This window comes from Ensifer sp. 1H6, from assembly GCF_001976035.1.
Taxonomy (GTDB): domain Bacteria; phylum Pseudomonadota; class Alphaproteobacteria; order Rhizobiales; family Rhizobiaceae; genus Ensifer; species Ensifer canadensis.
Genome location: NZ_MOAI01000014.1, coordinates 115,344 through 173,014, shown reverse-complemented (window position 1 = coordinate 173,014; position 57,671 = coordinate 115,344). Strand labels below are relative to the sequence as shown.

Annotated in this window: 48 protein-coding genes and 3 pseudogenes (2 of these 51 cut by a window edge); 18 read left to right on the top strand and 33 right to left on the bottom strand. The window is 63.9% G+C overall.

From position 1 onward, the window contains the following. Together BKP54_RS18185 and BKP54_RS18180 are read left to right on the top strand one after the other, a co-directional pair. Positions 1 to 679, top strand: partial view of a transporter substrate-binding domain-containing protein gene (locus BKP54_RS18185; RefSeq protein WP_158071706.1) — the 3' portion only. The gene continues 137 nt to the left of window position 1, outside the view; 679 of the gene's 816 nt are visible here — the last part of the coding sequence; its start codon lies beyond the left edge, outside the window; the stop codon is at positions 677 to 679. 22 nt (positions 680 to 701) lie between these two features. Further along, on the top strand, positions 702 to 1,373 hold the full coding sequence (locus tag BKP54_RS18180; protein WP_025427845.1) for an amino acid ABC transporter permease: 672 nt from the start codon (positions 702 to 704) through the stop codon (positions 1,371 to 1,373). Between the two features lie 6 nt (positions 1,374 to 1,379). Here the strand turns inward: BKP54_RS18180 and BKP54_RS18175 are convergent, their stop codons facing one another. Beyond that, on the bottom strand, positions 1,380 to 2,246 hold the full coding sequence (locus tag BKP54_RS18175) for a LysR family transcriptional regulator (protein ID WP_025427844.1): 867 nt from the start codon (positions 2,244 to 2,246) through the stop codon (positions 1,380 to 1,382). Positions 2,247 to 2,374: 128 nt separating this feature from the next. Here BKP54_RS18175 and BKP54_RS18170 point away from each other — a divergent pair, with 128 nt between their 5' ends. From BKP54_RS18170 to BKP54_RS18160, 3 genes are all read left to right on the top strand, one after another. Beyond that, on the top strand, positions 2,375 to 4,822 hold the full coding sequence (locus BKP54_RS18170) for an FAD-dependent oxidoreductase (RefSeq protein WP_057217677.1): 2,448 nt from the start codon (positions 2,375 to 2,377) through the stop codon (positions 4,820 to 4,822). Continuing rightward, positions 4,819 to 7,266 carry an FAD-dependent oxidoreductase gene (locus BKP54_RS18165; protein ID WP_057211084.1) on the top strand — a complete coding sequence of 816 codons (2,448 nt, stop codon included), beginning with the start codon at positions 4,819 to 4,821 and terminating at the stop codon, positions 7,264 to 7,266. The genes BKP54_RS18170 and BKP54_RS18165 overlap by 4 nt, the downstream gene beginning before the upstream one ends. Positions 7,267 to 7,516: 250 nt before the next feature. Further along, positions 7,517 to 8,803 (top strand): aromatic ring-hydroxylating dioxygenase subunit alpha, encoded by a 1,287-nt coding sequence (locus tag BKP54_RS18160; protein WP_025427841.1) that lies wholly within the window; start codon positions 7,517 to 7,519, stop codon positions 8,801 to 8,803. A 164-nt stretch (positions 8,804 to 8,967) separates the two neighbouring features. Here BKP54_RS18160 and BKP54_RS18155 read toward each other — a convergent pair whose 3' ends face one another. Further along, a complete protein-coding gene (locus tag BKP54_RS18155) occupies positions 8,968 to 9,411 on the bottom strand; it encodes an Lrp/AsnC family transcriptional regulator (RefSeq protein ID WP_225906328.1) in 444 nt (147 codons plus the stop codon). Between the two features lie 114 nt (positions 9,412 to 9,525). Between BKP54_RS18155 and BKP54_RS18150 the strand changes: the two genes are divergently transcribed. After that, entirely contained in the window at positions 9,526 to 10,110 is a 585-nt protein-coding gene (locus BKP54_RS18150) for a cysteine hydrolase family protein (RefSeq protein ID WP_025427839.1), read from the top strand. A gap of 24 nt (positions 10,111 to 10,134) precedes the next feature. On the opposite strand, the gene BKP54_RS18145 is transcribed toward BKP54_RS18150, so the two are convergent. The 10 genes from BKP54_RS18145 to BKP54_RS18100 all read right to left on the bottom strand — a co-directional run bounded on the left by BKP54_RS18145 (position 10,135) and on the right by BKP54_RS18100 (position 20,234). Further along, positions 10,135 to 10,656 carry a hypothetical protein gene (locus BKP54_RS18145; RefSeq protein ID WP_025427838.1) on the bottom strand — a complete coding sequence of 174 codons (522 nt, stop codon included), beginning with the start codon at positions 10,654 to 10,656 and terminating at the stop codon, positions 10,135 to 10,137. 160 nt (positions 10,657 to 10,816) lie between these two features. Then, on the bottom strand, positions 10,817 to 11,962 hold the full coding sequence (locus BKP54_RS18140; protein WP_025427837.1) for an ABC transporter substrate-binding protein: 1,146 nt from the start codon (positions 11,960 to 11,962) through the stop codon (positions 10,817 to 10,819). A gap of 2 nt (positions 11,963 to 11,964) precedes the next feature. Then, complete coding sequence (gene fhuF, locus BKP54_RS18135) at positions 11,965 to 12,717, bottom strand: siderophore-iron reductase FhuF (RefSeq protein WP_025427836.1); 753 nt, start codon at positions 12,715 to 12,717, stop codon at positions 11,965 to 11,967. Positions 12,718 to 13,006: 289 nt separating this feature from the next. Further along, the gene (locus BKP54_RS18130) at positions 13,007 to 13,498 is read right to left on the bottom strand and encodes an ester cyclase (RefSeq protein ID WP_084814687.1); all 492 of its coding nucleotides are present in this window, start codon (positions 13,496 to 13,498) and stop codon (positions 13,007 to 13,009) included. Between the two features lie 67 nt (positions 13,499 to 13,565). Beyond that, a complete protein-coding gene (locus BKP54_RS18125) occupies positions 13,566 to 14,993 on the bottom strand; it encodes a gamma-aminobutyraldehyde dehydrogenase (protein ID WP_025427834.1) in 1,428 nt (475 codons plus the stop codon). A 25-nt stretch (positions 14,994 to 15,018) separates the two neighbouring features. Beyond that, complete coding sequence (locus tag BKP54_RS18120) at positions 15,019 to 15,834, bottom strand: ABC transporter permease (protein ID WP_025427833.1); 816 nt, start codon at positions 15,832 to 15,834, stop codon at positions 15,019 to 15,021. Continuing rightward, positions 15,824 to 16,774, bottom strand: a complete 951-nt coding sequence (locus BKP54_RS18115; protein ID WP_025427832.1) for an ABC transporter permease — start codon at positions 16,772 to 16,774, stop codon at positions 15,824 to 15,826. Before BKP54_RS18115 ends, BKP54_RS18120 begins: the two co-directional genes overlap by 11 nt. Continuing rightward, a complete protein-coding gene (locus tag BKP54_RS18110) occupies positions 16,771 to 17,769 on the bottom strand; it encodes an ABC transporter ATP-binding protein (protein ID WP_025427831.1) in 999 nt (332 codons plus the stop codon). The genes BKP54_RS18115 and BKP54_RS18110 overlap by 4 nt, the downstream gene beginning before the upstream one ends. 190 nt (positions 17,770 to 17,959) lie before the next feature. Further along, entirely contained in the window at positions 17,960 to 19,120 is a 1,161-nt protein-coding gene (locus tag BKP54_RS18105) for an ABC transporter substrate-binding protein (RefSeq protein ID WP_025427830.1), read from the bottom strand. A 205-nt stretch (positions 19,121 to 19,325) separates the two neighbouring features. Next, entirely contained in the window at positions 19,326 to 20,234 is a 909-nt protein-coding gene (locus BKP54_RS18100; protein WP_025427829.1) for a LysR family transcriptional regulator, read from the bottom strand. A gap of 160 nt (positions 20,235 to 20,394) precedes the next feature. On the opposite strand from BKP54_RS18100, the gene BKP54_RS18095 reads away from it, so the two are divergent. Next, on the top strand, positions 20,395 to 21,318 hold the full coding sequence (locus tag BKP54_RS18095) for an alpha/beta hydrolase (protein WP_025427828.1): 924 nt from the start codon (positions 20,395 to 20,397) through the stop codon (positions 21,316 to 21,318). 43 nt (positions 21,319 to 21,361) lie between these two features. Here the strand turns inward: BKP54_RS18095 and msrA are convergent, their stop codons facing one another. Next, positions 21,362 to 22,039: a peptide-methionine (S)-S-oxide reductase MsrA gene (msrA, locus tag BKP54_RS18090; RefSeq protein WP_038577286.1), complete on the bottom strand. Its 678-nt coding sequence runs from the start codon at positions 22,037 to 22,039 to the stop codon at positions 21,362 to 21,364. Positions 22,040 to 22,271: 232 nt separating this feature from the next. On the opposite strand from msrA, the gene BKP54_RS18085 reads away from it, so the two are divergent. Beyond that, complete coding sequence (locus BKP54_RS18085) at positions 22,272 to 22,673, top strand: ACT domain-containing protein (protein ID WP_025427826.1); 402 nt, start codon at positions 22,272 to 22,274, stop codon at positions 22,671 to 22,673. A 12-nt stretch (positions 22,674 to 22,685) separates the two neighbouring features. On the opposite strand, the gene BKP54_RS18080 is transcribed toward BKP54_RS18085, so the two are convergent. The 7 genes and pseudogenes from BKP54_RS18080 to BKP54_RS18050 all read right to left on the bottom strand — a co-directional run bounded on the left by BKP54_RS18080 (position 22,686) and on the right by BKP54_RS18050 (position 30,250). After that, positions 22,686 to 23,105: a GFA family protein gene (locus BKP54_RS18080; protein ID WP_025427825.1), complete on the bottom strand. Its 420-nt coding sequence runs from the start codon at positions 23,103 to 23,105 to the stop codon at positions 22,686 to 22,688. A 124-nt stretch (positions 23,106 to 23,229) separates the two neighbouring features. After that, positions 23,230 to 24,825: an MFS transporter gene (locus BKP54_RS18075; protein ID WP_234907748.1), complete on the bottom strand. Its 1,596-nt coding sequence runs from the start codon at positions 24,823 to 24,825 to the stop codon at positions 23,230 to 23,232. After that, complete coding sequence (locus BKP54_RS18070) at positions 24,818 to 25,279, bottom strand: SRPBCC domain-containing protein (protein WP_025427823.1); 462 nt, start codon at positions 25,277 to 25,279, stop codon at positions 24,818 to 24,820. The genes BKP54_RS18075 and BKP54_RS18070 overlap by 8 nt, the downstream gene beginning before the upstream one ends. A 139-nt stretch (positions 25,280 to 25,418) precedes the next feature. Continuing rightward, a pseudogene (locus BKP54_RS18065) lies at positions 25,419 to 25,986 on the bottom strand (TetR/AcrR family transcriptional regulator). Further along, on the bottom strand, positions 25,983 to 26,477 hold the full coding sequence (locus BKP54_RS18060) for an HPP family protein (RefSeq protein ID WP_057211088.1): 495 nt from the start codon (positions 26,475 to 26,477) through the stop codon (positions 25,983 to 25,985). The pseudogene BKP54_RS18065 and the gene BKP54_RS18060 overlap by 4 nt, the downstream one beginning before the upstream one ends. A gap of 66 nt (positions 26,478 to 26,543) precedes the next feature. Next, positions 26,544 to 28,538 carry a CocE/NonD family hydrolase gene (locus tag BKP54_RS18055; protein ID WP_057211091.1) on the bottom strand — a complete coding sequence of 665 codons (1,995 nt, stop codon included), beginning with the start codon at positions 28,536 to 28,538 and terminating at the stop codon, positions 26,544 to 26,546. A 122-nt stretch (positions 28,539 to 28,660) separates the two neighbouring features. Further along, a complete protein-coding gene (locus BKP54_RS18050) occupies positions 28,661 to 30,250 on the bottom strand; it encodes an ABC transporter substrate-binding protein (RefSeq protein WP_025427820.1) in 1,590 nt (529 codons plus the stop codon). 128 nt (positions 30,251 to 30,378) lie between these two features. Here BKP54_RS18050 and BKP54_RS18045 point away from each other — a divergent pair, with 128 nt between their 5' ends. Beyond that, positions 30,379 to 31,173 carry a helix-turn-helix transcriptional regulator gene (locus BKP54_RS18045; protein ID WP_057211094.1) on the top strand — a complete coding sequence of 265 codons (795 nt, stop codon included), beginning with the start codon at positions 30,379 to 30,381 and terminating at the stop codon, positions 31,171 to 31,173. Positions 31,174 to 31,346: 173 nt separating this feature from the next. Continuing rightward, positions 31,347 to 31,688 (top strand): PAAR domain-containing protein, encoded by a 342-nt coding sequence (locus BKP54_RS18040; RefSeq protein ID WP_025427818.1) that lies wholly within the window; start codon positions 31,347 to 31,349, stop codon positions 31,686 to 31,688. 81 nt (positions 31,689 to 31,769) lie between these two features. On the opposite strand, the gene BKP54_RS18035 is transcribed toward BKP54_RS18040, so the two are convergent. The 9 genes and pseudogenes from BKP54_RS18035 to BKP54_RS17995 form a co-directional block, all read right to left on the bottom strand. Beyond that, entirely contained in the window at positions 31,770 to 33,422 is a 1,653-nt protein-coding gene (locus BKP54_RS18035) for an ABC transporter ATP-binding protein (protein ID WP_025427817.1), read from the bottom strand. Then, positions 33,415 to 34,242, bottom strand: a complete 828-nt coding sequence (locus BKP54_RS18030) for an ABC transporter permease (protein WP_025427816.1) — start codon at positions 34,240 to 34,242, stop codon at positions 33,415 to 33,417. Before BKP54_RS18030 ends, BKP54_RS18035 begins: the two co-directional genes overlap by 8 nt. Beyond that, on the bottom strand, positions 34,239 to 35,354 hold the full coding sequence (locus BKP54_RS18025; protein WP_025427815.1) for an ABC transporter permease: 1,116 nt from the start codon (positions 35,352 to 35,354) through the stop codon (positions 34,239 to 34,241). The genes BKP54_RS18030 and BKP54_RS18025 overlap by 4 nt, the downstream gene beginning before the upstream one ends. Further along, positions 35,354 to 36,942, bottom strand: a pseudogene (locus BKP54_RS18020) (ABC transporter substrate-binding protein). The gene BKP54_RS18025 and the pseudogene BKP54_RS18020 overlap by 1 nt, the downstream one beginning before the upstream one ends. Positions 36,943 to 37,282: 340 nt before the next feature. Continuing rightward, positions 37,283 to 38,065 (bottom strand): carnitinyl-CoA dehydratase, encoded by a 783-nt coding sequence (locus BKP54_RS18015; RefSeq protein WP_025427813.1) that lies wholly within the window; start codon positions 38,063 to 38,065, stop codon positions 37,283 to 37,285. Between the two features lie 4 nt (positions 38,066 to 38,069). Beyond that, positions 38,070 to 40,136, bottom strand: coding sequence for an acetate--CoA ligase family protein (locus tag BKP54_RS18010; protein ID WP_025427812.1), 2,067 nt, complete (start codon positions 40,134 to 40,136; stop codon positions 38,070 to 38,072). 230 nt (positions 40,137 to 40,366) lie between these two features. Continuing rightward, positions 40,367 to 41,527, bottom strand: a complete 1,161-nt coding sequence (locus BKP54_RS18005) for an acyl-CoA dehydrogenase family protein (protein WP_025427811.1) — start codon at positions 41,525 to 41,527, stop codon at positions 40,367 to 40,369. A 277-nt stretch (positions 41,528 to 41,804) separates the two neighbouring features. Beyond that, positions 41,805 to 43,295, bottom strand: coding sequence for a carnitine 3-dehydrogenase (locus tag BKP54_RS18000; protein ID WP_025427810.1), 1,491 nt, complete (start codon positions 43,293 to 43,295; stop codon positions 41,805 to 41,807). Between the two features lie 11 nt (positions 43,296 to 43,306). Next, a complete protein-coding gene (locus BKP54_RS17995) occupies positions 43,307 to 44,209 on the bottom strand; it encodes a 3-keto-5-aminohexanoate cleavage protein (RefSeq protein ID WP_084814686.1) in 903 nt (300 codons plus the stop codon). Between the two features lie 108 nt (positions 44,210 to 44,317). On the opposite strand from BKP54_RS17995, the gene BKP54_RS17990 reads away from it, so the two are divergent. After that, complete coding sequence (locus BKP54_RS17990; protein ID WP_025427808.1) at positions 44,318 to 45,355, top strand: GlxA family transcriptional regulator; 1,038 nt, start codon at positions 44,318 to 44,320, stop codon at positions 45,353 to 45,355. Positions 45,356 to 45,587: 232 nt separating this feature from the next. On the opposite strand, the gene BKP54_RS17985 is transcribed toward BKP54_RS17990, so the two are convergent. Next, complete coding sequence (locus BKP54_RS17985; protein WP_025427807.1) at positions 45,588 to 46,784, bottom strand: LysR family transcriptional regulator; 1,197 nt, start codon at positions 46,782 to 46,784, stop codon at positions 45,588 to 45,590. Between the two features lie 209 nt (positions 46,785 to 46,993). On the opposite strand from BKP54_RS17985, the gene BKP54_RS17980 reads away from it, so the two are divergent. From BKP54_RS17980 to BKP54_RS17950, 7 genes and pseudogenes are all read left to right on the top strand, one after another. Continuing rightward, a complete protein-coding gene (locus BKP54_RS17980; RefSeq protein WP_025427806.1) occupies positions 46,994 to 48,532 on the top strand; it encodes an aromatic amino acid lyase in 1,539 nt (512 codons plus the stop codon). A gap of 42 nt (positions 48,533 to 48,574) precedes the next feature. Then, entirely contained in the window at positions 48,575 to 49,954 is a 1,380-nt protein-coding gene (locus BKP54_RS17975) for an amidohydrolase family protein (RefSeq protein WP_057211100.1), read from the top strand. 8 nt (positions 49,955 to 49,962) lie between these two features. Beyond that, a complete protein-coding gene (locus tag BKP54_RS17970) occupies positions 49,963 to 51,222 on the top strand; it encodes a Zn-dependent hydrolase (protein WP_025427804.1) in 1,260 nt (419 codons plus the stop codon). Position 51,223: 1 nt separating this feature from the next. After that, positions 51,224 to 52,321, top strand: coding sequence for a DUF917 domain-containing protein (locus tag BKP54_RS17965; protein ID WP_025427803.1), 1,098 nt, complete (start codon positions 51,224 to 51,226; stop codon positions 52,319 to 52,321). A 111-nt stretch (positions 52,322 to 52,432) separates the two neighbouring features. Beyond that, positions 52,433 to 52,762 carry a TfoX/Sxy family protein gene (locus BKP54_RS17960; protein ID WP_025427802.1) on the top strand — a complete coding sequence of 110 codons (330 nt, stop codon included), beginning with the start codon at positions 52,433 to 52,435 and terminating at the stop codon, positions 52,760 to 52,762. Positions 52,763 to 53,072: 310 nt separating this feature from the next. Continuing rightward, positions 53,073 to 54,735: pseudogene (locus BKP54_RS17955) on the top strand (urocanate hydratase). Between the two features lie 193 nt (positions 54,736 to 54,928). Then, on the top strand, positions 54,929 to 55,735 hold the full coding sequence (locus BKP54_RS17950) for a class I SAM-dependent methyltransferase (RefSeq protein ID WP_025427800.1): 807 nt from the start codon (positions 54,929 to 54,931) through the stop codon (positions 55,733 to 55,735). 296 nt (positions 55,736 to 56,031) lie between these two features. Here the strand turns inward: BKP54_RS17950 and BKP54_RS17945 are convergent, their stop codons facing one another. The 3 genes in view from BKP54_RS17945 to BKP54_RS17935 are tightly spaced (at most 4 nt apart) and all read right to left on the bottom strand, a layout consistent with a single transcriptional unit that may run on beyond the window. Then, complete coding sequence (locus tag BKP54_RS17945; protein WP_025427799.1) at positions 56,032 to 56,793, bottom strand: SDR family oxidoreductase; 762 nt, start codon at positions 56,791 to 56,793, stop codon at positions 56,032 to 56,034. Positions 56,794 to 56,797: 4 nt separating this feature from the next. Beyond that, positions 56,798 to 57,616, bottom strand: coding sequence for an ABC transporter permease (locus BKP54_RS17940; RefSeq protein ID WP_025427798.1), 819 nt, complete (start codon positions 57,614 to 57,616; stop codon positions 56,798 to 56,800). Continuing rightward, on the bottom strand, positions 57,616 to 57,671 hold the end of the coding sequence (locus BKP54_RS17935; protein WP_025427797.1) for an ABC transporter permease. It continues 811 nt past the right edge of the window; only the last 56 of its 867 coding nucleotides appear in the window; its start codon lies beyond the right edge, outside the window; it ends in the stop codon at positions 57,616 to 57,618. Before BKP54_RS17935 ends, BKP54_RS17940 begins: the two co-directional genes overlap by 1 nt.

Genomic DNA, 57,671 nt, shown 5'->3' with positions numbered 1-57,671 from the left:
CTTCAAGGAAAGTCCGGCCGATCTAACCCCGACCGGCATCGATATCGAGATCGTCGAAGCGCTCGCCGGTCTCTGGAATGCCAAGGTCAACTATACCGTCACGGAGTTTGCCGGGCTGTTGCCGACGCTCGGGGCCGGGCGCTGCGACTTGATCGTCAGCGGCATCTACATCAACGCCAAGCGCCGCGAGACTTATGACGGCGTGTCCTACATGAAATCGGCCACCGCGATGGTGACCAAGGCCGGTAGCGACACAATCAAGGCGCCGGAGGATCTGAGCGGCAAGGTGATCGCGCTCGAAGCCGGCGCCTACTACAAGCAGGAGCGGATCGAGCCCCTGAACAAGGAACTGATCGCCAAGGGTCAGCCGCCGGTCGAGGTCCAGGAATATCCGACCCAGCAGGCGGCCTACCAGCAGGTCCTCGTCGGCCGCGTCGATGCGACGATGACCGAAGAGGCCGAAGGCGCCTACCGCGCCTCGCGTTCCGACGGGACGCTGCAGCTTCCCTACACGTGGGCATCGGATTTCACCTACGGCATCTACAGCCGCCAGGAAGGCAGCGATGCGGCCGCGGTCAAGGCTGGGCTGAAGGCCCTGAAGGAGCAGGGTTTTTTTGCCGGCATCGCCAAGAAATACGGGCTGAACCCGGCGCTGTTCGACGTCGATTACGATCGTTGAGGCTTGAAAAGGTGGACAGGGCATGAACTTCGACACGAAACTGTTTCTGGATGCCCTGACCATGCCGGTCATGTTGCAGGGGGCGGCCATCGCGATCCTGCTGTCCATCCTGGTTCAGGTCGCCTCGTTTCTGCTCTGCCTGCCGCTCGCCGTCGCCCTGAACTCGATGGCGGCGGTGCGGCGCACGGCGGCCCAGCTCTATGTCTGGCTGTTTCGCTCGTCGCCGCTCATCCTGGTGCTGCTGATCGTCTGGAACGGTGCGCCGCAGCTCTTTCCCGGCCTGACGCGCGCGCCCTGGTACACGCCCTTTGCCGCCGCCTTCATCGCCTTCACGCTGGTGACGACCGCCTATATGGCCGAAGCGATGCGCGGGGCGCTCGCGGCGATCGGCCAGGGGCAGACAGATGCGGCACGCGCGCTCGGGCTCAACCGCCTGCAGACCTTCGGCCTCGTCGTCCTGCCGCAGGCCTTGCGCATCGTCATGCCGGTGCTCGTCAACGAGTTCATCAACCTGATCAAGCTGACCTCGCTTGCCTATGTGATTTCGATGCGGGAGATCATGGCCGTCGTCAACGACGCGATCGCGTCGAGTTTCCGCTTCGTCGAATGGTATTCGGCAGCACTCGTCTACTATCTTGCGATCGTCTCGATCCTGATGTTTTTACAGCGGCTGATCCAGCGCCGAATGGCGTAACGTACATTAGGCTTCCTCCTCATTTCCTGCGGAAAGCAGCACCTCCATCGCACCGATGATCTTGCGGTGCTGATGGGCATGACGGGTGCGCAGACTGGTGGCGGCGTAGACCGTCTGCGGGATCACCGGCGCATCGGCAACAAGGGCGACGTGGCCGGATTGCGTCAGCCGTCTGGCCGTTGCGGTGGTGACATAGGCGGCTCCGCCGAGCGAATGCAGGAGCATGGTGATCGCCATGTTCTGGCCGGTCGCAACAGGCGCTGCGGAGAGATGCGGCAGAGCCAGCCGGTGAGCGCGATCGAAGGCCGGCGAATAGATCGCCTGGATATAGGTCTCGACCCTGATATCCGATAGCGCAGCCGCTTCCGTGCTCACCATCATGTAATGCAGATCGCCGATCCTTTCGTAATGAAGATCGGGCAGATAGTGCGGGGTATAGAGCATGGCGAGGTCGAGGTTGCCGGCGCCGAGATCCCGGTTCATCTGGTTGGAATAATCCGCTTCCATGTAGATTTCGGTTGTCGGCAGCTCACGCCTGATCGTGAATAGCCATTCGCCGGCAAAGGCTTCGGCCAGATCGTGCTGGATGCCGAGCCGCATGGAGCGCTCCAGCGCGCCGGCATTGGTGACCGCGCGCGTTGCCTCATGCCACTGGTTTTGCAAGGCTATTGCGTAGTCTAGAAACCTGAGTCCGGCGGCTGTCGGCACGGTTCCACCCTTGTTGCGGGTAAAGAGCTTGCGATTGAACTGTGCCTCCAGCGCCTTGACGCGGTGGGAAACGGTGGACTGGGTGATGTTCAGCCGCTCGGCCGTGCGGTTGAAGGAACGGGTTTCCATCAGGTCCAGAAACGTCTCGATCAGATCCACTTGCATCGGCATCCCATCCGGTTTCGAAGTTCCACTCAATCTAATCGAATTCTTCGATCAATAAAGCCTGTTTCCATCGCTTGATGGCGCCTCGTTTCGACGGCAAGAATTCCGGCAAAACGAGGGAACAGTGCATGTCGAATTTGCCGTCTCACGCGCGTGTCGTGATCATCGGTGGGGGAGCGATCGGCGCTTCCTCGCTCTACCATCTTGCCAAGGCCGGCTGGACCGACTGCGTGCTTCTGGAAAAGAACGAGCTGACGGCCGGATCGACCTGGCATGCGGCCGGCAACGTGCCGACCTTCTCGTCGTCCTGGTCGATCATGAACATGCAGCGCTATTCCGCCTCGCTCTACCGCGATCTCGGTGCGCTCGTCGATTATCCGATGAACTACCACGTCACCGGCTCGATAAGGCTCGGCCACTCGAAGGAGCGGCTGCAGGAGTTCAAGCGTGTCGTCGGCATGGGTCGCTACCAGGGCATGGACCTCGACATCCTGACGCCCGACGAGATGCGCAGCCGTTATCCGTTCCTCGAAACGCACGAGCTGACCGGTGCGCTCTACGACCCCTATGACGGCGACATCGACCCGGCGCAGCTGACGCAGGCGCTGGCCAAGGGCGCGCGCGACATGGGCGCAAAGATCATCCGCTTCTGTCCCGTTACGGCGGCGCGCCGCGAAAACGACGAATGGGTGATCTCGACGCCGCAGGGCGAAATCCGCTGCGAATACGTCGTCAACGCCGCCGGCTACTATGCCCGCGAGGTCGGCAAGATGTTCGGCCGCGACGTGCCGATGATGGTGATGAGCCATCAGTACGTGCTGTTCGACGAGATCCCGGAACTGGCCGCCTGGTCGAAGGAGGTCGGACACAAGCTGCCGCTCTTGCGCGATGTCGACAGCTCCTATTATCTCCGCCAGGAGAAGAACGGCATGAACCTCGGGCCCTATGAGCGTAACTGCCGAGCACACTGGACGACATCAGACGATCCGATGCCCGAGGACTTTTCGTTCCAGCTCTTCCCTGACGATCTCGATCGGCTGGAATGGTATCTGAACGACGCTGTCGAGCGCGTGCCGATCCTTGGGACCGCGGGGCTGTCGCGGATCATCAACGGCCCGATCCCCTATGCGCCCGACGGCAATCCGCTGATCGGGCCGATGCCCGGCGTGCCGAACGCGTTTGAGGCCTGCGTCTTCACCTTCGGCATCTGCCAGGCCGGCGGCGCCGGCAAGGTGCTGGCTGAGTGGATCACCGAGGGCCAGACGGAATGGGACATGTGGTCCTGCGATCCACGCCGGTACACCGACTATACCGACCAGGACTATTGCATCGCCAAGGGCATGGAGATCTACGGCCACGAGTACGCGATGCATTTTCCGAAGCACTATTGGGCGGCGGGTCGCGGCAAGAAGCTGTCGCCGATCCACGACCGGATCCAGGCACTCGGCGCGCAATTCAAGCCCTATAACGGCTGGGAACGGGCGATGTGGTACGCCAAATCAGGTGACGACACCTCCGAAGAGGCAACGCAGACCTGGGGGCGGGCGGGGCCGTGGGCCAAGCGCATCGAGGAAGAGTGTCTCGCCGTGCGCGATGCCGCCGGCATCCTCGACCTGCCGGGGTTCTCGCGCTTCCGGATCAAGGGCAAGGGCGCGACCGAATGGCTCTCGGGCCTGATCACCGGCCGGGTGCCGAAGCCGGGCCGCATCGGCCTTGCCTATTTCTCCGACGACAAGGGCCGCATCGTCACCGAAATGTCGGTGATGATGCTGGACGAGGATTTCTTCTTCCTGATCACGGCGGCAACGGCGCAGTGGCACGATCTCGAATGGCTGCAGAAACATCGGCCCGCCGATGCCGCGTTCACGCTTGACGATGTCACCACGCAGTTTAGCTGCCAGATCCTCACCGGGCCGAAATCGCGCGACATCCTTGCCGATGTCAGCGATGCGGATCTCGCCAAGGGCTGGCTCACGCACCAGACAGCGCAGATTGCCGGGCGCTACTGCCAGTTGGTGCGGGTATCCTTTGCCGGTGAACTCGGCTGGGAGATCCACACCAAGGTGGACGATACCGCCGCGATCTTCGATGCCGTCTGGGCTGCCGGAGAGAAACATGGCCTGAAACCCTTCGGCATGGAGGCGCTCGACAGCCTGCGCATCGAGAAGGGCTACCGCGCCTGGAAGGGCGACCTTTCCACCGATTACACCATCCTGCAGGGCGGGCTGGAGCGCTTCGTCGACTGGGCAAAGCCCGGCTTCAAAGGCAAGGCGGCGCTGGAGCGCGAAAAGCAGCAGGGTGTCAGCAAACGTTTCGTCACTTTGACAGTCGCCGCCGACGGCTGCGACGCGCCGTATATGTCGACGCTCTGGTCGGACGGCCAGGTGGTGGGCGAAACGACCTCGGGCAACTGGGGCTACCGCGTCGGCAAGTCGATTGCGCTCGGCATGCTGCGCGCCGATCTCGCCGTGCCCGGCAACGAGATCGAGGTCGAGATCTTCGGCGACCGCTTCAAGGCGACCGTCGAGGCCGACCAGCCGCTCTGGGATCCCTCCAATGAAAGACTGCGCGCATGACCAAGCCGATTCCCTCGAAAGCCCGGGCAGTCATCATCGGTGGCGGCGTCTCCGGCTGTTCGGTCGCCTATCACCTCGCCAAGCTCGGCTGGACCGACGTGGTGCTGCTCGAACGCAAGCAGCTGACGTCGGGCACGACCTGGCATGCGGCCGGCCTGATCGGCCAGCTACGCGCCTCGCAGAACATGACGCGGCTGGCAAAATATTCCGCCGACCTCTACGTCAAGCTGGAGGCCGAAACCGGCATCTCCACCGGCATGCGCCAGAACGGTTCGATCACCGTGGCGCTGACGGAAGAACGCAAGGAGGAGATCTACCGCCAGGCTTCGCTGGCGCGCGCCTTCAACGTCGATGTGCGTGAAATCACGCCTGACGAAGTCAAGGCGATGTATCCGCATCTCAACACCTCGGATGTGAAGGCGGCGGTGCATCTGCCGCTCGACGGCCAGTGCGACCCGGCCAACATCGCCATGGCGCTCGCCAAGGGTGCGCGGCAGAACGGCGCGACGATCATCGAGGGCGTCAAGGTGACCGCGGTTCTGAAGAAGGACGGCCGGGTAACGGGCGTGACCTGCGAGCAGAACGGCGAAAGCTATACGATCGAAACCGACAACGTCGTCAACTGCGCCGGCATGTGGGGCAGGGAGTTCGCGCGACAATCCGGCGTCACCGTGCCGCTGCATGCCTGCGAGCACTTCTACATCGTCACCGAGGCGATCCCCGGCCTCAAGCGCCTGCCGGTGCTGCGCGTGCCGGATGAATGCACTTACTACAAGGAGGATGCCGGCAAGATGCTGGTCGGCGCCTTCGAGCTGAAGGCCAAACCCTGGGGCATGGACGGTATCCGTGAGGATTTTTGCTTCGACCAGTTGCCAGACGATTTCGACCATTTCTCGCCGATCCTCGAAATGGCCGTCAACCGCATGCCGATGCTGGAGACGGCGGGCATCCATACCTTCTTCAATGGGCCGGAAAGCTTTACGCCGGACGACCGCTACTATCTCGGCGAGGCGCCGGAAGTGAAAGGCTATTGGGTCGCGGCCGGCTACAACTCGATCGGCATCGTATCGTCAGGCGGCGCCGGCATGGCGCTCGCCCAATGGATGAACGACGGCGAGCCGCCCTTCGATCTCTGGGAGGTCGATATCCGCCGGGCACAGCCCTTCCAGAAGAACCGCGCTTACCTCAAGGATCGGGTCTCTGAGACGCTGGGGCTGCTCTATGCCGACCATTTCCCCTATCGCCAGATGGCGACGGCGCGTGGCGTGCGCCGCTCGCCGCTGCACGAGCATCTGAAGGCGCGTGGCGCGGTCTTCGGCGAAGTGGCCGGCTGGGAGCGAGCCAACTGGTTTGCGAATGACGGCCAGGAGCGCGAATACCGCTACTCCTGGAAACGGCAGAACTGGTTCGAGAACCAGAAGTCCGAACATCTGGCGGTTCGCAACGGCGTCGGCCTGTTCGACATGACCTCCTTCGGCAAGATCCGGGTGGAGGGGCGCGATGCGCTTTCCTTCCTGCAGCGGCTTTGCGCCAACGAGATGAATGTCGAGGCCGGCCGTATCGTCTACACCCAGATGCTCAACGGCCGTGGTGGCATCGAAAGCGACCTCACGGTCACGCGCCTTTCTGAAACCGCGTTCCTGCTCGTCGTTCCGGGCGCCACGCTTCAACGTGATCTTGCTTGGCTGCGCAAGCATGTGCGCGACGAGTTCGTCGTCATCACCGATGTCGGTGCCGGCGAAAGCGTGCTCTGCGTCATGGGGCCGAAGGCGCGCGAACTGATGCAGAAGGTGAGCCCGAACGATTTCTCGAATGCGGCGCATCCCTTCGGCACGGCGCGCGAAATCGAGATCGGCATGGGGCTCGCCCGCGCCCACCGCGTCACCTATGTCGGCGAACTCGGCTGGGAGCTCTACGTCTCGACCGACCAGACGGCGCATGTGTTCGAGGCGCTGGAGGAGGCGGGGCAGGATGTCGGGCTGAAACTCTGCGGCATCCACACGCTCGACAGCTGCCGTATCGAAAAGGCCTTCCGCCATTTCGGCCACGATATCACCGACGAGGACCATGTGCTCGAAGCCGGGCTCGGTTTTGCGGTGAAACCCGACAAGGGCGATTTCATCGGTCGCGAGGCGGTGCTGGCCAAGCACAATCGCGGGCTTTCGCGCCGGCTGGTGCAATTCCGGCTGGCCGATCCCGAGCCTTTGCTCTTCCACAACGAAGCGATCGTGCGCGACGGCCAGATCGTCGGCACCATCACCTCGGGCAACTACGGCCACCATCTCGGCGGTGCCATCGGCCTTGGTTATGTGCCGTCGGAAGGCGAAAGCGACGCCGACGTGCTCGGCTCCAGCTTCGAGATCGAGATCGCCGGCACGCGGGTGAAGGCGGAGGCGTCGCTGAAGGCGATGTACGATCCGCGTTCCGAGCGGGTGAGGATGTAACGACGGCGTTTGAGGCTGCCCCTCATCCGGCCTGCCGGCCACCTTCTCCCCGTTTGACGGGGAGAAGGAGACGTGTGGCGACCGCCGTGCCTGAGTAAGGGCGCGGTTGAGGTGCGGGTGGAGCGCTCTCCCTCTCCCCCGCGTGCGGGGAGAGGGTGGGGGTGAGGGGCAGCCTCGTACATCAAGGCAAATTTAGCATGCGCGCGCCGGGACGCGGTTCTTCCGGTTCTTCTTTCAGGAGTTCAGGGCCATGTTCGCATCGGACCTTTCCAATACGACTGTCGCGGGCGACCGCATCGATCAGCTGGTCGCTGCGCATCGGCCGGGCCATGGGCTGGTGCGGGCCTTCTACCACGACGAGGATATCTACGAGCGTGATCTCGACCGGGTGTTTCGCCGCCATTGGCACTGCGTCGCGCATGAAAGCGTGATCCCCAACCCCAATGACTTCGAAGTCTTTCGCATGGCCGCCGAGCAGGTGATCGTCACCCGCACGGCCACGGGCGCGATCCATGCGATGCTGAACGTCTGTCGCCATCGCGGCGCCGAGGTCTGCACCAAGGAAAAGGGCAACGCCCGCGCCTTCGTCTGTCCCTACCACGCCTGGACCTACGGCAATGACGGTGCGCTGAAGGCGGCGCGGCTGATGCCGAAGGATTTCAAGCGTGAGGACCATGGGCTGAAGAAGCTTCATGTGCGCGTCGTCGAGGGGCTGATCTTCATCTCCTTTGCCGAACAGCCGCTCGATTTCACCGAGGTCGAGAACCTGCTGCATGCCACCTGCGGCCAATATGGCTGGGCCGAGGCCAAGGTCGCGCACCGGCAGTCCTATCCTGTCGACGCCAACTGGAAGCTCGCGGTCGAGAACTATGTCGAGTGCTACCATTGCGGCCCGGCGCATCCTGAGTATTCCGAGACGCACGCGCTCGAACAGCCGTTGCACATGATCGAGGAGCTGAACGCCAAGATGGAGGCGCGCACCTGCGCTCTCGGCATCGAGGTCGGTTCCGGCGATCACTGGCAGAGTTCCGCCGGCGGCAAGGAGACGGTGCATGCCTTCCGCTATGCGCTCTATGACGGCGTCAAGACCGGCAGCAAGGACGGCCAGCCGCTTAGCACCCTGATGGGCCGGTTCAGCGATTTCGACGGCGGCGTCACCTCCATCCACCTCGGCGGCACGACCTTCCTCGTCTGCTATCCCGATCACGGCATGATCTACCGCTTCATTCCGAAGACGGCGGGCACCTGCGAAATGGAGCTGATCTGGCTTGTCGACGGCAAGGCCGAGGAGGGGCAGGACTACGACCTCGAAAAGCTCACCTGGCTGTGGAAGGTCACGACCGATGAGGACAAGGCGATCATCGAGCACACCTCGCGCGGCGTGCGCTCGCATTATTTCGTGCCGGGCCCGATCGCGCCGATGGAGCAGAACGAGCTGCGCTACATCAACTGGTATCTCGACGAGATCAGCCGGCCTTCGCAACCATCATCCCTGTTCTTGTCACAGGGATCCAGCAGCGCCGCGTCGGCGGTGTGAAAGAATTCTGAAAACGCCTGATGTGACGAAGAATGTCACTGACGGCGCGGACGCGCCGTCGCTAGATTCCTGTGACGAGCACAGGAATGAGGTAGGTATCCGTGGTCTCAGTTGCGGCATGGAGGCCGAAACAACGCCAGGCATCGTCTATCGGCGCAGCGCGATCAGTCACGCCTATCGAAATGGGTGCGCAGCGCCACATGGGTCTGCACGGTGGCGACGCCCGATATCAACGAGATCTGCCGACGGATGGTGTCAAGATCGCCGTTCGAAGCGCATTCGACCAGCAGCATCAGGTCGGTCTCTCCGGCGAGCGACCAGCAGCTGACGACCGGCGGCATGCCGGCGAGATGCGGTACGATGTGGTCGCAGTTCTTACCGGGCTGGAAGGATATCGCGATCAGCGCGCGCACGACCGGCGCCTTGTCCTCGATGCCGATGCGGATCGTATAGCCGGCGATGACGCCCTTGGTTTCGAGCCGGCGCAGACGTTCATGGGCGGCGCTGCGTGACAAGCCGGCATGGCGGGCAAGCGCCACCAGGCTCTGGCGCGAATCCTGCCGCAGGGCGGCCACCAGCAGCCGGTCCTTTTCATCAAGTTCGGTCAATGTGTCGTCCCCTTGGTCATTTTGCCGGACAATCGTCCGGTCTTCCGCCATCATGTCCAGTGAAACCGGACGATAGGACGGCTAGCTTCCCGAGGCAATCAAGGAGCGTTAGCCATGACCATTCCGAGACTTCCCGACAATGCCGTCCTCATCCCGATCGACATGCAGCAGGCATTTGATGCCGCTCCCTGGCCGCCACGCTGGAACGGGGACGTTGACAACAACGGCCGCGCCTTGCTTGCCGCCTGGCGCGCGGCCGGCCGGCCGATCATCCATGTGCGGCACGACAGCGTCGCGCCGGGCTCGACCTTGAGGCCGGGTGCGTCTGGCAACGCGCCGCGCCCGGGCTTCGAGCCCGTTGGCGACGAACCGCTCGTCAACAAGAGCGTCAACGCCGCCTTCATCGGCACCGATCTCGATCTTCGCCTGCGCCGGCTCGGCGTTGATACGATCGTCCTCTTCGGCATCTCGACTGATATGTGTGTTTCGACCTCGGTGCGGGTCGGCGCCAATCTCGGTTACCGGGTGGTCCTGGTGGAAGATGCCTGCGACTGCTTCGACCAGCCGGATGGCGACGGCGACATGATTCCGGCGCGGGACATCCACCGTGCCCATGTCGCAACGCTGCGGGCGGAATTCGCGGAGGTGACGACCACGGCGGCAATCATTTCGGCCATGCGGCCGGCGTCGGCAGCGTAAGGACGCCGCAACGCGTGCAGTGGCTTATCGGCTGGCGGCGCCGCGGACTTCCAGCACCTGGTAGGTCCATTTCGGCGTCGTCAGGCTTTCGCCCTCTCGGCTCGGGAAAGTGAGGAAAGTCTCGAAAGGCCTTGCCTGGCCGACGGGCACGCGGGCGAGAACCAGGGCTGAGTCGTCGCCGATCTTCGCGCATGCGTCCTGCGGGCAGTCTTCGAGCGTCACGGAAAGCCGGAAATATTCGAGCGGTGTTGCGCCATTGTTGCTGACGGTGCCGCGCAGGCGGAAGCTGCGCTCCGGCTGGCTTTGTTCGAACGTCATGCCGTCGAGGCTGATGTTCTGGGCGGCCGGAGCCGCCGGGGCCGTCGCCACCGGCTCAGGTGCTGCAGCCTTGCGCTCGCCGCGGTCGCTGATCCAGACGACGAAGGCAGAGAGCAGGGCGATCGCCACTGCGACCGAGAGGATGGGCTCGGCCCACCGGCGAAAGCGGCTGAAACGCGCCGCCAGATACACGATCGCCACGCCAACCAACGCTACCAACCAAAGCATGAAGCTCCTCCTCGTCGACCCTTATATAGTGTGAGGAGCGGGTGGCAACATCGCGTGGCTCTGGTCGAAGGTCACGCTTGCGACATTTGGTGGATTGAACGGCGAGCGATTTCGTCAACCCCTTGCGGCGATTGCAAATGTTGCGGGCTTTTGGGCGCTTCTACCGGGGCGTAACGGCCCCAAGGCTGACGGTATAGGTGCCCTCGAAAGGAACGGCTGCGAAGCGTTCGTTGATGTCGGCGAGGCTCTTTTCCGGGTCGAGATCGGCGAAGATGTCGGGCCGCAGCCAGTGGGCGAAGGCTTCGGCAGCGACAATATTGAGCGGGATGGCGTTGAAGAAGTTCCAGACGCCATGGACGCGGCCGTTCTCGACCGCCGCAACGCTCGATAGCGCCGGCGTTGCGACGGCCGCAGCCAAGGTCTGCTGCGCCTCTTGCCTGGCAACGCCGGGACCGATGGAGAAGCCGCTATAGGTGCCGCCGGGCGAAGAGGTGGCGATGTAGACGTCGGGGTTTGCCGCCATCACCGCTTCTGCATTGACGGTGCCGCCGACGCGCGGCAGCGCGCCTTCGGCGATGTTGCGGCCGCCGGCGATCGTCAGGAATTCGCCGAGCCCACCGACGCCATAGGCCCAGCAGCAACGGTCAGGCTTGGGAAACGCATCCATCAGCACGGTTGGGCGCGGTTCGGGCTTGGCGGCGACACGGGAGCGGATCAGCGCCAGCTTGTCTTCGTAGTAGCGTGCGAAGGCTTCGGCCTGCTCGTCGCGTTCGAAGATACGCCCAAGGAGCCGCATCATATCCGGCGTGCTCTTCAGGGGATCGCTGTTGAAGTCGACGACGATGACCGGCACGCCGGTGCTGGTGAGATAGTCGATGGCGCGCTGGCCCGGCTCGGTGTCGGCCTGCCAGTTGGCGAGGATCGCGAGGTCGGCCTTCAGCGTCAGCAGCGTTTCGAAAGACAGTGCGGCGCCGGTGCCGCCGTCGTCGATCAGCGGCACGTCGGCGATTGCAGGAAATTTTTTGCGAAAGCTCTCGTAGATCTCAGGGTTGTCGCCCTTCATGTCTCCGGACCAGCCGGCCAGCAGGCTGACGGGGTCCGGATGAATGAGCGAAAGCGCGACCAGGTTGAAGCCGCTGCCAAGCAGGATGGCTTTTGGCCTTTCCGCTAACGTCACCTCGCGCCCGGCCGCGTCCTTCACCGTCAGCGGCCATCGGTTTTCGGCCCGGGCGCCAGTGGCGAAAAGCGTGGTGGTGACGAAGATGGCCAGCAAGGCCCGGACCGTGGATCGCGATAGGAGAAGCAAAACTACTGTTTCCGTTGGGTGGGAAGGGCGCAGAGGCTGCCGCAGCTGCGGACCCCCGGCAGCAGATAGCGCAGGCAGCAGATCTTGCGCCGGCACACCCGCGCACCGTCCTCTTCCTCGTGACGCAGGCAATCGAAGAAGGGGTTGGGCGAGCCGTCGGGCAGGGATCTGCTGCCGATGAGGGCTTCGGCCTGGGCATGAAGCGGCTCGACGCCGGCGGCGCGCAGGGCATAGTCGATGTAAACCAGCGCGTTGTTCCAGGCGAGTTTCGGCGCGATGCCGCCACTCGACTTGAGGTAGCCGACCACTTCGCGCAGGTGCTCGCCCATCAGCGGCGCCAGGGTGGCAAACACGTCGTCGTCATCGCCCGCCTGCCAGTTACCGGCATCGGCGACGCCAAAGGCGCGGGGCAGGCCATCTTCTGCCAGCGCCACCTTCATGCGGTTGAAGGCGACCGGCAACACCTGATGGTCGAGCACGCGAGCAACGAGATAGGGGATGGTGAGCGCCGAGAAGTAGTAGAGCGACCACATGGAGGCGATCGCGCGGCGGTCGGTGCCGCCGGACCTTTCAGCGTAGGTGTCGAGGGCGCGGTCGAAGGCGCCGGAGGCGAAGAACTCGGGCAGGACCATGCCGTCGGAAAGATCGTCCGACAGCACCATCTTTTCGTTGCACCAGGCGTGCGGGCCGGAAAAGGCAGCAGACAGAACCTTGGGGGCGCCTGTCTCCATGATCGCTTCGGATACGGCAGTCATTGGGGCACCCGCGTGTGGCCCGTGGCCGGCCCACTGCCGTTGCGAGGCCTGCCGCGCGGAGCCGTCGCGAACACAAATGCGGGGGCGGACAGACGCCATCTTGCAACCATGCGACACCTTCTGAACGGGTCAGACATTCATAAGATGATCGTGTTACTCATGTTTATTCGTTGTGCAAGTTATTTTATGAGTTTTGTCCGCATGTTTTAATGCGCGGGCGAGGCGCGAGACAGCCGCAAGCTCGGGCTTGCGGCTACTGAAGGGCCGGTGCCGCGGGCTCGACGGCCGCCTACATCAGGCCGAGCTGCTTGTAGAAGCCGAGCGCGTCGTAATAGTCGCTTTGAGTGGCGATCTTGCCGTCCTCGACCGTGAAGACCGAGGCGCCGGTGAACTTGAAGCTCTTGCCGGTCGCGGCCGTGCCATCGGCCCAGGCGCCTGAGTTGGTGCCGGAGAATTCCCATTCGAAGGAGACCTTGTCGCCGGCGGCGATGGGGTCGCCTTTCATGGTCCAGACGGCGTCGGGAACCGCATTCAGGAAATTGTCGATGACACCGGTCTTGGCGGCATCCTTGCCGGTGACAGGCTTGCCGACGGACGCGTCGTAATAGGTGACGTCGTCGGCGAAATAGGATGCGGCCTTGCTCGAGTCATGGGCATTCCACGCTGCGACATAGGCACCGACGACATCAGGCGCCGCGTCGGCGGCGAGGCCGGCGGGCGCCAGAAGAAGTGTGCTCAGACCCAATGCACCTGCAGCAGCAAGCAGTTGACGGCGATACATGGCATTTTCCTCCCGTTTATCTTCGTTTGCATGCTTTGTCCGCACCGCGGCCAACGTCCTGCCGGCGTCAGCCGTGGTTGATCATGATGTGACGGACAGCAGTGTAGTCCTCGAGCGCATAGACCGACATGTCCTTGCCATAGCCCGACTGCTTGACGCCGCCATGCGGCATCTCGTTGGTCAGCATGAAGTGGGTGTTGATCCAGGTGCAGCCATATTGCAGGCGCGAGGCGGCCTTCATCGCCTTGGAGATGTCCTTCGTCCAGACCGAAGAGGCGAGGCCATAATCGCTGTCGTTGGCCCAGCCGACGGCATCGTCCTTGCCGGTGAAGCGGGTGACCGAGACGACAGGGCCGAACACCTCGCGACGGACGATCTCGTCTTCCTGCGTCGCGCCGGCAATCACCGTCGGCTGGAAGAAGAAACCGTCGGCGCTGCCAGGAGCACCGCCGGTGGTGATCTCGATATGCTTCTGGTCGGCCGCACGTTCGACGAAGCTTGCGACGCGATCACGTTGGCGCCGCGAGATCAGCGGGCCGATCTCGTTTTCGGTGTCGTCGGCGAGATTGTAACGGATGGTGGAGACGGCCGAACTCAGGTCGGCGACGAGCTTTTCGTAGATGCCGGCTTCGGCATAGATGCGGCAGGCGGCGGTGCAGTCCTGGCCGGCATTGTAATAGCCGAAGGTGCGGATGCCGTTGACGACGGCTTCGAGGTCGGCGTCGTCATAGACGATGACAGGGGCCTTGCCGCCGAGCTCCAGATGCGTGCGCTTCACCGTCTTGGCGGCGGCCGTCAGCACCTTCTTGCCGGTGGCGATGTCGCCGGTGATCGAGACCATCGCGATCTTCGGGTGGTTGATCAGCGCGTTGCCGACGGTTTCGCCGCGGCCCGTGACAACGTTGACCACGCCTTCCGGCAGGATGTCGGCGAGCAGACGGGCGAGCTTCAGCGCCGTCAAAGGCGTCTGTTCGGACGGCTTGAAAACGACGGTGTTGCCGCCGGCAATCGCCGGTGCCAGTTTCCACGCCATCATCATCAGCGGGTAGTTCCAGGGCGCGATCGAGCCGACGATGCCAACCGGATCGCGACGAACCATGGAGGTATGCCCCGGCAGATACTCGCCCGATGTCGGCGCGTGCAGATTGCGGATGGCGCCGGCAAAGAAGCGCCAGCAATCGACGATCGCCGGCAGTTCGTCGTTCTTCACCGCATTGATCGGCTTGCCGCAGTTGAGCGCTTCAAGGGCTGCGAAATCGTCGGCGTGCTTTTCGATCGCGTCGGCGATCCTGAGCAGGTAACCGGAGCGTTCGCCGGGTGTCGTCATCGACCAGGAGACGAAGGCGCGTTCTGCCGCGCTCACCGCCGCCTCGACCTGAATGTGCGAGGCTTCGGCGAGGTCGATGATCTTTCCGCCGGTGCGCGGGTTCAGGATATGCTCTTCGGCCTCGGTTCCGGCTTCGAAGCGCGATCCGATCAAAAGCTGGGTGTCCATGTCTGTTCTCCCTTGAAAGTCGAGTTCACTTGCCGGCACCGGCGATCTGGTCGCCGTCGCGGGTCAGGTAGTAGGCGCCGAGGATCGGCAGGAAAGTGACCAGCACCACGATCATGGCGACCACGTTGGTCACCGGTCGCTGGCGCGGGCGGATGAGTTCTTCGAGCATCCAGATCGGCAGCGTCGACTGCTGGCCGGCGGTGAAGGTGGTGACGATCACCTCGTCGAAGGACAGCGCGAAGGCGAGCATGCCGCCGGCAAGAAGTGCGGTGCCGATGTTCGGCAGGATGATGTGGCGGAAGGTCTGGAAGCCGTCGGCACCCAGGTCCATCGAGGCTTCGATCAGCGAGCCCGATATGCGGCGGAAACGGGCCACCGCATTGTTGTAGACGACGACGATGCAGAAGGTCGCGTGACCGAGCACGATCGTCCAGAAGGAGAATGGCATCTCCGCCATGGAAAAGGCCGAGCGCAGCGCGATGCCGGTGATGATGCCGGGCAGCGCGATCGGCAGGATGACCAGCAGCGAGATCGTCTCGCGGCCGAAGAAGCGGGTCTGGCTGACGGCGGCGGCACAGAGCGTGCCGAGCACCAGGGCGACCGCGGTCGCGATCGAGGCGACCTTGACCGAGAGCGTCAGCGCCGCCCAGACATCCGGCCGGTTCCAGGCAACCGCAAACCATTGTGTCGTCAGCCCCGGCGGCGGGAACTGGTAGCTCTTTTCCTCCGTGGTGAAGGCATAGAGGAAGATCAGCAGGATTGGCACATGCATGAAGGCGAGGCCGGCGGCAGCTGCGATCTTCAGTCCGAGGGGCGAGCGGTTGAGGCGGTCAGAGCGCATCGAAGGCCCCCATGCGTTTGGCCATCCAGAGATAGGCGCCCATGATGACGATCGGCACCACGGTAAAGGCGGCGGCAAGCGGAATGTTGCCGGCAGTGCCCTGCTGGGCATAGACCGCCTGACCGATGAACAGCCGGGAGGAGCCGATGATCTGCGGAATGATGTAATCGCCGAGCGTCAGCGAGAAGGTGAAGATCGAGCCGGCGACGATGCCCGGCAGCGCCAGCGGGAAGAGCACGTGGCGAAAGGTCTGGGCCGGCGTGCCGCCGAGATCGGAGGAGGCCTCGATCAGGTTGGTCGGCACGCGCTCCAGCGCTGCCTGGATCGGCAGGATCATGAACGGCATCCAGACATAGACGAAGACGATGAAGGTGCCGGTGTAGCTGACCGAGAGCGAGTTGCCCCCGACGACGGGAAGCGAGAGCCAGGCATCGAGCACCCACAGAAGATGCAGCTTCGCGAGGAACCAGGTGACGATGCCTTCCTTGGCCAGGATCAGCTTCCAGGCATAGATCTTGACCAGGTAGCTCGACCAGAGCGGCAGCATGACGCCGAGATAGAACAGCACCTTCCATTTTCCCTGCGCGTAGCGCGCCGCGTAATAGGCGATCGGGAAGGCGATGAGCGCCGAGGCGAGCGTCACGATTGCCGCCATTGATACGGTGCGCAGGATGATGTCGAGATTGGTTTCGCTCAGCAGCTGGCGGTAGGTGGCGAAGGTGAACTCGTAATTGATCAGGCCGGAGAAGTCGTCGATCGAGAAGAAGCTCTGCAGCAGGAGAGCAAAGAGCGAGCCGACATAGACGACGCCGAGCCATAAGAGCGGCGGCGCCAGCATGACGACAAGCAGCACATGCGGGTGCTTCCAGAAGAAGTCCGAGAGCCGGCCGGTCGGGCCGCGGCGATCCGGGACTGCGAGATTTTCAGCGACGGCGGTCATGCGTCCTCCATCGGGTGCAGTTCGTCGGCGGCAAAGCTGATAGTGACGGGGCTGCCGATTTGCGGGACGGCGAGCGAGGCGGGGCTTGCAACCGCGATGCGCGCGCCTTCGACGTCGACGACGACGCGGTTGACCGCGCCGAGGAAACTATGGGCCGACACGGTGCCGTTGAGGCTGAGCGCGCCTTCGCGCGGGGCCGACAGCGCGATCGCCTCGGGGCGAAGGCTGGCATAGGAGGATCTGACGCCCAGCCTCTGGCACAGCTTTGCCGGCAAGACGTTTGACGAGCCGACGAAATCGGCGACGAAGCGTGTCTTCGGCTGCTTGTAGACTTCTTCTGGGCTGCCGAGCTGCTGGATGCGGCCGTCGTTGAAGACGGCGATGCGGTCGGCCATCGACAGCGCTTCGCCCTGATCGTGGGTGACGAAGACGAAGGTGATGCCGAGCGATTTTTGCAGGGTCTTCAGTTCCTCCTGCATCTGCTCGCGCAGCTTCAGGTCGAGCGCGCCGAGCGGCTCGTCGAGCAAAAGCACCTTGGGCTTGTTCACCAGCGCGCGGGCGAGCGCCACGCGCTGACGCTGGCCACCCGAGAGCTGGCCGGGGCGGCGGCTGCCATAGTCCGGCAGCTTGACCATGGCGAGCGCATCTGCCGCCGCCTTGCGGCGCTCCTCGCGGCCGACGCCCTTGACCATCAGCCCGTAGGCAACGTTGTCGAGGATCGAGAGATGCGGGAACAGCGCATAGTCCTGGAACACGGTGTTGACGCTGCGGCGATAGGGCGGCACGCCCTCCGCGGTTTCGCCGAAGATTTCGATATGACCGCCTGTCGGCTGTTCAAAGCCGGCCATCAGCCTCAGGCAGGTGGTCTTGCCCGAGCCCGAGGGGCCGAGCATGGCGAAGAACTCGCCCTCGGCGACTTCGAGGTCCACACCATCGACCGCGCGTACGGCGCCGAAGTGGCGGGAAACATTGTCGAAAAGAACGGCGGTGGACATCAAATTGCTCCAGGATTCCAGCCCCTCATCCCGCTGCCGCAACCTTCTCCCCGCTCGGGGGGAGAAGGGAACGTGCGGTTGGCGTCTCGCCCAAAGCTCACCCGGCGGGTTTGCCGGGGGCGTTCCCTCTCCCCGCGTGCGGGGAGAGGGTCAGGGTGAGGGGCGATGCTTGCGATATGGTCGTGGCGGCTCAGCGACCGCCGATAACGCCGATGTAGTCGGAGACCCAGCGGTGGTAAGGCACACATTCGCCCTGGCTTGCGCATTTCGTCACCGGCGTCTTCCAGAACTTGACCTTGTCGAAGTCCTCGTAGCCGTTGGTCTTGCAGCCGGCGTCGGTCAGAAGGTCATTGCCCTTGCAGGCTGCGCCGACGGACGGGTTGGCGCCGAACCAGGCAGAGACGTCGCCCTGGACCTTTGGCGACAGCGAATGCTCCATCCACATATAGGCGCAGTTCGGATGGGCGCTTTCGGCGTGCAGCATGGTGGTGTCAGCCCATCCGGTGACCCCTTCTTCCGGGATGGTTGAGGCGATCGGCAGCTTTTCGGCTTCCATCAGGTTGACCTGGAACGGCCAGGAGCCGGAGGCGACGACGCCTTCGTTCTTGAAGTCGTCGATCTGGATCATCGCATCGTGCCAGTAGCGGCCGACGAGCGTGCGCTGGGTGCGCAGCAGATCGAGCGCTGCCTTGTACTGGTCTTCGTTGAGTTCGTAGGGATCCTTGATGCCGAGCTCGGGCTTGTGCTTGATCAGGTAGTTGGCGGCGTCGGCGACATGGATCGGGCCGTCATAGGCCTGGACACGGCCCTTGTTGGACTTGCCGTCGGGCAGGTTCATTTCCTCGAAGACGACGTTCCAGCTCTTCGGCGCTTCGCCCTTGAAGGCATCCTTGTTGTACATCAGCACGTTCGGACCCCAGACATAGGGAGTGCCGTAGTGAACGCCGTTGACCGTGTGCCAGGGCGCGTTCTGCATGCGCTCGTCGATCGTCTTCCAGCTGGGGATGAGATCGGTGTTGATCGGCTGGACGCGCTTGCCGGCGACGAGCCGCATCGAGGCGTCGCCCGAGGCGGTGACGAGGTCGAAGCCGCCTTCGTTCATCAGCGCCACCATTTCGTCGGAGGTCGCGGCCGTCTTGACGCTGACCTTGCAGCCGGTCTGCTTTTCGAAATCGGTGACCCAGTCGTAGTTCTTGTCGGTCTCGCCGCGCTCGATGTAGCCAGCCCAGGCGACGATCGACAGTTCGCCTTCGCCCTTGCCCAGTTCCTTCAGCGGCTCCTGCGCCAAGGCGGGCGCCACGAGGCCGAGCGACAACGTCAGCGCGGTGCAGGATTTCAGGATCTGCTTCATCTGAATTCTCCCAATTTTGAGCCGCATTTTACGGCTTCGTTCCCAGATTGAAACGTGCCTTGATTTCTCCGCATTCGCAAATTCATTAATCAGAATGCCGCTATCGGTTTTACCGATATCAGGGCCGTGTCAAGGCTCCAACGTGCCCGGCAAATGCCGAGTAGCTACATGATTTTACTCGTGGTTCTGGATCGCACCGGGATTTTTAGCGCGGCCGGGCGCTGCGAAGCGCTTCGGCTATGCCGACGAAATCGCGGGCCGATTGCGGCAGGCTGGAGCCCTTGCGCCAGACCATGCCGACCTGGACGACGGGCAGGGCGCCGGAGACGTCGCGGCTCTCGATGCGGTCGCCTTCAAGCGACCAGGGGCGGTAGACGAGATCGGGCAGGAGCGCGATGCCGGCGCCAGTCGCCACCAGGCTGCGCACCGCTTCGACCGAGCGGGTGCGGAAGGCGACATGCGGGCGGGCGCCGAGCGCCGACAGCAGCTTGCCGGTGTTCTCCTCGATTTCATCCACCGTCAGCATGATCAGCGGCTCCTTGGCGATATCGCTGATCGAGATGATGTCGGCGCTGACAAGCGGATGGCCGATCGGCAGCCAGAGGCGATAGGGCGAGGTTTCGAGAATCTCAGCCTGCAGCGCCATGCGGTCGCGCAGGTTGGAAATGACCATGACGGCAACGTCGAGTTCGCCGCCGATCAGCAGGTGTTCGAGATATGAGCCGTTGTCCTCGATGGCACTGACATCGACGCCGGGACAGGCGCGGCGATAGCGAGCGAGCAGGTCGGAGAGGACGTAACCGGCAACCAGCGAGGTGACGCCGAGATTGAGCTTGCCGCCGGTTTCCTCGCGGCTGTCGGAAAAACTGCGCCGGGCGTCGGAGACATCGGAGAGGATCTTGGTCGCATGCCGCAGGAACTGATGGCCGTTGTGGGTGATCGAAAGACCGCGCGGATGCCGGTCGAACAGCTCGACGCCGAGGTCCCCTTCAAGCTCCTTGATCGCCTCGGTGATCGAGGATTGCGAGATCGAGAGGTTCTGCGCCGCCCGCGTGATCGAGCCTTGCTCGGCGACGGCGACGAAATACTGCAACTGTCTGAAGGTGAAGGCCATCCGTGCAGTTAATCGTTGTGGAGGCGCGCTTGCAAGCGCTGCCAAGAGATCGTCCCCGACAACGCAACTGCGGCGGGATTTGTCCGGTTATGTCGGTTTCCGGATAGAAGACCGGCGGCCTGCTGCTAGACTTCCGCCGGAGAGATCAGGGAGGCGGACTTTGGATCAGGCTGTATCGAAACCGATGCCGACGGAGGAGGGCATCCTCGCCTTTCACCGGCGCTGCGAAGAATTCTATCCCGCCGATGCGGTCGATGCGTCGATCGAACAGCAGCGCAAATGGTACGATGCGCTCTGCGCAGAGTTCGACGCGCCGTCGCCGGCGGGGCTGACGCGCGAGGACGAGCTTGTCGACGGCCGGATCCCGATCCGGCGCTATCGGCCGGCGAGCGTTTCGACCGACACCCGAATCTACTACATTCACGGCGGCGGTTGGGTCGTCGGCTCGCTCGACAGCCATGACGCCATCTGCGCCGAGCTTGCCGATTTCGCAAGGGCAGAACTGGTGTCGGTTGATTATCGGCTGGCGCCCGACCACGTCTGGCCAGCCGCCTTCGAGGATTGCTACGCGGTCTTGAATTTCCTGGTGGCCGATGGCCGACCGGTGGTGGTCGTCGGCGACAGTGCCGGCGGGAACCTGACCGCAGGCATCGTGTTGAAGGCCCGGGCGGACGGGGTGTCTGGTATCGTCGGGCAGGCGCTGATCTATCCTGGCCTCGGCGGTGACCTGGCTTCCGGTTCCTATCTCGAAATGTCCGATGCGCCGGGACTGACGACTGCCGATACCAGCTACTACCGAAAGATTTTGCAGGCGCCGGCCGACGACCCGTTTGCGGTGCCGCTGGCGGAGAAGGATCTTTCCGGCTTACCGCCGACCTATATCGCTGGTGCCTATTTCGACCCCTTGCGCGATGACGCGCGCCTCTATGCCGCGCGGCTTGCGACGGCCGGCGTCAACGTCACCTTTCGCGAAGAGCCGCAGATGATCCACGCCTGGCTGCGGGCACGGCACATGAGTGAGGGTGCGCGCGAAGGCTTTCGGCGCTTGGCCGAAGGTATTGCGGTGCTTGTCGGAACCGGCTGAACGCTCCAGTTTTCACCGGAGCGCAATTGCGGGCGGAAACGCGCTAGCTCTTCGCCTTGAACACCAGCACCGGATTGGGGCGGAAGCTCTGCGGGAACAGTTTGCGCAGGCTCTCGATCTTCGGCATGTCGTTGTAGACGATGTAGGGATAGGTCGGGTTGCGCGTCAGGAAATCCTGATGGTAGCCCTCCGCGACATAGAAGCCCTTCAGCGGCGCGATCTCGGTGACGATCTCGGTCGGAAAGACGCCTGATTTTCCGAGCTCGGCGACGTAGGCCTCGGCGATCTTCTTCTGCTCCGGCGTGGCAACGAACAGAGCCGAACGATACTGCGTGCCGTGATCCGGCCCCTGATAGTTCAGCTGCGTCGGGTTGTGGCCGACGGAGAAGAAGATCTGCAACAGCTTGCCGTAGCTGACCTGGCTCGGATCGTAGGTCACTTCCACCGATTCCGCGTGGCCGGTGTCGCCATTGCTGACCGCCTCATAGGACGCCGTGTCGCGGCTGCCGCCGGCATAGCCCGAGACAGCGTTGGTCACGCCCTTCACATGCTGGAAGACGCCCTGGACGCCCCAGAAACAACCGCCGGCAAATACCGCCGTTTCCGGACCGCTGGCCGCTTTCTCATCCAGCGACGGCGGGGGAATGGATACGGCCGGTTCGGCGGCGCGGGCTGAGGGCGCAATCGAAAGGGCGGCGCAGATGGCAAGTGCCGGAGCCATCAGCCAGAGATGGTGGTTGATAGCCGGAGCGAACGGCAGAATGTTGCGTGTCGAAGACATGGTTGCTTCCTCTGCCGCGTTCGGGCGGCGGCCGTGTGAACCCATGTTTTTCGCGGACCCGGCCGAATGCAAATCGCAAGAGCGTGCTTCACGGCAATGTGACGATCCGCTACCACTGCATTGGCGACTTGATCCCGCATAGCGGGGACTGTGGAAGGTTAGAGGAGGGGTGATGGCTGGCGAAACGGATTTGACGAAGCTGCTGGCGACGATGGCGCCGGTTCTGTTTCCGCAGACCTATGTCTATTGCACCGTGCCCCATGACGAGGCGCAGCGTTACATGCCGGTGGAGCCGCTTGCCACCTATCGCGAGGACGAGGGGCTGACGCTGATCCTGGAGCGTCATGCTGCCGATGCGGCCGGCCTTTCCTATGGTCCGCTGCTTCGCCGCATCACGCTCAATGTGCATTCGGCGCTTGAGGCGGTCGGGCTGACGGCGGCGGTGGCGACGGCGCTGACGCGGGAGGGCATCAGTGCCAACGTCGTGGCCGCCTATTATCATGACCACATCTTCGTGCCGGAGGCCGATGCCGAGCGTGCGCTCGAGGCGCTGCTGGCATTGAGCCCGGCCTGATCGCCTCGGCGATCACATGAAGCGGATGTCGCGCGGCGGGTTTTCGTAGTCGTCGTGACGACCGTTCTCGTAGATGATCGGTGCCGTGCCGAGTTCCTCGTCGCTGACGCCGTCAACGCAGGCGACGTTGACGGCGTAGAAATGGCCGAGGAAATCCTCGAGATAGCCGCGCGAAAACGGCCGGATGCCGCAGCGGCTGCAGAAGTAGTGATCGACGTCGCCCTCCCGCCAGTTCGAAGGCTCCGCCCGATAGCTCGTCAACGCCTCCTTGCCCCTGGTGATGGCAAACTCGTCGCGCAGCGCGAAGGATTTCTGCATGCGCGTCTTGGCGCAGAAACTGCAATTGCAGCGGCGGATGCCTTCGGCAAGGTCGAGCTGGCATTCGAACTCAACGGTGCCGCAGTGGCAGCTGCCGCGATAGCGCTTTTTCATCGGACGGGCTCCTGTCTTTGGACAGTCGTCGGCTGTCCCTGGTCTTTCGACCGGGGAAACGACGCTGGCGAGTTGAACGTTGATGCGATTTATGTGTTGGCGTCCGTTGTGCGGACGCCGGTTATTATCCGGCTTTGACCGAGGCCTCCGCCTCGTCGGCAATTGCCGGATCGCTGTCGGCGCCGTCACCGGTTGCCTTGCGCAAGAGCAGGAAGGCGAGCAGTGCCGTCAGCAGCGACAGGGCCACGCAGATCGATGCGGTGAAGGCAAACGAATTGGTGAACACGTCGCGGGCGGCATTGAGCAGCCGTTCGGATTGCTCGCCCGGAAGTTGCTCGGCGATGGCGACGGCGCCGCCAAGCGTCTGGCGTGCGGCCTCCACGGTCTCAGTCGGAAGGCCGGTGACGATCACGGCGTCCATGCGGGTGCGATAGGCTGATGTCAGCATGCTGCCGAGCACGGCGATCCCGAGCGCACCGCCGAACTCGAAGCTCGTCTCCGAGATCGCCGATGCAGCGCCGGCGCGCTCCGGCGGGGCGGAGCCGACGATCAGGTCCGTCGTCAGCGTGCCCACTGGCGCAAAGCCGAGGCAGAGAACGACGAGGCCCGTCGTGACGAGCAGCGGACTGCTCGTCGTTTCGACCTGGGTGCAGATCGCAAAGCCGATGGCGGTCAGCACGAAGCCGGCAGCAATCAGGTTCGAGGCGGCATAGCGGGCGGCAAGCGACGGAACCAGGATCGAACCGAGCACCATGGCGACCCCTGTCGGCACCGACCAGAGACCGGCGACGAAGGGCGACAGGCCGAGCACGAGCTGCAGATACTGCGCCACGAACAGGAAGGCGCCAAAGCCGACGAACAGGCCGAGAATATTAACGCCGAGGGCGGCGCTGAAAGCCGGGGTCCTGAACAAGGCGAGGTCGATCAACGGATCGGCAAGCCGGCTCTGGCGCCGGGCAAACAGGATGGCGACGGTCAGCCCGAGCAGGATGAAGAACACGGCGGTGACGTCGAGACCGTCCTCGGCGATGCGCTTCATGCCATAGATTACCGACAGCACGGCAACCAGCGACTGTCCGGCACTGATGAAATCGAGCCGGCCGGCATTCGGATCGCGGAACTCCGGCAGCAGCATGGGACCGAGGATCAGAAGCAGGATCATCACAGGCACCGCGAGCAGGAACACCGAACCCCACCAGAACTGAGACAGCATCAGCCCGCCGACGACAGGGCCGATGGCGCCGCCGGCGGAGAAGCTGGCGATCCAGATGCCGATCGCCAGCGTGCGCTGCTTGTCATCGAGGAACATGTTGCGGATCAGCGACAGCGTCGAGGGCGCCAAGGTTGCTGCTGCGACGCCGAGGACAGCACGTGCGAGGATCAGCGTTTCGGCGCTCCAGGCGAAGGCGGCCAGCACCGAGGCGATGCCGAAGGCGATGGAGCCGATCATCAAGAGCCGGCGCCGGCCGATGCGGTCGCCAAGCGTGCCCATGGTGATCAGAGAGCCCGCCACCATGAAACCGTAGATATCGACGATCCACAGGAGCTGCGAGGCCGATGGCTTCAGCTGCTCGGTCAGTTGCGGCACCGCGAGATTCAGGACCGTCAGGTCCATCGAATAGAGCATGCAGGGCAAGGCGAGGACGGCAAGGCCGATCCACTCCCGCCGCGTGGCCTTCGGGCCCGGTGTGTTGTCCGCGGTGGTCATTGTCTCAGACATCGGAAAGATACTCCTCCAGTCTTTCGAGGCACTCGCCCCAGCCTTCCTGGTGCGAGTCGCGCTCGTCGACGCTGTCGAAGGGGGTCTGGTGGAAGGTCAGACGGGTCTTGCCGCCGACATCGACGAATGAAACGGTGATCAGCGTGTCGGCACCCGGCTTGCCTTCTTCGTCCCAGGCGAAGGTGAAGATGAGTTTCTCCGGCTCGATCACCTCGCGATAGACGCCGCCCATCCAATAGTCGCGCCCTTCCGGCGAACGGATGCAGGCGCGCCAGGCGCCGCCGGGGCGGAAATCCATCGTCAGCGAGTGCGGGCTGAAATCGCGCGGTCCCCACCAGCGCAAGGCATGCTCGGGCGTTGACCATACCCTAAACACCAGGCTGCGCGGCGCATCGAAGATCCTGGTGATTTCGAGGCTCAGTCTGTGTTCGCGCGATGCGTTTTCACTGGTCATTGCCATAACAATTCCTCCCGCAGCCAGCGCTGTCGCTTGGCGCGGCCGTTCTTTAACCTGAAAGTTATTTAACTTGATGGTTAATAACTGGGCGCGCGGGGAATTGTCAAGGCGGCCGAGGCCTGAGATCTGATTTTTGTCAGTTATGCGACAGGGTGCATCGGCCCTTAAGGCGGAGGGGCACGCGGCCGAAAGCTTCGGCGTCACCAAGGCTGCGGGCAAGAATGAGTGCCCCCTGGATGCCGCCGATCACTTCTTCGGCCAGCGCCTGCCGCTCGTTCTCGGCGATACCCTGGCGGCCGAGCGCCTCGGCGAGGGCAGTCCGCCAATCGGCAAAGTATCGGGTGAGCTCGACGGAGAAGCGATCATGGGCGCCGCTGGCGGGCAATGACGCCCATCAGGCAGAGGCGGCGTCCCCGGCGAAAGTAGCTGTCGACGGAGGCAAACATGTCGTCGATCGCAGCCGCCGGCCTTTCGCTGTTGCGCAGCAGGTCGAATATGTTGGTCTGGAACCATAGGGCGATGTCGCCAAGCACCGCCTCGGCCATCTCCTCCTTCCCACCAGGGAAGAAGTGATAGAGGCTGCCCTTGCCGAGCCCGGTCTTCTCGGTGATCAGGTTGAGGCTCGCGCCATCATAGCCGTGTTCGCGAAAGACCTCCGCGAGCGTGGCGATGACGTCCTGGCGCTCGGCGACGACGCGGCTCATGCGGGTTTCCTCGGCAGCGGATACTCGACCTTGCCAAAACGATGAAACAGCGTTCCAACCGCAACCAGCACCAATGAGCCGGTCAGAACGGGGAAAAGCAGGAAGTCGAGGCCGGGGTCGCTGGCAAAGACCACGAGCGGAGTGGCGCCCGCCGGCGGATGGGTGATGCGCAGCGCTGCCATCAGCGCGATCGCAGCACCGACCGCAAGGCCGACCGCCCACCACTCATTGGGGAAGACTGCGCGCATGACGAGGCCGACCAGCGTCGCGATGAAATGTCCACCGACGACATTGGCGGGCTGGGAGAGCGGGCTGCCGGCGACCGAGAAGATCAGCACGCAGCTGGCGCCAAACGGCGCCATCAGAAGCGGTTCGCCGACGATATTGGTGAGCGCGCCGACGGCGGCGATGGCCACGAGGCCACCCATGCCGGCAACGAGGCCGCGGCCGATATGGACGGCAGGTTGGTGGCAATTGAAGAAATGGCGCACGACTGTAACTATCAGTAAAATGTTTACCGATTGGTGCAGTCATACGCTTTTGGAGCCAAGACGGTGTTACATCAGGTCGCGTGCGACCCGCTTGGCAAAGCTCTTCTCGAAGATGGGCGCGTCGTTTTCATAGGCGACGATCTTGGCTTCGGTGATCCAGTCGTCGGCATCGCAGGTGAGAACCGAGGTCGAGACCGTGCGCACCGACCAGCCCTCGCGTTTGGAAATGCAGGTCCAGGTCGAGGTGCCGATCATCGAATGCGGATTGTCGGGAGCGATGGACCAGGTCTCGTCGCGGATGTCCTGCGTCGCGAGCCCGGTATCCGGATGCTCGCTCAAGCCCCCATCCTCGTAGATGCGATAGTGGGTGACGCCGTTGGTCATGTCGCGTTCGACGGTGCGGCTGGTGCTGCCGGCCGTCCGCTCGATGTATTTCGGCAGCGGATCCGGATTTTCCGGCTCCGGCACGACGACCTCGTTGTGCTGGCCGAGCAGCGGAAGGGCAAGCGTCAGGCTCGCTGTGTCGATGGTGAGGCCGGGATCATCAGGCGGCGGCAAAATCATCGGCCAGTAGGACGTCGACAGCGACAGCCGGATGCGGTGGCCGGCGCGCACGCGATAGCCGCAGGCGTCGAGCACCAGTGTGATCCGCGTGCGGCGACCCTTTTCCATTGCCCGCGGTTCGGCATTGCCGTCGCGATGCGCCAGATTGAGCACGCCGAAGGCGATGCGGGTGGCGGTACCATCCGGGTGCACGTCGACGATGCGGGCGACAAGGTTGGCCGTGTCGGCCGGGCAGGTGACATCGACCGAGAGGCTTGGCTGGCCGAGATAGTCTTCAGCCTCCAGCAGCGGCCGCGTTTCGAAGGTCAGCGCTCCGGCATCGTCGATGCGCTGGTCACCGGCCATTTCGGCATCGGGTTTCAGGGTGAAATATTCGCCGGAAGCCGTGCCGGTATCGAGCGGTGATTTCAGATAGACCTCGCCGGTGCCCATATCTTTGGCGTCGGTGGAAAGCCTGCCGTCGAGCGTGATGCCGAGAACCTGCATCTCCGGCTTTTGCCAGACGTCCTTGGCGACCCAGCGGCCAGGGTCGTTGTCGCGCCGGACGGCCGGGCGCGGGCCGTCGAGGATATAGGCGCGCACCTGCGGTCCGCCTTCGGCGCCGTTCTTTTCGTCGCGCAGCCAACGGTTCCACCAGCGGATCGCCTCGCCGTGAAAATCGGCGCGGGGCTTTGGCCAGGCGAAATGCGGATATTTGTGCACCCAGGGGCCGATCAGCGCCTTGGCCTTTGCGCCGAGGCCCTCGACGGCTTTCAGCGGCGTGTTGCGATAACCGTCGGCCCAACCGGCGATGACGAGCGCGGGAGTGTCGAAGCCGCCGAAATCCTCCGAGATCGAGCCGTGCTGCCAGAAGGCGTCGCGGCGCTGATGCTCGAGCCATTCCTCCATGAAGTAGGGTTCGTTCTCCAGGCGCTCCAGCCACATCTCCTTCCAGCGGTCGCCGACGATCGCAGGGTCGGGCGCGCGCGATTGATAGGCAAGCATGGTCGCCGCCCAGGAAAGCTGGGCGGAGAGATGGCACCCATTCTTGTAATGGATGTCGTCGTTGTAGCGGTCGACGGTCGAGGCGATCGAGATCACCGCCTTCAGCGCCGGCGGCTTGAGGGCTGCCACCTGCAGGCAGTTGAAGCCGCCCCAGGAGATGCCCATCATCCCGACCTTGCCATTCGACCACGGCTGGGCGGCGATCCATTCGATGATCTCGCAGCCGTCGGAAAGCTCGCGCGGCGTATATTCGCCATCGATGACGCCATCGGATTCGCCCGAGCCGCGAATGTCGACGCGCACGCCGGCAATGCCGGCGGCGGCAAAGACCGGATAGGTCGATTCATCGCGGAGACTCGTGCCGCCGCGCTTGCGGTAGGGCAGGTATTCGAGCACGGCCGGCACCGGCTCAGCGTCGGCGCCATCCGGCATCCAGATGCGGGCGGCAAGCCGCGTGCCGTCCTTCAATCGGATCCACTCGTTCTCGATCAGGGTGAATTCACGCTCTGACATATCGGTTGTTCCGCTCACTCTCATTGTTCTTACGCGTTTCCAGACGCAAAACCGCTAAACACTTCTGCTGGAAATGCTCTAACGCATTGTTTTTACGCACTTCCGTACGCGAAACCGTGTTCTTAGCTGTCGAACCAGACGCGGCTGGCAACATAGCCGTTCGAAAGGTCGTTGCCGATGTCGTGGACGAAACCCTTCAGCGATGCGGAAGCGGCGTTCACGTAGTCGTTGAACACCGGCAGGATCAGGCCGCCCTCGTCGCGCACCGTCATCGCCATCGTACGGTACATCTCCTTGCGCTTGGCATCGTCGAGCTCCGAGCGGGCCTGAAGCAGGAGCTTGTCGAAGTCCTCGCGCTTGAAGCGCGTGTCGTTCCACTCGGCGCTGGAGAGATAGGAGGTGGAGTAGCGTGAATCCTGCGTCGGCCGGCCGCCCCAGTAGGAGGCGCAGAACGGCTGGACGTTCCAGACATTGGTCCAGTAGCCATCCTCCGGCTCGCGGCGCACTTCGAGCTCGATACCGGCCTTCTTGGCGCTTTCCTGGAACAGAACCGCGGCGTCGATGGCGCCGGGGAAGGCGGCATCCGAGGTGCGCAGAAGGATCGGCCGGTCGTGGCCCGATTTCTTGAAGTGGAAGGCGGCCTTGTCGGGGTCATAGGCGCGCTGCTCGATGCCCTCGGGCGCCAGCGCATAGTTCTCGTTGACCGGATAGTCGTTGCCGAGCGTGCCGAAACCACCGACAACGCGGTCGAGAATCGCCTGTCGGTCGACCGCATATTTGAGTGCGAGCCTCAGGTCGTTGTTGTCGAAGGGCGCCGTGTCGCAATGCATCAGGAAGCTGTAGAAGCCCTTGCCGGCGGTCCGGAGAATCTCGACGCGCGGCGCACGCTTCAGGAGCGGCACCGTCTTCGGGTCGATGTTGTTGATGAAATGCACCTGGCCGGAGGAAAGCGCGGCGATGCGCGCGGTCGTGTCGTTCATCACGATGATTTCGACGCTGTCGACGAAGCCGCGGTCCTGGCGCCAGTCATTGGCGTTCTTCTCGAAGGTCGAGCGCAGGCCGGCTTCATAGCTTGCAAGCTTGTAGGGGCCGGTGCCGATGGGCGAGGCGGGATTGTCGACGCCGCCGCGTGGCTGGATGATCAGGTGATAGTCGGTCAGAAGCAGCGGCAGGTCGGCATTGCCTTCGGTCAGTGTCAGCACCAGCGCGCCGGCCTTTTCCTCGATGTTCTTGATCGAGCGCATCAAGCCGAGCGCACCTGATTTCGAGCCTTCGTCCGAATGCCGCTTCAGCGTGGCGATGACATCGGCGATGGTCATCTTGCTGCCGTCGTGGAAGCTGACGTCGCTGCGGATCTTGAAGGTCCATTGCGACGCATCCGCCGAGGGCTCCCAGGATTCGGCCAGTGCCGGCAGCGGCGCGCCGGTCTTCGGATCGGATTCGACCAGGGTGTCGCCCCAGAGGTGGCCGATGACGAAGGACACCGAGCCGCTATAGCCGGCGGGATCGAGCGTATCGGTGGTGGCGCCGCCCTTCAGGCCCAGTTTCAGGTGACCGCCGCGCTTGGGCTCCTCGGCGCGTGCATCGCCCGCAACCATCGTGCCGCCCAAGCCTGCCGCCAGACCGAGGGCCGCGGTGCCCGCCAGGAAGCCGCGGCGGTTGATGCCTGTCGGCACGATGAGGCCGTCGGGACGCTTGGTGAATTCGCTCATATGCAGGTTCCCTCTGAAGTGTTGTTTCAAGGGAAAACCTAACGGCTGCGGCGGGTTGCACAATTTCGCGACTTGACGCTGATTTACGCGACTTTACGCTATCTGTTCCGGATCGCTGGGAGCCGCTCGTGCACGACGCCGACAACTTTGCCGCCAATCTTCGTTTCGCCTGCGCGACGCGGCGCTCGATCTCGCAGATCTGTCGCGAGATCGGCATCAACCGTCAGCAGTTCAACCGCTACATCAGTGGCGAGGCGCGGCCGTCGGCGCATAATGTCGCGCGCATCGCCAGCTTCTTCGGGCTGCAGGCGCAGGACTTTTCCCTGTCGTCGAAACTGTTCGAAGCCCGCATGGTCAGGCCCGATCGCGACCGCTCGCAAGCCGGGCTGCTGCTTGAAGGATTTCCCGGTGATCTGGCCGGGCTTCGCCGCCATATCGGCTATTACCAGACCTACCATCTCTCGCCGTCGTGGCCCGGCCGCGTCGTCTGTTCCTGCGCCCGCATTCACGAGGAGAGCGGATCGATCCGGGTGAAGTCGATTGAGCGCATCCGCGATGCCGCCAACGAAATCCAGCAGTTTTCGAAATATGTCGGCCTCGTCACCTTCTGGCGCAATCGCATCTTCATCGCCGAGCGCAGCGTCGGGCGCCAGCCGATGCTGTCGCAGACGATCCTGATGCCGTTCGAAGTGCATCAGCGCGTCTATCTGCGCGGCACGACCATGGGCGTTTCCTGGCGCAAGGAAAACCTGCCCTATGCCTCGCGGATGATCTGGCGCACCCTCGGCCAGGAGCCGGATATCCGGCAGATGCTGTCGCGCTGCGGCGTGCTGGCCACAGGCTCGCGGCAGATGCCCTCGACGGTCAGGGCCTTTCTCGAAACGCCTGATGCCGACGTGCTGACGGTGCCGACCGATTATTGAGATAGCGTGCGCGGCGTTGCCGACTTAAAGCGCATCGCGATCTCCAGGTTTGCTCGCTGCGCTTTAAGTTCTTGTTTCTACGCATGTCGTTATCGCAAAACCGCTGCGCACTTTTGCGCGACATGCTCTAGATTGCGTTGCATTCCGCGTCTGCACCGTCGAAGGAGAAGCTGATGAAATCTGCAGATATCGCCATGTCTGGACTTCTGCTCGCGGTCTCGGCCATGCCGTCTGCCGCCGAAGATGCGCGCCCGCCCATCCCGGCTTGCGCGCTTTCCGGCTCCACCAGCGTCATGATCGGCGGCCAGCCGGCGCTTCGGCTCTCCGACGTCGCCAACTGTCCGCCGGAGCTTTACGAGGTGGTGCCGAGCATCATGATCGAAGGGCAGCCGGTCGCGCATTTCCGGTCAGGCAGTGGCGCCACCGGCGACTGCACCGCCAAGGCGGAGCCGTCGGTGACCTTTGAGGGCGAAGCGGCGCAACGATTGGGCGATGTCGATTGCAAGGTGAAGTGACGGCTGGATCGTCTTGACCAACCTAGCCCTCTCCCCGCAGGCGGGGAGAGGGGACTACGTAGGCACTTTCGGCGCTGGCCCTCAGTTGCCCGCACTTTCCATGCGGCGGGTCGTCAGCACCCGCTCCAGCCAGCCGATTTCCATCTCGGGAACGGACTTTAGCAACAGGTCGGTATAGTCGTCGAAGGGCGGTGCCAGCACCTTGGACTTCGGGCCGAAACGCACCAGCCGGCCGCGATGCATCACCGCGACGCTGTCGGCAATCGCCCGGACGATGGCGATGTCGTGGGTGATAAAGACATAGGAAACAGCGGTTTCCTCCTGAAGCTTCAAAAGCAGATTCAGGATGCCTTCGGCCACCAGCGGGTCGAGGGCCGAGGTTGGCTCGTCGCAGAGGATGAGTTCCGGCTCCGCGGCGAGCGCCCGGGCAATGGCGACGCGCTGCTTCTGGCCGCCGGAAAGCTCGGCCGGATAGCGATCGAGGAACTTCGTTCCCATCTCGATCTGGTCGAGCAGTTCCTTGACCCGCGCCGTCTTCTTGGCGCCATGCATGCCGAAGTAGAAGGACAGCGGTCGGCCGACGATGTCGCGCACCGTTTGGCGCGGGTTCATCGCCGTATCGGCCATCTGGTAGATCATCTGGATGCGGCGCAGTTCGTCGTTGCTGCGGCCCTTCAAGGCGCGCGGCAGTTCCTTGCCTTCGAAGGTGATGCGCCCTTCGGTCGGCGGCAAGAGGCCGGTGATGACGCGCGCCAGCGTCGACTTGCCGGAACCGCTTTCGCCAACGATCGCCAACGTCTGGCCCTTGGGCAGATGCATGGAAACGTCGTGCAGCACCTTGAAGCCGTTGGCATAGCCAGCGCTGATATGCTCGATCTTCAATTGCGTGCCGGTCTGGTCCGGCGCTTCTTCGCGCTTGGTCTGGCGTACGCTGACCAGTGCCCGGGTATAGTCTTCGGCCGGAGCCTCGATCACCTGTTTGGTGGTGCCGTACTCCACCGTCTTGCCGTGGCGCAGCACCATGATGTCGTCGGAGATCTGGGCGACAACGGCAAGGTCATGGGTGATGTAGAGGGCTGCGGTGTGCGTTTCCTCGATCGCGTGCTTGATCGCGGCGAGCACGTCGATCTGGGTCGTCACGTCGAGCGCCGTCGTCGGCTCGTCGAAGACGATCAGCTCCGGGTTGGGGCAGAGCGCCATAGCGGTCATCGCCCGCTGCAACTGACCGCCGGAAACCTGGTGAGGATAACGCTCGCCGAAGCTTTCCGGATTCGGCAAGCCGAGCACCTGGAACAGGTAGAGCGCACGCTTTTTTGCTTCCTCGCGGTTCATGATGCCGTGGCGAAGCGATGCCTCGATCACCTGATCACCGAGCCGGTGCGCCGGGTTGAAGGCGGCGGCCGCCGACTGTGCGACGTAGCAGACGCGGGCGCCGCGGATCGAGCGGATGCCGTTCTTGTCGAGCGGCAGGATATCCTTGCCGTCGAGCAGCACCTGGCCCCCGGTGATGCGCACGCCACCGCGGCCATAGGCGAGCGCCGACAGGCCAATGGTCGACTTGCCGGCCCCGGATTCGCCGATCAGGCCAAGCACCTTGCCCTTCTGGAGGTCGAAGGAAACGCCTTCGACCAGGGTCACGGTTTTCGGTGGCTCGCCCGGGGGATAGCTGGTCGCTTCGATCTTCAGGTTCTTGACGGAAAGAAGCGTGTTCTTGTCAGGTGAAGCCTCAGGCATCGCCACGCCCTCCTTTCAGGCTGGAGGTTCTCTTCATCAGCCAGTCGACCACGAGGTTGACGCAGATCGCCAGTGTCGCGATCGCAGCACCCGGGATCAGGGCAGCTGATATGCCGAAGATGATGCCATCCTTGTTGTCCTTGACCATGCCGCCCCAGTCGGCGGCCGGCGGCTGGATGCCGAGGCCGAGGAAGGAGAGGGTGGAAAGAAACAGGATGGAAAAGGCAAAGCGCAGGCCGAACTCGGCAAGCAGCGGCGACAACGTGTTGGGCAGGATCTCGCGGAAGATGATCCAGACGCTGCCTTCGCCTCTTAGTCTGGCCGCCTCGACGAACTCCATGACCGCGACATCGAGCGCGACCGCGCGGCCGATGCGGAACACGCGGGTGGAATCGAGCACGGCCATGACCAGGATCAGGATCCACAGATGCTGCGGCAGCACCGCCAGCACGACGAGGGCGAAGATCAGCGTCGGGATCGCCATCATCAGATCGTTGAAGCGGGAGAAGAACTGGTCGACGAACCCGCCCATGACCGCGGCGGTGAAGGAGAGGATCATGCCGAGCGAGAAGGACAGCACGGTTGCCGCCAGCGCCACGAAGATGGTGGTGCGGGCGCCGTAGATCAGGCGCGACAGCAGGTCGCGCCCGAGATTGTCGGTGCCGAGCAGGAAGTCGCCACCGGAAGGAAGCCAGACGTCGCCGACGACCTCGCGTTCGCCGAAGGGGGCGATGACAGGGGCGAACAGGGCGCAGAAGATCGCAATGGCGATGCCGGCGATGCCGATCCAGGCGCTAAGGGGGATGGATCTCAGGTTCATCGCGGATGCCTCAGTCTCGGGTTGGCGAGAATGGCGATAATGTCGGCCGCCATGTTGAGGAAGATGTAGAAAGCCGCGAAGATCAGGCCGCAGGCCTGCACGACCGGCATGTCGCGCACGGTCACGGCATCCACCATGTATTGCCCCATGCCGGGATAGACGAACACCACCTCGACCACGACGACGCCGACGACGAGATAGGCAAGGTTGAGCGCGATGACGTTGATAACAGGTGCCACGGCATTGGGAGCGGCGTGGCGGGCGATGATGCGGAACATGCCAAGCCCTTTGAGTTCGGCCGTCTCGACATAGGCCGACGACATGACGTTGAGGATCGCCGCTCGGGTCATGCGCATCATGTGGGCGAGAACGACGAGCACGAGGGTTGCGACCGGAAGCGCGATCGCCGAAAGCCGCTCGCTGAAGGTCATGCTGTCATAGACCGTCGCCGGGAAGGTGGCGACGCCGAATTTGACGGCGAAGAACATGATCAGGAGATAGCCGACGAAGAACTCGGGCAGCGAGATGGCCGCCAGTGAGACGACGTTGATGATCTTGTCCGGCAGCCGGTTGCGGAACTGCACCGCCAGCATGCCCAAGCCGACGGCAAGCGGCACGGAGACGAGCGCGGCGAAGAAAGCGAGGAACAGCGAATTGCCGAGACGCTTGCCGATCTGTTCCCCGACCGAGTTCTTGCTGGCCCAGGAGGTGCCGAAGTCGCCTTGCACGGCGCCGCCGAGCCAGGAGAGGTAACGCTCGCTCCAGGGCTTGTCGAGGCCGAGGTCCTTGCGGATGTTTTCCACCGCCTGCGGCGTTGCCGACTGGCCGAGATAGGTGGTGGCGAAGTCGCCGGGAAGCGCCTCGATGCCGCCGAAGATCATCAGCGACACGGCAAAGAGCAGGCCGACGCTCAGGCCGAGGCGCTGAAGGATCAGCGCCGCGAGAGGACGGCGAAAGATAAAGCGCCGCCTGAAGGTGCCACCGAGTTCGCCCTGGGCGTCGGCGGGGTTGGGTTTTGCTGGTACACCGGAAAGATCGGCAGACCGCGGATGTGCTCCATCCGCGGTCCCATCCGTCGGAACCGGACCAGTCATCGGTCCGCTTTCCATCATCAGGCGTCGAGCCAGACGCGGGTCGCGACGTAGCCATTCGACATGTCGTTGCCGATATCGTGGACGTAGCCTTTCACCTGCTTGGTGGAGGCGTTCACGAAGTCGTTGAACATCGGCAGGATCAGGCCGCCTTCGTCGCGCACCATCATCGCCATGGTGCGATACATGTCCTTGCGCTTGGTCTCGTCCAGTTCGGAGCGTGCCTCGAGCAGGATCTTGTCGAAGTCGGGGCGCAGGAAGCGCGTGTCGTTCCAGTCGGCGGTGGACAGATAGGCTGTCGAATACATCTGGTCCTGGGTCGCGCCCGCCCCAGTACGGATGTGGAGAACGGCTGGACGTTCCAGACGTTCGTCCAGTAGCCGTCGCCCGGTTCGCGCTTGACCTCGATCTCGATGCCTGCCTTCTTCGCGCTTTCCTGGTAGAGCACGGCCGCATCGACGGCGCCTGGGAAGGCGACGTCGGAGGTGCGCAGCAGCACCGAGCCACTGTGGCCGGACTTCTTGTAATGGAAGGCCGCCTTGTCGGGGTCATAGGCGCGCTGCTCGATGCCTTCGGGGAAGAGGGCGTAGGTGTCGTTGATCGGGAAGTCGTTGCCGACCTTGCCGTAACCGCCGAGGATGCGCTCGACCATGGTCTCGCGGTCCATCGCATATTTCAGCGCCATGCGCAGGTCGATATTGTCGAACGGCGCAGTGTTGCAGTGCATGATGAAGACGTAGTGGCCGCGGCCGGACGTGTTCAGGATCTCGACGGTCGGCGCCTTCTTCAGGAGATTGACGGTCTTCGGATCGACGCGGTTGATGAAGTGGACCTGACCGGAGGAAAGGGCCGCGATGCGAGCGGTGGCATCGTTGATTGCAATCAGCTCGACCGAATCGACAAAGCCGCGATCCGTCCGCCAGTCGTCGGTGTTTCGCTCGAAGGTGGCGCGAACGCCGGCCTCGAAGCTCGCCACCTTGAAGGGTCCGGTGCCGATCATGGCGTCGGGAGCGTCGATGCCACCATTCGGCTGGATGATCAGGTGATAGTCGGACAGAAGCAGCGGCAGATCGGCATTGCCCTCCGTCAGCTTCAGCACCAGCTTGTCGCCGTCGGCCTTGATCTCCTCGATCGATTTCATCACGCCGAGCGCGCCGGACTCCGACTTCTCGTCGGTGTGGCGCTGCAGCGTCTTGATGACGTCGTCGATGGTCAGTTCCTTGCCGTCGTGGAACTTCACGCCCTTGCGGATGGCGAAGGTCCAGGTCGAGGCATCGGCAGATGGCTCCCAGGATTCGGCGAGCGCCGGCACGGGTGCGCCGGTGGTCGGATGGCTTTCGACCAGCATGTCGCCCCAGTTGCGGCCGACGACGAACATGAACTGCGAGAGTGCCTTGGCCGGATCTTTCGAGTCGGTCGCGGCAGCGCCTTCGAGGCCGAGTTTCAGATGGCCGCCGCGCTTCGGCTCCTGGGCCGCGGCGCTGGTGGCAAACAGTGTTCCTGCCGTCGATGCGAGGATGCCGGCTGCAGCCGCGCGTCCGAGAAATTCACGCCGGTTCATCCTGCCGAGCATGACCTGTCGTGTGAGGTAATCCTTGTAATCGCTCATTCCCCTGTTCCCTTCTGTGTCGGCATTCGCCGTTCGTTGTGGTTGGTAGAGATTGCTGCGTACCGCCACCTTGCGGATGGCTTTCGGATCGGCCGTTTGGGCCCATTTTTTGTCTTCGCTTGCCTCGTTTCTCCTTTCTCGGGCGGACGCTCTTGGCTTCAGATCGATAAGCCTAATCGCTCGATTGCACCTTGTAACGTCCTAAATTATAATTCATTTCCATAAGCTACATTTATGGATAGGCCTTCGGCGGCGCGCGGGAGACCCCACACGTTCCGTGACGTCGCTTTGCCGGTTCACCGGCCCGTCGTCAGTCCTGCGCCGCCCGTGGCAGCGTCTGTCAGCGCCCCTTCCAGACCGGGTCGCGCTTCTCGGCAAACGCCTTTGCGCCCTCCAGCTGGTCCTCGCTCGAATAAAGAATGTCGACAGTCTTGAACTGCCGGCGGGTGATCTTGTTCATCGTCGCCTGGAAGGTCTCGCCCTCGGCTGCGCGCACCACTTCCTTGATGGCGGCATAGACGAGCGGCGGGCCGCTCTCGAGCAGGCGGGCGAGCTCCCAGGCGCGCGCCATCAGCTTGTCGGCGGGCAGGATCTCGTTGACGAAGCCCCAGCGGTTGGCTTCGACGACATCGAGCCAGCGGCCGGTCAGGAGCATGTCCATGGCGATGTGATAGGGGATGCGCTTCGGCAGCTTGATCGAGGCGGCGTCGGCGACGGTGCCGGAGCGGATTTCCGGCAGCGCGAAGGTGGCGTGCTCGGCTGCGAGGATCAGATCGGTGGAAAGCGCGATTTCGAGGCCGCCACCGCAGCAGATGCCGTTGACGGCTGATATCACAGGCTTGTTGAGATCGCGCAGTTCCTGCATGCCGCCGAAGCCGCCGATGCCGTAGTCGCCATCGACAGCATCGCCGGCCGCCGCCGCCTTCAGGTCCCATCCCGGACAGAAGAATTTTTCGCCGGCCCCGGTGATGATGGCGACGCGCAGCGTGTCGTCGTCGCGAAAGTCGCGGAAGATCTCGCCCATCACCCGGCTGGTCTTCAGGTCGATGGCGTTCGCCTTCGGCCGGTCGATCGTGACTTCGAGAATGCCGCCTTCGCGGCGGGTAAGGATCGGTCCGGTCATGGCGTCAGTTCCTCCGGCGGATCAGGGCGTCGGCGGCGATGGCTCCATGGCCTTCCGGTAACACCATTAAAGGATTGATATCGAGTTCTTCGAGGTTTGAAGCGTTTGAAACGACATAGGATGCCGCAGCGGCGACAGCGTCGGCAAGGGCCGCGAAATCGCCCTTCGGTCCGCCGCGGTAGCCGTCGAGCAACTTCCTGATCTTCAGTCCGTCGATCGCCTCGCGGATCAGCTCCGGCGTCGTCGGCAGCGTCAGGATTGCGGAATCATCCAGCAGTTCCACGAGGATGCCGCCGGCGCCGATGGTCAGCACCGGGCCCGCGACGGGATCGCGCATCGCGCCGATGATGAGTTCGGCCACGGGTTTTGCCACCATCTTCTCGATGAGATAACCCGATGCCACGGCAGCCATGCCTTCCGCGGCGCTAAGCACCTCGGCACTGCTTGCAAGGTTCAGCTTGACGGCCCCGGCCTCGGTCTTGTGGGCGACGCCCAGCCCCTTGAGCACGACGGGGAAACCGAGGCTTTCGGCTGCCGTGGCGGCCTCTTGCGGCGTCGATGCGGTCGTGCCCGGCGGAACCTTAAGGCCCGAAGCCGCAAGCTCGGTCTTGGCTTCATGTTCGCTAAGGGTGATGGCATTGCCACCGCCTGAAACGCCGCCGTTCAGGAGCTTCGGCGGTGCGGGTCTGGCCCAGGCCGCGCCGATGCCGGCAGCGGTCTCGACGGCTGCCAACGCCTCGTCGATCCCAAAGAAGGGGATGACACCGGCAGCCATCAGAGAGAGTGCCGTCTGTTCCGGCATGTTTTCGCCGAGGCTGGCGACGATACCGGCGCGGGCGCTGGTCGCGTTTGCCGCATCGATCACCGCGTCGCAGGTCGTCACCCAGTCGGCCGCGTCGCAGCGGTCCTGGCGGGGGAAGTCCAGCACGATCAGGTTGAGCGCATAGCCGCCCTTCATCATCGCGCTGAAGGCGGTCGTCTGTTTCTCGCGGTTGCCCCAGACGAAGGTGTGGTAGTCGAGCGGGTTGGCGATCGTCACCATCTCGCCGAGGCTTTCCTTCAGGGGGCGTCGCTGTTCTTCCTTCAGTGCCCGGAAGTTGACGCGATAGCGCACGCCGGCATCCGCCATCAGCGAGGCCTCGCCGCCCGAACAGCTCATCGAGGAAATCTCGCTGCTTTCGAGCGGGCCGGCGACATGCAGCAGCTTCAACGTTTCCAGCAGCGCCGGCAGCGTGTCGACGCGGCCGATGCCGAGGCGGGCGAGAAGTGCGGAGGAGACCCGGTCGTTGCCGGCAAGCGAGGCCGTGTGCGAGACCGTGGCAAGCTGGGCTGCCTCCGACTTGCCGACCTTCAAAGTCACGACCGGCTTGCCGAGTTCACGGGCGCGCGTTGCCAGCCGCTCGAGCGCTGCAATGCTGTCGAAACCCTCGATATGCAGGCCGACGGCAGTGACGCGCGGATCTTCCAGCACGGCGCAGGCGATGTCGGACAGGCCGGTCTGCGCCTGGTTGCCGGCGGTCATGAGATAGGCGAGCGGCAGGCCGCGCGTCTGCATCGAGATGTTGCAAGCGATGTTGGAGGATTGCGTCAGGACGGCAACGCCTCTTTCGACGCGCTGCATACCGTGCTGGTCGGGCCAGAGCAGGGCGCCGTCGAGCATGTTGATGAAGCCGTAACAATTCGGGCCGACGATTGGCATGTCGCCGGCAGCGGCAACGAGCGCTTCCTGCATGTCGTTGCCGTCATCGAGTTCGCTTGCCGCCTCGCGAAAACCCGAGGCATAGCAGACGGCGCCGCCGGCACCGCGCGCCGAAAGCGCCGCGATGATGTCGATGGTGAGCTGCCGATTGACGCCGACGAAGGACGCGTCCGGTGCTCCGGGAAGGTCGGCGACCGAGCGGTAGCACCTGCGTCCGAGGATCTGGTCCTCCCTCGGATGCACCGGCCAGATATCGCCGGCGAAGCCCATCTTGTCGCATTGTTCGATGACCCGCCGCGCCTCCTTGCCGCCGAAGACGGCGATGGATTTTGGTCGGATCAGCCTGTCGAGGGAACGGGGTGTTTGGGTCATCTAATCAGACACTCCCACGTTCCTGTGTTTCGCGACGCCCTCATTCCTGTGCTCGTCACAGGAATCCAGCCGTCTTGCATCGGCAAGCCGGTGAAGAGTGTTTCTGCCTTGGAGGCGGTGTCGGGTCTGGTGTTCGTCAAAGGGTCAATCGCGGCACGGACGTGCCGCTGCTGGATTCCTGTGACGGGCACAGGAATGAGGGGTGGGGAGGAGCGCCGCTCGATCATTCGTTACGCTCCGAGCGGCCGCAGCAGGTCGCGGCTGATGATGTGGCGCTGGATCTCGGAGGTGCCGTCCCAGATGCGCTCGACGCGGGCGTCGCGCCAGAAGCGGGCGAGCGGCAGGTCGTCCATCAGCCCCATGCCGCCGAAGATCTGGATCGCCTCGTCGGTGACGCGGGCAAGCATTTCGGTGGCGTAGACCTTGGCAGAGGCGATCTCGCGGTTGGAGGGCAGGCCCTGGTCGAGGCGCCAGGCGGCCGAAAGCGTCAGCAGATCGGCGGCGTCGATCTCGGTGATCATGTCGGCGAGCTTGAAGGAGACGCCCTGGTTGGCGCCGATCGGCTTGCCGAACTGCTTGCGCTCGGCGGCGTAGTTCAGCGCGTAATCGAAGGCGCGACGCGCGCGGCCGACCGAGGTCGCAGCCACCGTCAGCCGTGTGGCGAACAGCCAGTCGTTGGCGACGTCGAAGCCTTTGTGTACTTCGCCGAGGATCTGGGCGGAGGGCAGGCGGCAGTCGTCGAAGGTCAGGATGCAGTTGTTGTAACCGCGGTGGGAGACGGAGCTGTAACCCTTGCGGATCTCGAAGCCGGGCGTGCCGCGGTCGACGAGGAAGCAGGTGATCTTCTTTTTTGGCCCGCGCGGTGTGTCCTCTTCACCCGTTGCGATGAAGACGATGACGAAATCGGCGATGTCCGCATGGCTGATGAAATGCTTGGTGCCGTTGACGATCCAGTCGTCGCCGTCCTTGCGGGCAAAGCACTTCATGCCGCGCACGTCGGAGCCGGCATCCGGCTCGGTCATGGCGAGCGCGTCGAACTTGTCGCCCTTGACCGCCGGCAGCAGGTATCTTTCGCGCTGCTCGTCGTTGCAGGCCATCAGGATGCCCGAAGGGCGGCCGAAGAAGACGGTGAGGCCCATCGAGCCGCGGCCGAGCTCGCGTTCGACCAGCGTGAAGGACGTATGGTCGAGACCGGCGCCGCCCACCTCTTCGGGGAAATTGCAGCCGAAGAAGCCGATTTCCTTGCACTTGCGGGCAATATCCTGGCCCAGTTCGGGCGGCACGATACCCGTGCGCTCGACCTCGTCCTCATACGGATAGATTTCGGTCTCGACGAAGCTGCGGACCGTGTCGACGATCATCTGCTGTTCATCGGTCAGTGCGAAATTCATGTGTTCTCCCTCGCAATTTATCTGCCTGCCCTCTGGCCGATCTCCCCATCGGCCGCTGGCATGCGCGGTTGCCTGCCCCTCACCCTAACCCTCTCCCCGCAGGCGGGGAGAGGGGACGCTTTGCGGCTGCGCTCCTACTGCCGAAGACAGGGGCGAGCGGCTGCAGCATGTTCCTTCGCCCGTTGACGGGGACAAGGTCGCGGCAGCGGGATGAGGGGCGGCCGTCGCCCGACTTTTCCCGCAAAGACTGCCCCTTCCACGTCGAAGGAGCCGTCCGTTAGCGCTTCTGGCCGACGAACCGTCCGGCACCTTCGGGCGTCGGCAGGCCGGCGTGGGCCTCGGTGATCGCCTTCAGCTTGTCCAGGACCTTGGCTGGGGCAGCGACCGATTTGCCGGCCTTGCTGTCGACGTGCAGCATCATCTGCTCGGCGGTTGCGATGGCTTCCTTCGTTTCGGCATTGTAGATCGTCGAGAAGAGATGCAGGCGCTTCTCGTCCGACGACAGAAGCTGGCAGGTCGAATAGAGCGCATCGCCGAGCTTGGCCTCGCCGAGGTTCCGGATATGGGTCTCGACCGTGTAGTAGCTGTGGCCGTCGCGGACATAGTCGAGGTCGACGCCGATCAGGCGCAGCAGGCCGTCGGAGGTATCGCCGAACACCTGGAGATAGCGGTGCTCGGTCATGTGGCCGTTATAGTCGACCCAGGCGGCGCTGACCTTGGTGTCGAGAATGTGCAGCGGCTTGACGTCGCCGAGATCGGCTTCAGGCTTCTTGGCGTTGGCCCAGAGCTTCGCCTCGAAGTCGGCAAGCAGCTTGCCGGCGCCCCAGCCTTCGCCGCCATTGCCCGATTTCAGCGCATGCATGATGCCGACGAGGTTTTCGTCGCGGATGCGCTCGAGCTCGCGGATCGAGCGGCCGGCGGCCTGCGCGTCCGACTGTGCACCGATCTTCTCCACCAGCGCATCGTCGAGATCGACGACATCGGTGAACTTGGTCCAGGGCCATTTCAGGCAGGGGCCGAACTGGGCAAGGAAGTGGCGCATGCCGGCTTCGCCGCCGGCGATGCGGTAGGTCTCGAACAGACCCATCTGCGCCCAGCGCATGCCGAAGGAGTAACGCATGACATTGTCGAGCGTCTCGGTATCGCAGATGTCATCCTGGATCAGCCACAGCGCCTCGCGCCAGAGCGCTTCCAGCAGACGGTCGCCGACGAAGGCCTCGATCTCCTTGGCAATGACGACGCCCTTCATGCCGATCTGTTCGACGCCCTGCATGGCGCGCTCGATCGTCGCCTTCGACGTCTTCTTGCCGCCGACGAGTTCGACGAGCGGCAGCAGGTAGACGGGGTTATACGGGTGCGCCACGAACATGCGCTCGGGGTGCTTCATCTCGGCCTGCAGGTCGGATGGTAGCAGCCCCGAAGTGGAGGAGCCGATCAGCGCGTCAGGTCTTGCGGCGGCATCGATCTGAGTGATGACGCCGCGCTTCAGCTCCAGCCGCTCGGGCACGCTTTCCTGAATCCAATCAGCGTCCTTGACCGTTTCCTCGATGCTTTTGCAGAAGGTGAGTTTTCCCTTCGGCGGCAGCGGCGCCATGGTCAGCATCGCATAGGCGCGCTCGGCATTGGCCATGACTTCGCCGATGATGCGTTCTGCCTCCGGATGCGGGTCGAAGATCTTCACATCGATGCCGGCAAGCGCAAACCGCGCTACCCAGGCGCCGCCGATGACGCCGCCACCGACGCAGGCTGCTTTCGTTATAAGGCTCATGATATCCCCGCTCAGCGCTTCGTCAGCTTCAGTTTCTTGCGGACCTCATCCGGCCCGATGATCTTGGCACCCATGCCCTCGATGAGGCCGACTGCCTTTTCGACGAGCTGACCGTTGGTCGCGAGCTGGCCCTTGCCGATATAGAGATTGTCTTCGAGGCCGACGCGGACGTTGCCGCCGGCAAGGACTGCTGCTGCCGGGTAGGCAAGCGCGTTCCGGCCGATTGAGAAGGCAGAGAAGGTCCAGTTATCCGGCACGTTGTTGACCATGGCCATGAAGGTGTTGAGGTCATCAGGCGCCCCCCACGGAATGCCCATGCAGAGCTGGATCAGCACCGGATCCTCGATCAGCCGTTCCTCGGCGAGCTGCTTGGCGAACCAGAGGTGGCCGGTGTCGAAGGCCTCGATCTCGGGGCGGACACCGAGCGCCGTCATCTGCCGCGCCATTTCGCGCAGCATCGACGGCGTGTTGGTCATGACATAGTCGCCGAGCGAGAAGTTCATGGTGCCGCAGTCGAGCGTGCAGATTTCCGGCAGGCAGTCGGCGACATGGGCAACGCGCTCGGTGGCGCCGGCCATGTCGGTGCCTTTTTCGTTGACCGGGAACGGGCTTTCGACATTGCCGAAAACCAGGTCCCCGCCCATGCCGGCTGTCAGGTTGAGCACGACATCGACATCGGCGGAGCGGATGCGGTCGGTGACTTCGCGGTAGAGATCGAGCCTGCGGGCAGGGGCGCCGGTGTCCGGATCGCGGACGTGGCAGTGGGCCACGGCAGCACCCGCCTTGGCGGCTTCAATCGCCGCATCGGCAATCTGCTTTGGCGTGATCGGAACGTGGCTGGACTTTGAAACGGTGTCTCCGGCGCCGGTGACGGCACAGGTGATGAATACCTCGCGGTTCATGCTGAGCGGCATTGCAGTCTCCCTTTTATTAAAGCCATTACGAGCCAAGAACGGCGGCTCTGCTTTTCATAATCGGTTCTATCTTGTACATTATCGGCAACGATAAGGAGAAGTTTGCGAATGGATCAGAGCGTTTCGCAGGTGCAGCACGCCGACATCCTGGTGTTGCCGGAGACCAACCTGATCCTCGTTGCCTCGGTGATCGAGCCGATGCGCGCTGCCAACCGCATCGCCGGCCGGCCGCTCTACAGCTGGACGCTCTACAGCCCTGACGGCGAGCCGATCGAAACCAAGAGCGGCATCCCCATTCCGGTTGCAGGCGCTTTCCGACCACAGCGCGAAACGGCGCCGCTCTTCATCCTGTCGAGCTACAATTGGCAGCGGAGCGCCACCTCGCAGCTGAAGATGATGCTGTCGCAGACGGCGCGCCATCGCGAGCTGATGGCGGGCATCGAATCCGGCTCCTGGCTGCTTGCCGAAACCAGCTTGCTCGACAATTCCAAAGCCACCACCCACTGGGAGGATTTCGAGGATTTTACCGCCACCTATCCGCAGGTGACGATGGTGCGCGAACGGTTCGTCATCGACGGCAAGCGCATCACCACCGGCGGCTCCCTGCCGACGCTCGACCTGATGCTGGAGCTGATCCGCCGGGCGCACGGCTATTCGCTGGCGCTCGAAGTGTCGCGCCTGTTCATCTACGAACAGGAGCGCACCCGCGGCGACCTCCTGCAGATGCCGGCGATCGGCAACATGCGCATCCTCGACCCCCGTGTCGGCGCCGCGGTCAAGCTGATGGAGGAAACGGTTGAGGCGCCTTTGACGCTCGCGCGGCTCGCCCGCCGCATCGGCGTCGGTGCCCGGCACCTGCGGGACCTGTTTCGCGACACGATGGGGGTGGGGCCGCACGAACATTACCTGGCGCTGCGCCTTAATGCGGCGCGGCGTAAGGTGATCGAGACGCGCATGGAATTTGCCGACATCGCCGCGATCACCGGCTTCAATTCGTCATCATCCTTCTCGCGCAGCTACCGCGCCCATTACCGCGAGAGCCCGAGCGAGACGCGTCGTCGGCTGAAGCTTGGCCATGGAGCCGAGGATCGCGGCCGTTCGCCGGAGGGTGCGATCGGCAAGGCCAAGGCGACTGGACATCCCTAAGGCACGTCGCGCAAAAGTGTTCAGCGGTTTTGCGATGACGACATGCGAAAAAACAAGAGCTTAAAGCGCAGCAAGCGAATCCGAAAGATCGCGACGCGCTTTAGCTGCTCAGGTGGAGACACCGGCTTTGAGGCGACGATGCACCTCATGAGCTGATTCAACGGTGCGGTATTCCTGAGTCGTTTCAGCTGTTTGACGGCAGATCGTGAAGAACTGATTCCGGCGATCCCGATTACGCTGGCGAGGCTGTCGCTGCCTGCGGACCCGTCTTCATCATGCCGATCATCAGGTCGCCGACCTCGCTGGAAAAGGCGCCGCGCGGCCAGATGAGCGTCAGCGACTGGCGGTAGAGCGGCCCTAGCCGGATCATGGCGGGTGGGCGCTGGACCCGCGACAGCGAGGTTTCCGGCAGCACCGAGAGATAGCCATGGTGGCTGACCAGGTTGATGATGACGGGGATGGAATCGACCTCGACCAGTGTCACGCGGCGGTGCTCATGCTCCGTGAGCGTGTCATCGAGAAAGCGGGTGACCTCCCGGCGCAGGCCGCTTCGCACGCTCGGAACGGCGATCGGGCAGGTGGCGAGCAGCCGGGGGAGATCGCCGCCCATTTCCGAAAGGGCCGGTGCCGGACCGGCGAGCACCAGTGCGGTTTCGGACACGAGACGGCCGTCGAAATCTGGTGGAATGCCGGCGATATCGAGCAGGGCGGCGTCGAAGCGCCGGCTCTTGAGACCGGCGAGAAGCTCGTCGGCGGTGGTGCTGGAGATGAACAGCGATTGCCGCGGGCGGGAGCGGTGCCAAGTGGCCGTCAGCGCCGCCAGCATGCGGGCAATCTCGCTTTCCGGCCCGAGCGGCATGACCGCGCCGAGGCGCCAGGTGGTGACGTCGCGGCGGAACCGGTCGGCCGAAGCGCGCGTCAGCCGCGCCCAGATGTCGAGCAGGCGTTCGACTTCAGGGATGATGCCGAGGGCTGTCGGGGTGCAGACGATGCCGCCATGGGACCGCCCGAGCAGCCGGCATTGCAGATGACGTTCGAGGTCGGCGATCTGCCGTGTCAGTTGCGGCTGGCCAAGGCCGAGGGTGCGGGCGGCCGCCCGGATGCTGCCGGCCCGGGCGATCCGGACGAAACGGTCGAGGGCGACGAGGCCGACAGGCGGGATCGCAGTCGGTGGTTCGCCGCTAGCCGTAGTCAGCAGCGCCCGGATTGTGGCGCTTGCTTCGGTCACATCGGCCTGGCGTGCACGGGCCTCCAGCGTTAGGGCCACGAGGCCGCCGTCGCGACGGAAAAGCGGGATCGAAACGGCCTGTTCGAAGCGGCGAACGGCGGCGCTGACGCTCGACGGCGCACGGCTGCTCAAGGTGGCGGCGCGCCTTATGCCGCCTTCGCGCATGACGGCCTCGACGAGCAGGATCGTGGCGATATCCATTGCGTAAGTTCTCCGCCGGCATCGTCGGTGCCACCATGTTCAGAATTTGGCATCGGCCGTTCCGGATTTGGGATATATCACGAGAGCGAACAAAACGCATAGCATGCTGGCAGACGATCCCTCGCCCATAGAGGCGGGATCGCATCAAGTCTTTGCATCCACGCATCGTTTCGGCGTCGAGGCGGATCGCGTGGTAAGGTTCTCGAGGCATGCTGCAACAGGTCAAGTCCATCGTTCTCTGCGGAAAACCGCTCGACTTCGCGACGCTCGAGGAAATCGGCTCGGGTGCGGCGCGACCGGTCGCGGACGAGGGCGGCATGGAGCGGGTGGCGGCTGCCCACAAGGTGATCGCCGATCGCATCGCGCTCGGCCTGCCGGTCTACGGGTCCAACACCGGCGTCGGCTCGATGAAGGACCGGCTCTGGACGGCGGACGATCTGGCGGAGTTCAATACCTCCTTGGTGCGTGCCCATCATTTCGGCACCGGCGAATTTTTTGCGGTGCCGATCGTGCGCAAGGCCATCGCCATTCGCTGCAACACCGCGATGCGCGGGCATACCGGATGCAGCCCCGAGCTGATCCACGCCTTCCTCGCACTCATCGAGCACGACATCATCCCGGCAGTGCGTCGGCACGGCTCGATGGGCTGCGCCGATATCGGCCTGATGGGGCAGATCGCGGCCGTTCTGACCGGGGTCGGCGAAGCCTATCATCGCGGCCGGCTGGTTCCGGCCGAAACGGCGCTTGCCGATGCCGGGCTGACGCCTTTGGTGATGCGGCCGCGCGACGCGCTTGCGGCACTCAGCGTCAATGCGATTGCCTATTCGGCGGCCGCCGACGTGCTGCGCGAGGCGGCAGCGGCCATCCGCGTGCTGCTGGTGACCGGCGTGATGTCGTCGCAGGCGCTTGGCGCTTCGGCTGATCCGTGGCGGGTGGCCGCGACGCTGTCGACGCGGGGCGAGGCGCTGGTCGGCTCCTGGCTCTACGGCCAATCGGGCGTTTCCGACTGGCCCTTGCCGACGGCGATCCATGACCCATTGAGCCTGCGCATGACCGCACAGGTGTTCGGCGCCGTTGTCGATACGCTGCTGGTTGCCGCCGGCCGTCTGGTCGAGGCGACCTATCTTTCCGACGACAATCCGGTGGTGCTCGGCGGCCAGGTGCATGCCTCGGGTGCTTCGCTGCCCTTGACCACGACGCTCTATGTCGAAACGGCGCAAATCGCGTTTTCCCATGTGGCGCGCAACGTGCTCAACCGTTGCATCCTTCTGTCGAACGGCGGGCGCCGCAACCTGCCGGTCAATCTGGTGGCGCCGGGCGAAATCGCCACCGGCCTCGGCCCGCTGATGAAGCTTGCGGTCGAGCTCTACATGCGCGTGCAGTCGATGGCGGTGCCGCTTTCGGCCCAGTCGATCGTCGTTGCCGGCGGGTTGGAGGAAGAGGCGACCTTCCTGCCTTTGATCGTCGAGCGCATGGAAACCCAGGTGCGCGATCTGCGGCAGTTGGCGGCGATCGAGGCGATCCTGTCGTCGCAGGCGATCGATCTTGTCGGCGATGCGCCACACGGCATCGTCAAGCTCGCGCATGAGCGCACCCGCTCGATCAGCCCGATCTATCTGAAGGACCGGCCGCTATCGAAGGAAATCGAGGCGTTGCAAGGCGCGTTTACCTGCCATGACCTGCTGCGCACCTTCGTCACCATGGCGCCGATGCCGGAGTTCGACGACTTCTTTGCGCTGAGCAAGTGATCCAGGCTGATCCAACAAGGCTGATCCGATGGAGAGAACACGATGTCCGATTTCGATCTTGTCCTGAAAGGCACCATCGTTCTCCCGCACCGGATCGTCGAAGGCGGACATGTGGCCGTGCGCGATGGCAAGGTCGTGCATGTCGGGCAGGGGGTGGCACCGGCTGCCCGTGAACGCCACGATCTCGGACGCGCAATGATCCTTCCCGGCGCCATAGACGCGCAGGTGCATTCGCTGTCGCAGAAGAACCAGGAGGATTTCGTCTGGTCGACGCGCTCGGCCGCGGCCGGCGGTGTGACCACGATCGTCGACATGCCCTATGACGAAGGCAATCTCGTCTGCTCGGCGGAGGCCGTTGGGCGCAAGGTCGCCCATGCGAGCCCGCAGGCGCGGGTCGACTTCGCCCTCTACGGCACGGTCGACCCCGAGGAGGGGCCGGCCCGCATCCTCGAAATGGTCGAGGCCGGCGTTGCCGCCTTCAAGTTCTCCACCTTCGGCACCGACCCCAAGCGCTTTCCGCGCATTCCCGCAGCGCTGCTCGAGGATTGCTTTCGCGCGATCGCGCCGACGGGGCTTACAGCCGGGGTGCACAACGAGGACGACGAGGCGGTGCGCGGCGCGATCGAAAAGGTCAGGGCCGCTGGGATCACCGATTATCGCGCCCATGGCCTTTCCCGTCCGCCGCTCACCGAGCTCTTGGCGACCAACCAGATCTACGAAACGGGTGCTTCGACCGGATGCCCGGCGCATGTGGTCCACTGCTCGCTCGGGCGCGGCTACGAGATTGCCGACGCCTACCGGCGCCAGGGCCACGCGGCGACGATCGAATGCTGCATCCATTATCTGACGCTCGACGAGGAGAACGACGTTCGCCGGCTTGGCGGCAAGGCGAAGATCAATCCGCCGATCCGCCCGCGTGCCGAGGTGGAAAAGCTATGGCGGCATGTGGCCGATGGCACGGTGACGATGGTTTCGACCGACCATGTCAGCTGGTCGGAGGATCGCAAGACCAATCCGGACATGCTCGCCAATGCCTCCGGCGTGCCGGGTCTGGAGGTCATGGTGCCGCTGTTCGTCAAGGGCGCGCTTGAGCGCGGCATCCCGCTGACGCGGGCGGCCGAGCTGATGACGCTGAACCCGGCGCGGCATTTCCGGCTCGACCACCAGAAGGGCGCGCTGGAGGCCGGCAAGGACGCCGATATCATCGTCATGACGCCCGAGCCCTATACCTATGATGCGGCGACAAGCGGTCACAACGTCGTCGGCTGGTCGCCCTATAACGGCATCAGGCTGCCCTGGCGGGTGTCTGCCACCTATCTGCGCGGGTCGCTTGCCTTTGACGGGCGCGCCGTCGTCGCCAAGCCTGGCACCGGCGCCTTCGTTCGCCCGCTGCAGACTTTGCCTTTGCAGGAGGCCCGATGAGCACGAGCATCAAGACCAATCTGCCGGTGGATGCCAGCCGGATCGCCGGCATCGTCAACGGGCTTGCGGGGATCACGGAGCCGGATCGGCCCTATACCCGCCGGGCTTTCACGCCGCTGTTTCTGGAGGGCCGCGCCTTCCTCGATCGCCGCTTTCGTGCGGCGGGGCTGGAGACGCGCATCGATGCGGCCGGCAATCTCATCGGCCGGCGCAAGGGGCGAAAGTCCGCGCTCGGAACGCTGATGCTTGGTTCCCACTCCGACACGGTGCCGGAGGGCGGTCGCTTCGACGGCATTGCCGGCGTCGCCGCGGCACTTGAAGTGGCGCGCGCGCTTTCCGACGGCGGCATCGAACTCGATCACGACCTGGAGATCGTCGATTTCCTTGCCGAGGAAGTGTCGATCTTCGGCGTTTCCTGCGTCGGCAGCCGCGGCATGGCCGGCATCCTGCCGGATGGCTGGCTGAGCCGGGTGCAGGGCGAACTGAGCCTGCGGCAGGGCATCGTCGAAGTTGGCGGCGATCCGTCGCGGCTGCCAGCGCTCAAGCGTTCCGACATCAAGGCCTTTCTGGAACTGCATATCGAGCAGGGGCCGGTGCTGGAGACCGGGCGCCTGGATATCGGCGTCGTCACAGCGATCTCCGGCATCACCCGCATCGAGATCATCGTCGAAGGGCAGGCCGACCATGCCGGCACGACACCGATGGACCACCGGCGCGATGCGCTTGTCGCAGCCTCCCGGTTGGTGCTGGCAATCGAGGCGCTGGCAACCGAATTCTCCAAGGGCGAGGGACACTTCACCGCGACCGTCGGCGAGTTCTCGATCGAACCGAACGCCGCCAATGTCGTGCCGTCGCGGGCGCGGTTGCTGATCGATGCACGTGCCGAACTGCAGCCGCAGATGGAGAAATTCATCGTCGAACTGGGCGCGCTTGCCGCGCGCGTTGCCGGTGAGGCCGGCGTGACCATCGCGCCCGCCAATGTTATCTCCGACAATCATCCCACACCCGGCGATCCGCTGCTGCTTTCGACGCTGGAGGAAAGCTGCGGCCAGATCGGTGCCCGCCACCGGCGCATGGCCTCCGGAGCCGGGCATGACACCGCGTGGATGGGGCGCATCACCCGCTCGGCGATGATCTTCATTCCGTGCCGGGGCGGTCGTTCGCACGCCCCGGACGAGTGGGCGGAGAACGACGATATCGCGCTAGGCACTGCCGTGCTCTTCGATGCCGTCAGAAGACTCGACAAACAATTGCAGGAGAAGGTTTGAGATGGGTCGGATATTGACGGAGAAGGATGTCGAAGCTGCGGTCAAGGGCGGCTCCGTCTATGCCGCCGGCGGCGGCGGCTGGGCCGATCACGGCCGCATGCTCGGCTATGCCGCGGTCTCGATCGGCAAACCGGAACTGGTGTCGGTCGACGAGCTTGATGCCGACGACTGGGTGGCGACAGCAGCCGCCATCGGCGCGCCGGCCTCGACCACCCCCTGGGAAATGCGCGGCGTCGACTACGTCAAGGCGGTGCAACTGCTGCAGGAGGCGCTCGGCGAGAAGCTTTCGGGCCTGATCATCGGCCAGAACGGCAAGTCCTCGACGCTCAATGGCTGGCTGCCATCGGCGATCCTCGGGACCAAGGTGGTCGATGCGGTCGGCGACATCCGGGCGCACCCGACCGGCGACATGGGCTCGATCGGCCTTGCCGGGTCGCCTGAACAGATGATCCAGACCGCCGTCGGGGGAAATCGCGACGAGAACCGCTATATCGAGCTGGTGGTCCGCGGCGCGACCGCCAAGGTCTCGCCGATCCTGCGCACCGCCTCCGACATGTCCGGCGGTTTCATCGCCTCGTGCCGCAATCCGGTCCGCGCGTCCTACGTCAAGGCGAATGCGGCGCTCGGCGGCATCTCGCTGGCGCTGGCGCTCGGCGAGGCGATCATCGCGGCGGAAGCCAAGGGCGGCAGCGCGGTGATCGATGCGATCGTCAAGACGACCAATGGCGCGATCCTTGCCGAAGGCACGATCACCGACAAGTCGGTCACCTACACCAAGGAGGCCTTCGACATCGGCACGGTGACGCTGGGGAAGGGGGCTGACTCAACGGTATTGCACGTGATGAATGAATACATGGCGGTTGACTCTGCGGAAGGCCGGAGGCTTGCCACCTTCCCTGACGTCATCACCACGTTGTCATCAGAGGGCGAACCCTTGAGCGTCGGCCAACTGCGGGTCGGCATGACGATCTTCGTGCTGCATGTGCCGAAGTCGGTGATCCCGCTTGCGTCCAGCGTGCTCGACCCGACGGTCTACCCCTCGGTCGAAAAGGCGATGGGCATAGAGCTCGCCCGCTACGCTCTGGCCGGGCGGTCGTAGAGCATGTCCAGGAAAAGCGCGAAGCGGTTTGCCGTCCGGAAATGCAAGAGAACAATGAGGTAAAGCGTTTCCAGATTTCGTGTGCACAGGAAACGCCAGGGGAGAGAGGTCATGGCGCGGGATGCGGGACTTGAGGAACTGATCAAGGACGAGATCGCCGGGCGGCCGGGGCTGTCGGAAAAGGCGATGTTCGGCGGCTGGGCGTTTCTGCTCAACGGCAACCTGCTCTGCGGCGCGCGCGAAGGATCGATGCTGGTGCGGCTCGGCAAGGGCAATGACGGCTGGGCGCTGGCGCTGTCCGATGTCGAACTGATGGTGATGAACGGCCGCGCGATGCATGGCTGGGTGCGGGCCGGGGCAGACGCTTATGGCGACGACGCCGTGCGCAAGCGGCTCATCGATGCGGCGACTGCCTTCGTCGAAACGTTGCCGCCGAAGTGAATGCAGAGAGTGGTTTTGCCCCTCACCCTAACCTCTCCCCGTAGGCGGGGAGAGGCGACGTCGTTGCGACCCGGGGCGGCAAGCCGTGGTTATTCTTCTCGCCGAGAAGGGGAGAGGCACGATTGTGATGAGATGGCGCGTTGGCAGCGAGCAGGGGAGCCGTTTACGCCCCCGGCCTGTGGGCGATGGACCATAGCGGCTTCGCACGCGATGTTCGCCGCAAGCTGTGAACAATCCCCTCTCCCTTGCGGGGAGAGGGTTAGGGTGAGGGGCAGCGAGCTGCCTCGCGACAACGAAGAGGAACGAGACGATGCCCAAGGCCAACCCCCGTCACCCGAACTTTCCGATCCCCGGCGGACTGGTGCTGCGCGCCAAGGGCTGGCGGCAGGAGGCCTTGCTGCGGCTACTCGAAAACGTGCTTTCTGTCGGCGAGGATCCGGACAACCTCATCGTCTATGCCGCGCTCGGCAAGGCCGCGCGCAACTGGCCGGCGCACCGCGCCATCGTCAAGACGTTGATCGAGATGGACGAGGACCAGACGCTGATCATCCAGTCCGGCAAGCCGGTCGGGCTGCTCAAGACCCATGCCAAGGCGCCGCTGGTGATCATGGCCAACTGCAACATCGTCGGCCAATGGGCCAAGGCCGAAGTCTTCTACGAGCTGCAACGCAAGGGGCTGATCTGCTGGGGCGGGCTGACGGCCGGGGCCTGGCAATATATCGGCAGCCAGGGGGTGATCCAGGGCACCTACGAGATCTTCATGCGCATTGCCGAGCGGCGGTTCGGCGGCGATCTTTCCGGCCGCTTCGTGCTGACGGCCGGGCTCGGCGGCATGGGGGGGCGCGCAGCCGCTTGCCGGCCGCATGGCGGGCGCCGCCATCCTCTGCGTCGATATCGACCCGGAGCGGGCGAAGAAGCGCCGGGAGATCGGCTACCTCCAGGAGATCGCACCGGATCTGGATACGGCACTTGCGATGATCGATGCGGCGGTCCGGGACAAGCGGGCGCTCTCCGTCGGGCTCATCGGCAACGCCGCCGAGGTCTACCCGGAAATCGCCCGGCGCGGCATCGTGCCCGACGTGGTTACCGACCAGACCTCGGCGCACGACCTCGTCTACGGCTACGTGCCGAAGGGCATGACGGTCGATCAGGTGAAATCGCTGCGTGACGACGGCCAGGGCCATCTGATGGCCGCAAGCCGCGCCTCGATCGTCGAGCATGTTACGGCGATGCTCGAGTTTCAGAAAAAGGGCGCGGAAGTCTTCGACAACGGCAACCTCATCCGCACCCAGGCGCGCGAGGGCGGCGTTACCAACGCCTTCGACATTCCAATCTTCACCGAGGCCTATTTGCGCCCACTCTTTGCCCGCGCCATCGGCCCCTTCCGCTGGATGGCTCTGTCCGGCGAGGAGAGCGACATCGCGCGCATCGACGACCTGCTACTCGAAATGTTCCCGGACAACAAGATCGTCACCAACTGGATCAGGCTTGCACGCGAGCACATCCCGTTCGAGGGCCTGCCGGCGCGCATCGCCTGGCTCGGCCATGGTGAGCGCACAGCGCTGGCCCGTCGCGTCAACGAACTGGTGGCGTCGGGCGAATTGAAGGGACCAGTCGCCTTTTCGCGCGACCACCTCGATGCCGGCGCCATGGCGCATCCCAACATCATGACCGAGCGGATGAAGGACGGATCGGACGCGATCGCCGACTGGCCGCTGCTCGACGCCATGCTGCTCTGCTCCTCGATGGCGGATCTCGTCGTCGTGCATTCGGGCGGCGGCGGCTATGCCGGCTACATGACGAGCTGCGGCGTGACGGTGGTGGCCGACGGCACGCAAGCTGCCGACGAGCGGCTCGACCATGCGCTCACCAACGACACCGCACTCGGCGTCATCCGCTACGCCGATGCCGGCTACGACGAGAGTTTTGAGGAGATCGCCGCCAAGGGCATCGGGCACATTGCCCTGACATAGCCAGGGGCCGGCGTCTTGCCACCGTCTCTCCGAGAGGATCGTCGACGCCTTGGTATCGAGCAGTGCGCGAGCTACAGCGCCGCGCGTACGCGCGAAGGTCGTTGTAGCACTTTGAATTGCCGCATGTTTCCTTAAATCGAATACGATTTATGGAAACGCGGTAGAATGCTGGCTTTGCTGCTTGGGGGCGATCATGACATCAAGCTTCAATGTTCAAAGTGCGACTGGCTATGAGCAACTGATGGGGCGTTGGAGCAAACAGCTCGCGCCGCTTTTTATCAACTTTTCAGGCCTTGCAGATGGCGAGCGGATCCTCGACGTCGGATGTGGTACCGGAAGCCTGACCTTTGCGCTGCCGCATGCGGCAGATCTCCGTGAGATCACGGCGATCGACTTTTCGCCCGTCTTCGTCGAAGCGGCGATCAAGGCGAACACCGATCCGAGGATCAGGATCCAGCAGGCCGATGCCTGCGCGCTTCCCTTTGCCGATGATTATTTCGACCGGGCGCTGGCGCTGCTGGTCCTGCATTTCGTACCTGAAGCGGAAAAGGCCGTCGCCGAAATGCGCCGGGTGGTGCGGCCGGGCGGCGTGGTTGCGGCCGTGGTCTGGGATCATTTCGGCGGTCTGCCGGGCATGCGCATGGTGCTCGATACGGCGGCGATGCTCGATGAAAATGCCGATCAGGTACGCGCCCGCTATTGTTTCCAGCCGATGATGCGGCCCGGAGAGATGATACAGAGCTTCGCGGCGCATGGCCTCGTGGATATCGAGCAGACGTCGCTTATGATCCGGATGGACTATCAGTCGTTCGCAGATTTCTGGCAGCCGATCTCCGCGGGTGAGGGACCTCTCGGCAAATACGTCTCGGCACTAGAGCCAGCCCAGCGGGTGAAGATCGATGCAGCCGTGAAGGCCGCCTATGAGGCTGGCCAACCCGACGGCCCCCGGTCGTTTGCGGCAGTGGCCTGGGCATGCCGGGGTATTGTTCCGGAGGTGTGATAGGGCGTCAACATTTGCCGACCTCATCTCTGTGCTTGTCACAGAGATCCAGCGGCGCCGCGTCGGCGGCGCCAGAGGCTCCTTCGTTCCGGCGTCTGGCACAAGTCCTTCACGGCGCAGACGCGCCGTGGCTGGATTTCTGTGACAAGCACAGAAATGAGGGAAAGGAGGAAGCGCTTCGCGCACCACAGACACCAGGGACGCGAGGAAAACGCTCCGAGCCAGCGCGGAAATGAGGCGAGTGGGGCGGCGGCGCCTTCACAACGAGGCCTGGTGGGTACCTCAGCGTCCGGACGTCACACCACCGTCTCGCCGCCATCGACCACCAGGATTTGGCCGGTCATGTAGGACGATCGGTCGGACACCAGGAACAGGATCGACTCGGCGATTTCGTCGACGCTTGCCCAGCGGCCGAGCGGTACCTTTTCGCGGATGTAGGCCTCGATCGCGCCGCGACCGCCCATCTGGGCGATGAAGGGGTCGTTGAAGGGCGTATCGACCCAACCGGGGCAGAGCGCGTTGACGCGGATGCCGTGGCGGGCGTAGTCGCCGGCCATCTGCTTGGTCATGGCGATAACCGCATGCTTGGTGGTGGTGTAGGCGATCATCTCGCGGTCGTAGAGCACGCCCGACGATGACGAGGTGTTGACGATGACGCCGCGGCCGGCGGCCTTCATCGACGGCATGACCAGGCGGGCGGCCATGAAATGCGCACGCACATTGAGGTTCCACGAGCGGTCGAAGCCGGAGACTTCGACCTCTTCAAGATCGCCGGCAACCTGCGCGCCGGCGTGATTGTGCAGGATATCGATGCGGCCGTGGCGATAGAGGATATCGGCGATGCCGTCGGCAAGCGCTGCATCGTCGGTAACGTCGAGGGTGACGGCCTCGGCCTTGCCGCCCATGGCGCGGATGGTGTCGACGGTCAGGCTGCCGGCCTCGGGGCTGCGGTCGACGACGACGACATGCGCACCCTCGCGCGCCATGATGGCAGCGCCCGCCTGACCGATCCCGGAGCCCGCTCCGGTCACGATCGCGACCCGGTCTTTCAGGATCATCTGTTCACTCCCCGGATTTCGGTTTTTTGTCCCGCATCAGGATGCGGGCGGTCAGGATCAGGAGCAGCGAGGCGACGAGCACCAGCGTCGCGATCGCGTTGATTTCCGGCGTCACGCCGCGGCGGATCGAAGCGAAGACGTAGATCGGCAGCGTCGTCTTCGAACCGGCGACGAAGAAGGCGATGATGAAATCGTCGAAGGAGAAGGTGAAGGCGAGCAGGAAACCCGCCAGGATCGACGGCAGGATCTGCGGTAGCACGATCAGGCGGAAGGTGGTGAGCGGCGTCGCATAGAGATCGCTCGATGCCTCGACGATATCGCGCCCGAGGCTGGCGATGCGAGCTTTCACGATCATGGTAACGAGCGCCATCGAGAACAGCCCGTGCGCGGCGATGATCGAGCCATAGCCGAGCCCGAGCTGTGGCGGCTGGTCGCCCGGCCAGATGGCGGATAGCGCCGGATTGACGAAGGAAAAGACGGCGACGAGCGCCACAAGCGTGGCGATGCCGATGACGACGCCGGGCACGACGATGGCCGCGGCAAAGAGCGCGTCGAAGATCGCCCGGTTGCGCGGCGCCAGCCGCTCCATGCCGAGTGCGGCCATGGTGCCGAAGATGGCGGCAAGGGTGGCGCTGGTAAAGGCGATCATCAGGCTGTTCTGCAGCGCCGAGACCAGGAAGGTATTGCCGAGCGCCTTGCCGTACCATGCGGTCGAAAAGCCGGTGAACTCGCTGGCGCTGCGGCCGGCATTGAACGAAAACAGGACGACCAGCGCGATCGGCGCGTAGAGGAAGATATAGACCGAGGAGATGAAGGCGCGCATCAGACGAGATCCACCTGTCTTGTGCCGGCGACCCTGAAGGCGATGCGCATCGCCA

Coding starts and splice junctions, on each gene's coding strand:
- BKP54_RS18180 (WP_025427845.1), top strand. CDS start 702: ATGAACTTCGACACGAAACTGTTTCTGGATGCCCTGACCATGCCGGTC.
- BKP54_RS18175 (WP_025427844.1), bottom strand. CDS start 2,246: ATGCAAGTGGATCTGATCGAGACGTTTCTGGACCTGATGGAAACCCGT.
- BKP54_RS18170 (WP_057217677.1), top strand. CDS start 2,375: ATGTCGAATTTGCCGTCTCACGCGCGTGTCGTGATCATCGGTGGGGGA.
- BKP54_RS18165 (WP_057211084.1), top strand. CDS start 4,819: ATGACCAAGCCGATTCCCTCGAAAGCCCGGGCAGTCATCATCGGTGGC.
- BKP54_RS18160 (WP_025427841.1), top strand. CDS start 7,517: ATGTTCGCATCGGACCTTTCCAATACGACTGTCGCGGGCGACCGCATC.
- BKP54_RS18150 (WP_025427839.1), top strand. CDS start 9,526: ATGACCATTCCGAGACTTCCCGACAATGCCGTCCTCATCCCGATCGAC.
- BKP54_RS18145 (WP_025427838.1), bottom strand. CDS start 10,656: ATGCTTTGGTTGGTAGCGTTGGTTGGCGTGGCGATCGTGTATCTGGCG.
- fhuF (WP_025427836.1), bottom strand. CDS start 12,717: ATGACTGCCGTATCCGAAGCGATCATGGAGACAGGCGCCCCCAAGGTT.
- BKP54_RS18130 (WP_084814687.1), bottom strand. CDS start 13,498: ATGTATCGCCGTCAACTGCTTGCTGCTGCAGGTGCATTGGGTCTGAGC.
- BKP54_RS18125 (WP_025427834.1), bottom strand. CDS start 14,993: ATGGACACCCAGCTTTTGATCGGATCGCGCTTCGAAGCCGGAACCGAG.
- BKP54_RS18120 (WP_025427833.1), bottom strand. CDS start 15,834: ATGCGCTCTGACCGCCTCAACCGCTCGCCCCTCGGACTGAAGATCGCA.
- BKP54_RS18115 (WP_025427832.1), bottom strand. CDS start 16,774: ATGACCGCCGTCGCTGAAAATCTCGCAGTCCCGGATCGCCGCGGCCCG.
- BKP54_RS18110 (WP_025427831.1), bottom strand. CDS start 17,769: ATGTCCACCGCCGTTCTTTTCGACAATGTTTCCCGCCACTTCGGCGCC.
- BKP54_RS18105 (WP_025427830.1), bottom strand. CDS start 19,120: ATGAAGCAGATCCTGAAATCCTGCACCGCGCTGACGTTGTCGCTCGGC.
- BKP54_RS18100 (WP_025427829.1), bottom strand. CDS start 20,234: ATGGCCTTCACCTTCAGACAGTTGCAGTATTTCGTCGCCGTCGCCGAG.
- msrA (WP_038577286.1), bottom strand. CDS start 22,039: ATGGCTCCGGCACTTGCCATCTGCGCCGCCCTTTCGATTGCGCCCTCA.
- BKP54_RS18085 (WP_025427826.1), top strand. CDS start 22,272: ATGGCTGGCGAAACGGATTTGACGAAGCTGCTGGCGACGATGGCGCCG.
- BKP54_RS18080 (WP_025427825.1), bottom strand. CDS start 23,105: ATGAAAAAGCGCTATCGCGGCAGCTGCCACTGCGGCACCGTTGAGTTC.
- BKP54_RS18075 (WP_234907748.1), bottom strand. CDS start 24,825: ATGTCTGAGACAATGACCACCGCGGACAACACACCGGGCCCGAAGGCC.
- BKP54_RS18070 (WP_025427823.1), bottom strand. CDS start 25,279: ATGACCAGTGAAAACGCATCGCGCGAACACAGACTGAGCCTCGAAATC.
- BKP54_RS18055 (WP_057211091.1), bottom strand. CDS start 28,538: ATGTCAGAGCGTGAATTCACCCTGATCGAGAACGAGTGGATCCGATTG.
- BKP54_RS18050 (WP_025427820.1), bottom strand. CDS start 30,250: ATGAGCGAATTCACCAAGCGTCCCGACGGCCTCATCGTGCCGACAGGC.
- BKP54_RS18040 (WP_025427818.1), top strand. CDS start 31,347: ATGAAATCTGCAGATATCGCCATGTCTGGACTTCTGCTCGCGGTCTCG.
- BKP54_RS18035 (WP_025427817.1), bottom strand. CDS start 33,422: ATGCCTGAGGCTTCACCTGACAAGAACACGCTTCTTTCCGTCAAGAAC.
- BKP54_RS18030 (WP_025427816.1), bottom strand. CDS start 34,242: ATGAACCTGAGATCCATCCCCCTTAGCGCCTGGATCGGCATCGCCGGC.
- BKP54_RS18025 (WP_025427815.1), bottom strand. CDS start 35,354: ATGATGGAAAGCGGACCGATGACTGGTCCGGTTCCGACGGATGGGACC.
- BKP54_RS18015 (WP_025427813.1), bottom strand. CDS start 38,065: ATGACCGGACCGATCCTTACCCGCCGCGAAGGCGGCATTCTCGAAGTC.
- BKP54_RS18010 (WP_025427812.1), bottom strand. CDS start 40,136: ATGACCCAAACACCCCGTTCCCTCGACAGGCTGATCCGACCAAAATCC.
- BKP54_RS18005 (WP_025427811.1), bottom strand. CDS start 41,527: ATGAATTTCGCACTGACCGATGAACAGCAGATGATCGTCGACACGGTC.
- BKP54_RS18000 (WP_025427810.1), bottom strand. CDS start 43,295: ATGAGCCTTATAACGAAAGCAGCCTGCGTCGGTGGCGGCGTCATCGGC.
- BKP54_RS17995 (WP_084814686.1), bottom strand. CDS start 44,209: ATGCCGCTCAGCATGAACCGCGAGGTATTCATCACCTGTGCCGTCACC.
- BKP54_RS17990 (WP_025427808.1), top strand. CDS start 44,318: ATGGATCAGAGCGTTTCGCAGGTGCAGCACGCCGACATCCTGGTGTTG.
- BKP54_RS17985 (WP_025427807.1), bottom strand. CDS start 46,784: ATGGATATCGCCACGATCCTGCTCGTCGAGGCCGTCATGCGCGAAGGC.
- BKP54_RS17980 (WP_025427806.1), top strand. CDS start 46,994: ATGCTGCAACAGGTCAAGTCCATCGTTCTCTGCGGAAAACCGCTCGAC.
- BKP54_RS17975 (WP_057211100.1), top strand. CDS start 48,575: ATGTCCGATTTCGATCTTGTCCTGAAAGGCACCATCGTTCTCCCGCAC.
- BKP54_RS17965 (WP_025427803.1), top strand. CDS start 51,224: ATGGGTCGGATATTGACGGAGAAGGATGTCGAAGCTGCGGTCAAGGGC.
- BKP54_RS17960 (WP_025427802.1), top strand. CDS start 52,433: ATGGCGCGGGATGCGGGACTTGAGGAACTGATCAAGGACGAGATCGCC.
- BKP54_RS17950 (WP_025427800.1), top strand. CDS start 54,929: ATGACATCAAGCTTCAATGTTCAAAGTGCGACTGGCTATGAGCAACTG.
- BKP54_RS17945 (WP_025427799.1), bottom strand. CDS start 56,793: ATGATCCTGAAAGACCGGGTCGCGATCGTGACCGGAGCGGGCTCCGGG.
- BKP54_RS17940 (WP_025427798.1), bottom strand. CDS start 57,616: ATGCGCGCCTTCATCTCCTCGGTCTATATCTTCCTCTACGCGCCGATC.